This window comes from Vibrio sp. Vb0304, from assembly GCF_033338995.1.
In the GTDB taxonomy this organism is placed as follows: Bacteria; Pseudomonadota; Gammaproteobacteria; order Enterobacterales; family Vibrionaceae; genus Vibrio; species Vibrio alginolyticus.
This window is the reverse complement of the sequence record NZ_JAWOTT010000010.1, coordinates 113,887-159,559: the sequence shown is the minus strand read 5'-3', so window position 1 is coordinate 159,559 and position 45,673 is coordinate 113,887. Positions and strand designations below refer to the sequence as shown.

General features: G+C 44.5%; 37 protein-coding genes, 4 tRNA genes and 1 other annotated feature (1 of these 42 cut by a window edge). Of the genes, 22 read left to right on the top strand and 19 right to left on the bottom strand.

What is annotated here, in order from left to right; all coding sequences use genetic code 11:
• The first annotated feature begins 578 nt into the window (after positions 1-578).
• A complete protein-coding gene (locus tag R7P35_RS14250; protein WP_054577046.1) occupies positions 579-2,120 on the top strand; it encodes a long-chain-fatty-acid--CoA ligase in 1,542 nt (513 codons plus the stop codon).
• 126 nt (positions 2,121-2,246) lie between these two features.
• On the opposite strand, the gene R7P35_RS14245 is transcribed toward R7P35_RS14250, so the two are convergent.
• The 8 genes from R7P35_RS14245 to R7P35_RS14210 all read right to left on the bottom strand — a co-directional run bounded on the left by R7P35_RS14245 (position 2,247) and on the right by R7P35_RS14210 (position 10,193).
• Positions 2,247-2,942 carry a Crp/Fnr family transcriptional regulator gene (locus tag R7P35_RS14245; protein WP_005376777.1) on the bottom strand — a complete coding sequence of 232 codons (696 nt, stop codon included), beginning with the start codon at positions 2,940-2,942 and terminating at the stop codon, positions 2,247-2,249.
• 196 nt (positions 2,943-3,138) lie between these two features.
• Complete coding sequence (gene trpA, locus R7P35_RS14240; RefSeq protein WP_213904851.1) at positions 3,139-3,945, bottom strand: tryptophan synthase subunit alpha; 807 nt, start codon at positions 3,943-3,945, stop codon at positions 3,139-3,141.
• On the bottom strand, positions 3,945-5,135 hold the full coding sequence (gene trpB / locus R7P35_RS14235; protein ID WP_005445041.1) for a tryptophan synthase subunit beta: 1,191 nt from the start codon (positions 5,133-5,135) through the stop codon (positions 3,945-3,947). The genes trpA and trpB overlap by 1 nt, the downstream gene beginning before the upstream one ends.
• Positions 5,136-5,199: 64 nt before the next feature.
• On the bottom strand, positions 5,200-6,639 hold the full coding sequence (trpCF, locus tag R7P35_RS14230; RefSeq protein ID WP_045387818.1) for a bifunctional indole-3-glycerol-phosphate synthase TrpC/phosphoribosylanthranilate isomerase TrpF: 1,440 nt from the start codon (positions 6,637-6,639) through the stop codon (positions 5,200-5,202).
• A 13-nt stretch (positions 6,640-6,652) separates the two neighbouring features.
• Positions 6,653-7,663: an anthranilate phosphoribosyltransferase gene (gene trpD / locus R7P35_RS14225; protein ID WP_213904850.1), complete on the bottom strand. Its 1,011-nt coding sequence runs from the start codon at positions 7,661-7,663 to the stop codon at positions 6,653-6,655.
• A 64-nt stretch (positions 7,664-7,727) separates the two neighbouring features.
• A complete protein-coding gene (locus tag R7P35_RS14220) occupies positions 7,728-8,309 on the bottom strand; it encodes an aminodeoxychorismate/anthranilate synthase component II (protein WP_213904849.1) in 582 nt (193 codons plus the stop codon).
• 16 nt (positions 8,310-8,325) lie between these two features.
• Positions 8,326-9,891 carry an anthranilate synthase component 1 gene (locus tag R7P35_RS14215; protein WP_054866145.1) on the bottom strand — a complete coding sequence of 522 codons (1,566 nt, stop codon included), beginning with the start codon at positions 9,889-9,891 and terminating at the stop codon, positions 8,326-8,328.
• Positions 9,892-10,017: 126 nt separating this feature from the next.
• Positions 10,018-10,121 (bottom strand) — a sequence feature (Trp leader region).
• Positions 10,068-10,193: a trp operon leader peptide gene (locus tag R7P35_RS14210; RefSeq protein WP_005376787.1), complete on the bottom strand. Its 126-nt coding sequence runs from the start codon at positions 10,191-10,193 to the stop codon at positions 10,068-10,070. It overlaps the preceding feature by 54 nt.
• 95 nt (positions 10,194-10,288) lie before the next feature.
• Here R7P35_RS14210 and rnm point away from each other — a divergent pair, with 95 nt between their 5' ends.
• Together rnm and R7P35_RS14200 are read left to right on the top strand one after the other, a co-directional pair.
• Positions 10,289-11,146 (top strand): RNase RNM, encoded by an 858-nt coding sequence (gene rnm, locus R7P35_RS14205; RefSeq protein ID WP_005386777.1) that lies wholly within the window; start codon positions 10,289-10,291, stop codon positions 11,144-11,146.
• A 59-nt stretch (positions 11,147-11,205) separates the two neighbouring features.
• Positions 11,206-11,826, top strand: coding sequence for an L-threonylcarbamoyladenylate synthase (locus R7P35_RS14200; protein ID WP_005376791.1), 621 nt, complete (start codon positions 11,206-11,208; stop codon positions 11,824-11,826).
• Between the two features lie 93 nt (positions 11,827-11,919).
• Here the strand turns inward: R7P35_RS14200 and R7P35_RS14195 are convergent, their stop codons facing one another.
• Complete coding sequence (locus tag R7P35_RS14195) at positions 11,920-12,630, bottom strand: calcium-binding protein (protein ID WP_005376796.1); 711 nt, start codon at positions 12,628-12,630, stop codon at positions 11,920-11,922.
• A 565-nt stretch (positions 12,631-13,195) separates the two neighbouring features.
• On the opposite strand from R7P35_RS14195, the gene rluB reads away from it, so the two are divergent.
• A complete protein-coding gene (rluB, locus tag R7P35_RS14190) occupies positions 13,196-14,134 on the top strand; it encodes a 23S rRNA pseudouridine(2605) synthase RluB (RefSeq protein WP_005376798.1) in 939 nt (312 codons plus the stop codon).
• Positions 14,135-14,321: 187 nt separating this feature from the next.
• On the opposite strand, the gene R7P35_RS14185 is transcribed toward rluB, so the two are convergent.
• Both R7P35_RS14185 and yeiP read right to left on the bottom strand, forming a co-directional pair.
• Positions 14,322-14,642: an HI1450 family dsDNA-mimic protein gene (locus R7P35_RS14185; RefSeq protein WP_005376800.1), complete on the bottom strand. Its 321-nt coding sequence runs from the start codon at positions 14,640-14,642 to the stop codon at positions 14,322-14,324.
• 2 nt (positions 14,643-14,644) lie between these two features.
• The gene (gene yeiP / locus R7P35_RS14180) at positions 14,645-15,211 is read right to left on the bottom strand and encodes an elongation factor P-like protein YeiP (protein ID WP_005376801.1); all 567 of its coding nucleotides are present in this window, start codon (positions 15,209-15,211) and stop codon (positions 14,645-14,647) included.
• Between the two features lie 194 nt (positions 15,212-15,405).
• Between yeiP and R7P35_RS14175 the strand changes: the two genes are divergently transcribed.
• Complete coding sequence (locus R7P35_RS14175) at positions 15,406-16,173, top strand: nucleotidyltransferase domain-containing protein (RefSeq protein WP_158159705.1); 768 nt, start codon at positions 15,406-15,408, stop codon at positions 16,171-16,173.
• On the opposite strand, the gene R7P35_RS14170 is transcribed toward R7P35_RS14175, so the two are convergent.
• Complete coding sequence (locus R7P35_RS14170; protein ID WP_158159704.1) at positions 16,170-18,533, bottom strand: DNA polymerase II; 2,364 nt, start codon at positions 18,531-18,533, stop codon at positions 16,170-16,172. The genes R7P35_RS14175 and R7P35_RS14170 overlap by 4 nt on opposite strands.
• Positions 18,534-18,960: 427 nt before the next feature.
• Between R7P35_RS14170 and uvrY the strand changes: the two genes are divergently transcribed.
• The 10 genes from uvrY (at position 18,961) to nspC (ending at position 29,220) form a co-directional block, all read left to right on the top strand.
• Entirely contained in the window at positions 18,961-19,605 is a 645-nt protein-coding gene (uvrY, locus tag R7P35_RS14165) for a UvrY/SirA/GacA family response regulator transcription factor (RefSeq protein ID WP_005386783.1), read from the top strand.
• A gap of 1 nt (position 19,606) precedes the next feature.
• The gene (gene uvrC, locus R7P35_RS14160) at positions 19,607-21,439 is read left to right on the top strand and encodes an excinuclease ABC subunit UvrC (RefSeq protein WP_080773718.1); all 1,833 of its coding nucleotides are present in this window, start codon (positions 19,607-19,609) and stop codon (positions 21,437-21,439) included.
• 46 nt (positions 21,440-21,485) lie between these two features.
• On the top strand, positions 21,486-22,043 hold the full coding sequence (gene pgsA / locus R7P35_RS14155; protein ID WP_005394805.1) for a CDP-diacylglycerol--glycerol-3-phosphate 3-phosphatidyltransferase: 558 nt from the start codon (positions 21,486-21,488) through the stop codon (positions 22,041-22,043).
• Between the two features lie 463 nt (positions 22,044-22,506).
• Positions 22,507-22,580: transfer RNA gene (locus R7P35_RS14150), tRNA-Cys, on the top strand.
• Positions 22,581-22,617: 37 nt separating this feature from the next.
• Positions 22,618-22,693 (top strand) — tRNA-Gly (locus R7P35_RS14145).
• A 77-nt stretch (positions 22,694-22,770) separates the two neighbouring features.
• Positions 22,771-22,857, top strand: a tRNA-Leu gene (locus tag R7P35_RS14140).
• Between the two features lie 13 nt (positions 22,858-22,870).
• Positions 22,871-22,946, top strand: a tRNA-Gly gene (locus R7P35_RS14135).
• Positions 22,947-23,843: 897 nt separating this feature from the next.
• Positions 23,844-26,720 (top strand): pyridoxal phosphate-dependent class III aminotransferase, encoded by a 2,877-nt coding sequence (locus R7P35_RS14130; protein WP_025767272.1) that lies wholly within the window; start codon positions 23,844-23,846, stop codon positions 26,718-26,720.
• Between the two features lie 18 nt (positions 26,721-26,738).
• Entirely contained in the window at positions 26,739-27,983 is a 1,245-nt protein-coding gene (locus R7P35_RS14125) for a carboxynorspermidine synthase (RefSeq protein ID WP_012841628.1), read from the top strand.
• Positions 27,984-28,086: 103 nt separating this feature from the next.
• On the top strand, positions 28,087-29,220 hold the full coding sequence (gene nspC / locus R7P35_RS14120) for a carboxynorspermidine decarboxylase (protein ID WP_025767273.1): 1,134 nt from the start codon (positions 28,087-28,089) through the stop codon (positions 29,218-29,220).
• A gap of 77 nt (positions 29,221-29,297) precedes the next feature.
• Here the strand turns inward: nspC and R7P35_RS14115 are convergent, their stop codons facing one another.
• Complete coding sequence (locus tag R7P35_RS14115; RefSeq protein WP_017636131.1) at positions 29,298-29,810, bottom strand: glycine cleavage system protein R; 513 nt, start codon at positions 29,808-29,810, stop codon at positions 29,298-29,300.
• Positions 29,811-30,032: 222 nt separating this feature from the next.
• Complete coding sequence (locus tag R7P35_RS14110) at positions 30,033-30,935, bottom strand: DUF3943 domain-containing protein (RefSeq protein WP_025767274.1); 903 nt, start codon at positions 30,933-30,935, stop codon at positions 30,033-30,035.
• A 191-nt stretch (positions 30,936-31,126) separates the two neighbouring features.
• Between R7P35_RS14110 and R7P35_RS14105 the strand changes: the two genes are divergently transcribed.
• Positions 31,127-32,359, top strand: coding sequence for a CinA family nicotinamide mononucleotide deamidase-related protein (locus R7P35_RS14105; protein ID WP_138940449.1), 1,233 nt, complete (start codon positions 31,127-31,129; stop codon positions 32,357-32,359).
• A 96-nt stretch (positions 32,360-32,455) separates the two neighbouring features.
• Here the strand turns inward: R7P35_RS14105 and yfaE are convergent, their stop codons facing one another.
• The 4 genes from yfaE to ubiG all read right to left on the bottom strand — a co-directional run bounded on the left by yfaE (position 32,456) and on the right by ubiG (position 37,445).
• Positions 32,456-32,737, bottom strand: coding sequence for a class I ribonucleotide reductase maintenance protein YfaE (gene yfaE / locus R7P35_RS14100; protein ID WP_005376817.1), 282 nt, complete (start codon positions 32,735-32,737; stop codon positions 32,456-32,458).
• Positions 32,737-33,870 (bottom strand): class Ia ribonucleoside-diphosphate reductase subunit beta, encoded by a 1,134-nt coding sequence (gene nrdB / locus R7P35_RS14095; protein ID WP_005376818.1) that lies wholly within the window; start codon positions 33,868-33,870, stop codon positions 32,737-32,739. The genes yfaE and nrdB overlap by 1 nt, the downstream gene beginning before the upstream one ends.
• A gap of 83 nt (positions 33,871-33,953) precedes the next feature.
• A complete protein-coding gene (gene nrdA / locus R7P35_RS14090) occupies positions 33,954-36,236 on the bottom strand; it encodes a class 1a ribonucleoside-diphosphate reductase subunit alpha (RefSeq protein WP_005376819.1) in 2,283 nt (760 codons plus the stop codon).
• 501 nt (positions 36,237-36,737) lie between these two features.
• Positions 36,738-37,445 carry a bifunctional 2-polyprenyl-6-hydroxyphenol methylase/3-demethylubiquinol 3-O-methyltransferase UbiG gene (gene ubiG, locus R7P35_RS14085; protein WP_005376820.1) on the bottom strand — a complete coding sequence of 236 codons (708 nt, stop codon included), beginning with the start codon at positions 37,443-37,445 and terminating at the stop codon, positions 36,738-36,740.
• Positions 37,446-37,920: 475 nt separating this feature from the next.
• On the opposite strand from ubiG, the gene gyrA reads away from it, so the two are divergent.
• From gyrA to R7P35_RS14070, 3 genes are all read left to right on the top strand, one after another.
• Positions 37,921-40,632, top strand: a complete 2,712-nt coding sequence (gene gyrA, locus R7P35_RS14080; protein ID WP_017636128.1) for a DNA topoisomerase (ATP-hydrolyzing) subunit A — start codon at positions 37,921-37,923, stop codon at positions 40,630-40,632.
• 125 nt (positions 40,633-40,757) lie between these two features.
• The gene (locus R7P35_RS14075) at positions 40,758-41,381 is read left to right on the top strand and encodes a tetratricopeptide repeat protein (RefSeq protein ID WP_025767276.1); all 624 of its coding nucleotides are present in this window, start codon (positions 40,758-40,760) and stop codon (positions 41,379-41,381) included.
• A gap of 42 nt (positions 41,382-41,423) precedes the next feature.
• Positions 41,424-41,978: a hypothetical protein gene (locus R7P35_RS14070; RefSeq protein WP_047103266.1), complete on the top strand. Its 555-nt coding sequence runs from the start codon at positions 41,424-41,426 to the stop codon at positions 41,976-41,978.
• 130 nt (positions 41,979-42,108) lie between these two features.
• On the opposite strand, the gene nrfA is transcribed toward R7P35_RS14070, so the two are convergent.
• Positions 42,109-43,536: an ammonia-forming nitrite reductase cytochrome c552 subunit gene (gene nrfA / locus R7P35_RS14065; protein ID WP_318092230.1), complete on the bottom strand. Its 1,428-nt coding sequence runs from the start codon at positions 43,534-43,536 to the stop codon at positions 42,109-42,111.
• Positions 43,537-43,986: 450 nt separating this feature from the next.
• Here nrfA and nrfB point away from each other — a divergent pair, with 450 nt between their 5' ends.
• The 3 genes in view from nrfB to nrfD are tightly spaced (at most 1 nt apart) and all read left to right on the top strand, a layout consistent with a single transcriptional unit that may run on beyond the window.
• Positions 43,987-44,589 (top strand): cytochrome c nitrite reductase pentaheme subunit, encoded by a 603-nt coding sequence (gene nrfB / locus R7P35_RS14060; RefSeq protein WP_047103261.1) that lies wholly within the window; start codon positions 43,987-43,989, stop codon positions 44,587-44,589.
• A gap of 1 nt (position 44,590) precedes the next feature.
• Positions 44,591-45,277, top strand: a complete 687-nt coding sequence (gene nrfC, locus R7P35_RS14055; protein WP_033905654.1) for a cytochrome c nitrite reductase Fe-S protein — start codon at positions 44,591-44,593, stop codon at positions 45,275-45,277.
• A protein-coding gene (gene nrfD, locus R7P35_RS14050) for a cytochrome c nitrite reductase subunit NrfD (RefSeq protein ID WP_203345913.1) crosses the window boundary here: on the top strand, positions 45,274-45,673 show its start. The gene runs 572 nt beyond the window's last position; only the first 400 of its 972 coding nucleotides appear in the window; its start codon is at positions 45,274-45,276; its stop codon lies beyond the right edge, outside the window. Before nrfC ends, nrfD begins: the two co-directional genes overlap by 4 nt.

The window sequence follows — 45,673 nt, the reverse complement described above, 5'->3', positions numbered from 1 at the left end:
TTGTTTAGCAAACTCTTTTCTTTTAACACTTCCATAACCTCTGTGCTAATAAAATGTAAAATCCTAAAATTACCCACTAACCATAAATGGATTTACGGATAATTATCTCGCCTTGCTTTTTACACTTATCGTTTACAATTGGCAATATGCAGCAAGGTATTATTGATGGATTAATCGATATTTTATTGACGAACGATAAAGTTTTGTTCAATAGCAAACGTTTGCTATTGATTTTTCTTATAAGGGTCGCGCTTAGGATTGTTCAAGTTTATTTTTCTTTATTTGTTTTCTTTTTGTTAATTTTAACCGCTTTTGTATTTGCTATTGCAGTCAGAGTTTTTAGTGACTTGGGTTGATATTTATAACAATTCATCTCTTTCAAGCTCACACTTTTATTAATTTGCCTTCTGAAATGTTAATTGCTTTACATTCTTGGCTCTAATTGCGTTGTAAACGTAATGTTAAATTGTAATGACTGGTGAGACTCAAATGCTGACGATCCAGTGTTAGAGATAACTTGCTTAGTTAATGCTCCTGAGCTGATTAGACGAGAAAGACAAGTAAGAGGTGAAGAGACTATGATGAATCTTGCTGCTGCGTTACAAAGAAATGCTGCGAGTAAACCAGATAAAACGGCGTTGATATGTGGCACTGAAAAGATAAATTATGCGCAGTTTGATGCGATCGCCGGCAAGATCGCAGCGTCTTTAATCAATAAAGGCGTAAAGCCAGGTGACCGCGTTGCGATTTCATGCCCAAACATTCCTTTTTTCGCGTTTGTTTATTATGCAATACAAAAAGCTGGCGCGGTTGCAGTCCCATTAAATGTGCTTTTGAAAGCGCGAGAAATTAAGTATCACTTAGAAGATTCAAAAGCGAAGTTTTATTTCTGCTTTGAAGGGACGAAAGAACTGCCAATGGCAAAAGAGGGTGTCAAAGCCTTTGAACAAGTCGATACATGCGAAGGCATAGTCGTATTGACTCAATCTCAAGATGAAAGCTATTGGAATGGTGTAATAACTCTCAATGCGTTTATAGCCGATGTCCAACCGTTGCCGGATTATATACCGCGTAATGCGGATGATACATGTGTGATTTTGTATACATCAGGGACGACAGGCTTACCAAAAGGCGCTGAACTGACTCAGCAGAACATCATAATGAACGCTCTGGTGGCACAAAACATTATGGGCAGCCAGGCCGATGATATTCACTTAGTAACTTTGCCTTTATTTCATACATTTGGTCAAACCGTCCACTTAAATGCTAGTGTTTTGGGCGGGGCAACATTGGTGTTAGTGCCTAGGTTTGAGCCTAAACATGTTCTTGAGCTGGTGGAAAAACATAGGGTGACGATATTTGCTGGTGTGCCAACGATGTACATCGGTCTGCTTCATGTGCAGCATCAATTTGATACCTCGTCATTGCGTGTTGCAGTAAGCGGTGGTGCGCCATTACCAACCGAAATCTTTCGAACCTTTGAAGAAACATTTAATGTGCCGATCTTAGAAGGATACGGGTTGTCGGAGACAAGTCCTATTGCATGTTTTAATCATTTAGATCAGGAGCGAATACCAGGCTCGGTAGGTCAACCGGTTCAAGGCGTCGAAGTAAGAGTTATCGACATTGAAGGCAATGCACTACCGATAGGCGAAGAAGGTGAGATTGTTGTGCGTGGTCATAATGTTATGAAGGGATATCTTGACCGCCCAGAAGTTACTGAATCTGCGCTACAAAATGGTTGGTTCCATACTGGTGATGTGGGCCGCTTTGACAGTTCAGGTAATTTATTTATTGTCGATAGAATGAAAGATCTGATCATTCGAGGTGGATTTAATGTTTATCCCAGAGAAATTGAAGAAGTTTTCATGACTCATCCTGCCGTTTCAATGGTCGCGGTGATAGGGATTCCAAATGAAGAGTATGGCGAAGAGATAAAAGCCTACGTTGTACTTAAACCAAAAGAATACATTGACGCCGATTCATTACAAAAGTGGGGTAAAGAGCAATTAGCCTCGTTTAAATATCCTCGTTATGTCGAAATTCGTGAACACCTCCCGATGAGTGCGACAGGAAAGATTTTGAAACGTGAGTTGAAATCTGAATTGAATATAGCTTAGTCAATTCAATGGTTTTTGTGTCACAGCGCCACTTGCATAAGTGCAAATGGTGTTGTGCTCTTGACCAATTAGATGCATAAGGTTTTTAGCTATCGTTAGACAATACTTACCGTTTGTTGAATGGATCTATTGCTCGAGTTCTTTAAAGTATTCTTCTAAGCGTTTCGGATTGGTAATGGTTACTGAGCCATAGTTTAGCTCTAGCATCCCGATACTTTCTAATCGTTTTAGTATCTTGTGTACGCTCTGACGAGTTAGCCCCATCATGTTAGCGATATGTTCTCTTGTTACCCTGACAACGCATGGTCGAGTATCGATCGCTTGATTAAGTTGGTATTCTGCAAGCAGCAGTAACCTTTTGGCGACTCGTTCTTCAATTCCTCTAATCGCGTCATCTTCGATAACAGAAATAGCAGACCACAAGCGGCGGCTAAGTAAGTCGAGTATAGTGGGGTAACTTTGAGGGTATTTGGCGAGTAATTGGCGAAATTTATCTCCAGGAAGCTCCATTACAGTCACGTCAGAATGCGCGGTCGCACCAAAAATACGAGGCATACCGGGAGAAAAAACATTGTCTCCAAACCAGCCACCAGCTTCGAAAATCATCAGTGTGACTTCTTTGCCTTTTGAACTAATTGAGTTCACTCTCACTGCACCTTGAGCTATGACCATAAGAGAAGATTGAAGCGCACCTTTATTGCAAATCAGTGCTTTTTCGTCGAAGCAGCGAACCTTAGTCATTTGCGCTGCTTCACTAAGCCCTTTATCTGGCAGCCCTGATAGTACAGGACATTTGGCTAGCAGTGTTTTGACTTCTTCCATGTAGCAACCTTACTGCACATTGCTTTATTGAGTGAGTTAAGTTACCCAAGCTTAACACTCTTTGAGTGCTCTGCTTGAGATAGATTTGGAAAGTGCGGGCGTTGAACAAAAAATGACGTGGTATAAACGCGATAGTAAGAAAACGCCCACTAAACATAATGTTAAGCGGGCGTTGTTGTGTCATATCAAACTGAAATTATTTTTGAGTGGCAGCTTTCATTGCAGAAACGAATTCACCTAGCTTGTCGAGCATAATTTGTGGCTGATCAACGTTCGCTTCAATGATTTTTACCACGGCTGAACCAGAAATTGCACCAGCGGCGCCAGATTCTAGTGCTTGTTTCACCTGTGCAGGCTCAGAGATGCCAAAACCAAGTAGCGCTGGTGGCGCATCAAACTGGTTCAGTCTATCGAGCATATGACCTACAGGCATGTTTGCTTTGGTTTCTGCGCCAGTAACACCTGCACGAGAGAGTAGGTAAGTGTAGCCGCCACCCAACTCTGATACTTGCTTCAGTGTTTCATCACTTGCCGTTGGTGGTGCGATGAAGATTGGGTGAATACCAAACTTCTCTGCAGCAGCAACAAACTCTGCACTTTCATTGGTTGGTACGTCTGCAATCAAAACCGAATCGATGCCCGCTTTTGCGCAGCGCTCATAGAAGTTTTCGATACCACGAGAGTATACAAGGTTCGCGTACATCAGAAGGCCAATAGGTAGCTCTGGGTACTTAGCTCGGATCTTACCAATTTGCTCGAAGCAGATATCAGGCGTAGCACCAGAATCTAGAGCACGAATGTTCGCACCTTGGATAGTCGGGCCATCCGCAAGAGGATCTGAGAATGGAATACCGAGTTCTAGGGCATCTGCGCCCGACTCAACCAATGTTTCCATGATTTTGTAAGACTGTTCTGCGTTTGGATCGCAAACCGTTACGAACGGTACAAACGCGCCTTGTTTTTTCTCGTTTAGGCGCTCAAACATCTTTGCATAACGGCTCATTAGATCGCTCCTTTTTCTTCTAGGATGGCATGTACAGTGAAGATATCTTTATCACCACGACCTGATAGGTTCACAACTAACAATTGTTCTTTTTCTGGATTCTCACGAGCCATACGCAGTGCATGAGCCAGTGCGTGAGAAGATTCTAGAGCAGGGATGATACCTTCGTGACGCGCAATTTCTTGGAACGCTTCTAGTGCTTCATCATCCGTCACGTTGTCATATTCAGCACGGCCAATTGCGTTTAGATGTGCGTGCTGTGGACCAACTGAAGGGAAATCAAGACCAGCAGAAACAGAGTATGACTCTTCAACTTGACCGTTTGGATCTTGCATCAATGGCGCTTTCATACCAAAGAAGATACCCGTTTTACCGTGTTTAAGTGGTGCGCCGTGTTGGTCGGTATCGATACCTTTACCAGCTGGCTCAACACCAATTAGGCGAACGCTTTCTTCTTCGATGAAGTCAGCAAACATACCGATAGCGTTTGAACCACCGCCCACACACGCGATAACCGCATCAGGAAGACGACCTTCACGTGCCAAAATCTGATTCTTCGTTTCTTCACCAATCATGCGTTGGAAATCGCGCACGATGGTTGGGAATGGGTGAGGGCCTGCCGCTGTACCTAATAGGTAGTGCGCGTCTTCATAAGTTGCAGACCAGTCGCGTAGCGCTTCGTTACACGCGTCTTTAAGTGTTGCTGAACCCGAGTGGACAGGAATAACTTCTGCGCCCATAAGCTTCATACGGAATACGTTCGGGCTTTGACGTTCAACGTCTTTTGCACCCATGTACACGCGACACTTAAGGCCAAGTAGTGCACACGCTAGTGCGGTTGCAACACCGTGTTGGCCTGCGCCTGTTTCAGCGATGATTTCGTTTTTACCCATGCGTTTCGCAAGCAGTGCTTGACCTAACACTTGGTTGGTCTTGTGCGCGCCACCGTGAAGTAGGTCTTCACGTTTTAGGTACAGTTTGGTTTTCGTACCTTTGGTTAGGTTACGAGTTAGAGTCAAAGCCGTTGGACGGCCCGCATACTCTTGAAGAAGCGTCATGAATTCGCTGCGGAATTCTGGATCTTCTTGCGCGTCGATAAACGCTTGCTCTAGTTGCTCCAATGCTGGAACTAGAATTTGCGGAACGTACTGACCGCCGTATTCGCCAAAGTAGGCATTCAGTTTTGCCATCGTTATATTCCTTCTCGTATTTTTCGCTACGAATAGCTTTAAATTTTTTAGCTGATATCCAGCTTTAGTAGTTGCGAATGGCGGTGAAGGCCGCGAGCAACTTCTGTGAATCTTTTTTGCCTGGTGCGCTTTCTACACCAGAGTTTAAATCTAATCCCAAGCAACCTAGTGTCGCTGCTTGTTGAGCATTTTCTGGCGACAGTCCGCCCGCTAGCATAATTTGACTTGGGTCGCCGATCAGTGACCAGTCGAACACTTGACCAGTTCCGCCAGTTTGAGTGCCAACTTGCGCATCTAATAGATGGCGATCAATGTTGTCTGCTAGTAGTTCTGGCTTGGCATCAGTAACGCCGTAAGCTTTCCAAATTTCTACCGCTGCTGGCAGTTCGGCTTTGAGTTGGTTTACGTAAGCTTGGTCTTCTTGACCGTGCAGTTGCACCGCTTTTAAACCCAAAGAGGTCACGACAGAAGCAACAAAATCGATATCGTGATTTTGGAAAACGCCTACATAGTTCAGCGGAGCACCGCTCATGGTTAAGCGCGCACTCTCAAGGTCGACCGCACGCTTCGACTTCTCGACAAAAATCAGGCCACCAAATACTGCGCCAGATTGATACGCTTTTGCTGCGTCATCTGGATGAGTGAGACCACAGACTTTATTTTCGCCCAGCGTCACTTTGCGTACTGCTAGCTCTAGGTTATCTTCCGCCATCAGTGAACTACCAATCAAGAAGCCGTCTGCGTATTCCGCTAAATCACGAACTTGTTGATGTGTATAAATGCCAGATTCTGAGATTACTGTTGCGTTAGGAGCCAGTTCACGAATTGTCGGTGCCAGTTCTTTCGTACGATTCAAATCAGTACTTAGGTCGCGAAGGTTACGGTTATTGATGCCGATAACGCGTGCGCCTAGCTTAACAGCACGATGAAGCTCTTCTTCGTTGCTGACTTCGGTCAGGATACCCATGTTCAGGCTGTGTGCTGCTTCTTCTAGCGCTTTGTACTCTTCGTCATTTAGGACAGAAAGCATCAGTAGCACGGCATCAGCACTGTAATGACGTGCTAGGTAAACTTGGTAGGTATCTACCATGAAGTCTTTGCACAGAACGGGTTGTTTGACTTGACCGCGCACTTGAGGAAGAAAGTCAAAGTTGCCTTGGAAGTACTTTTCGTCTGTCAGTACCGAAATCGCGTCAGCATGGTTGTTGTAAACTGATGCAATGTAATCCAAGTCGAAGTGATCACGAATCAAACCTTTAGAAGGAGATGCCTTCTTACACTCGGTGATGAATGCCGTCTTTTCGCCACTCAGAGCATCGTAGAAACTGCGATCCGATGGCAGCAAATCAGACTGAAATGTGCTTAGCGGTTGAGAAACCTTACGGTCTGCTACCCACTGATATTTGTCGCGGACAATTTTCGCCAGTACTTCTGCCATTTCTGCTTCTTTTTTAGAAACGTGTTCAGACAGGTTGTCAGCTTGCTGAGTGTTGAAGTCAGTCATCTTCTTCAATTCCTTAAGCGTGTGCGGCAAGTTGTTGTACCAATTGGTACGCCTTGCCTGAATTCATTGCCTCAATCGCTTGTTGCGTGTTGGCTTTTAAATCTTCGTGGCCGAATAGACGCATTAGCAGAGCAACGTTTACTGCCACTGCACCCAATTGTGCGTCTGTACCTTTACCCGTCAGAATATTGGTAATGATCGCTTTGTTTTCTTCAGGATCGCCACCTTTGATTGCTTCTAGTGGGTGCGCGTCTAGACCGAAGTCTGCAGGCGTTAATTTGTATTCTGTGATCTCACCGTCTTTGATTTCGGCAACGGTTGTTTCACCGTGAATCGCGACTTCGTCCAAGCCACTGCCGTGTACTACAGCGGCGCGCTTCATACCCATTTGTAGCATGGTTTCTGCGATAGGACGAACCAGTTCTTCACTGTAAACGCCCATCAATTCGATGTTAGGACGAGCAGGGTTAATCAGTGGGCCAAGAATGTTGAAGATGGTGCGTGTTTTCATGGTTTGACGCACTGGCATCGCATGGCGCACACCACCGTGGTATTGAGGTGCAAATAGGAAAGCAACACCGATCTCGTCTACTGCTTTGCGCGTATCTTCTGCGCTCATTGCTAGATTGATACCAAATGAATCAAGAAGGTCAGAAGAACCCGATTTGCTTGAAACGCTGCGGTTACCGTGTTTCGCCACTTTTAGACCACATGCTGCAGCAACAAACGCCGCGGTGGTTGAAATGTTGATGGTGTTGTGACCGTCGCCGCCCGTACCTACGATATCTGCGAAATCGTAGTCTGGGCGAGGGAATGGGTTTGCATTTGCCAGTAGTGCTTTTGCCGCGCCTGCAATTTCATCTGGCGTTTCGCCTTTGATTTTTAGTGCAGTCAGTGCTGATGCCATCAAAATTGGGTCTAGCTCACCACGGATGATGATGTCGAACAGCTGTTGGCTCTCTTCCTGAGTAAGCGATTCTTGCTCGTACAGTTTGGTAATAATAGGGTTGATGATTGCTTCCATATTTCCTCTCCTAAATTTCTTATGTGCCAAGTGCTTTTTAAGCAGTGAGTGGGTTTACTGAAGTTTATTCTTCAAGCGCCCATTCAATGGCATTGGCCAACAGTGTTGCTCCGTAGGTCGTCATAATAGATTCCGGGTGGAACTGGAACCCGCAAACTTTATCTTCTTCATGTACAACAGACATTACCAAGTCATCCACTTCTGCTGTGATGGTTAGGCTCTCAGGAACCTTGGTTGCAACTAGCGAGTGATAGCGCGCAATTGCAAGTGGTGATGGTAGGTTTTGGTAAATCGCATGGTTTTGGTGCTCCATCATAGAGACCTTACCGTGAATAATTTCGCCCGCGCCAGCAACGGTGCCGCCGTACGCTTCGACAATCGCTTGGTGACCAAGACAAATGCCGATCATCGGTACTTTGCCTTTCATGCGTTGGATAAGCTCTGGCATTGAGCCTGCCTCTGACGGTGCACCAGGACCTGGTGATAGCAGAAGCACTGGGTTTTCAAGCTCGTTTACTGCTTGTTCGATGGTTTCTGCTGGGATGTTGTTTCGGTAAATCTTGACTGAGTGACCTAGCGAGCGGAACTGATCCACAAGGTTGTAGGTGAACGAGTCAAAGTTATCGATAAAAATGATATTAGCCATCTCTGAACCCTATTCCTTATTGTGACTTATGCGCTGCTTGGATAGCAGAGATTACCGCTTGCGCTTTACCGCGCGTTTCGTCTGCTTCCGCTTGCGGATCAGAGTCGAACACCACGCCAGCACCGGCTTGAACTTGGGCAATACCGTTCTCAACGTACGCTGAGCGGATTACGATACAAGTATCTAATGTACCTTCGCCAGTAAGGTAACCCACAGCACCGCCGTAGCTACCGCGTCGTGCGCCTTCTACATCGCGAATCAACTGCATGGCACGAATCTTAGGTGCGCCGGTGAGCGTACCCATGTTCATACATGCTTGATATGCGTGCAGCGCGTCTAGGTCTTCACGCAGTTGACCAACCACACGAGACACCAAGTGCATTACGTGGCTGTAGCGGTCGACTTTTAGAAGGTCTGCTACGTGGCGAGTACCAGCTTGAGCAATACGAGCGACGTCGTTACGTGCCAAGTCAACCAACATCATGTGTTCTGCGTTTTCTTTCATGTCGGTGCGCAGTTCAAGTTCGATGCGGCTGTCTAGGTCGAAATCAATCTCGCCGTTAGGGCGCTTACCGCGGCGACGAGTGCCTGCGATTGGGTAGATTTCAATTTGGTTGGTATCGGTTTCATACTTAAGCGCGCTTTCTGGTGATGCGCCAAACAGAGTGAACAGCTCATCTTGCATGTAGAACATGTAAGGGCTTGGGTTACTTTGTTTCAGTTCTTTATAAGCAGCCAGTGGAGAAGGACAAGGTAGAGTGAATCTACGAGACGGTACAACTTGGAATACATCGCCTTTCACTACGAACTCTTTTAAGTCGCGAACGGTTTGGCAGAAGTCTGCATCAGACACGCTAGGTTCTACCGTTACATCTGTTATTTGCTCTGCACTCGGCAACAGTTTTGGCGCTGCACATTGGGCGCTAATTTCTGCAATACGAGTCTCTAACGCTGTTTTCTCTGAACCATCAACAAACAACGTCGCTTGAAGCTGGCAAGATTCCGTTTGATGGTCGACAACAAGTAGTGTTTCCGCGACGTAGAAAACGTAATCTGGACACTGATTTGTTGCTTCGGCATTACCAAGCGGCTCAAAGTTTGCGACTAAGTCGTAGGCAAACAGACCACCAAGGAAAATTGCGTGTTTGTCTTGCTGTGAAATATCAAAACTATGCTGAACCAAACGCAGCGCATCGAAAGAAGAGGCTTCACGTAGGCGAGAGTCTTCATCTAACGTGTCGCATGGCTGGTTAAACCGCAAAGTTAGCGTTTCGCCATCGAACTTGCTCTCAACGTCACCACGGATGTTCTGGTTTAGGTGAGACAGTAGGTTTTTACCGTTATTGGTCAAGGCGTGCATGCTAACGGTATGGCCGAAGCAAACAATGCGAACCGCTGAATCTACGATCAGCAGGGATTTTAAATTTTGCTTTGAATCGATCTCAGCAGATTCCAGCAATAGGCTGTCAGTTTTGTTCTCACATAGTGTGTGGAACAAGCGAGTCGGGTCTTGAGTATAAGGGACGGAAGCCGTTAGCACTTCAAGCTGTCCAAGTTTCTTAATTTCAATGGCCTTGTTCACAAGACCTCCTTGTAGCTGTTTAAATCTTCCTGCCGTACATAGTCGCATAAAGCAAACGTTCTCCCAATCTAGAGTTGGCTATATTCGATTAATGTTTAGGCAGTTGAATGTGAAATGAGCAACAAAACAAAAAAGCCCGCTTAAGTAGCGGGCTTTACAACGTTTGGTTCTATAAACTAGAAGTATACGTTTGCCCACCAAGAACTAGTCCAAGTGCGCCACCAAGCAAGATCTGATGAGTTTGCCTTATTAAGACAAACCGCAACTTTCGCTTTTTGGTTTTGGTTAAATTCTTGTAACATGGTGAACCTTAAATTACGTACTTTGTATTTGTGTACTAGTTAACTAGTGCGAGAGTAAAAAGTCAACCCCAAAACGGCATTAAAACGATAAAAATATGAGAATTGATTTACATAGTCACACCACTGCATCGGACGGTCGGTTAGAGCCTAAAGATTTAGTGGAAAGGGCGCTGAGTTTTGATATCGAGGTTTTGGCGATCACTGATCACGATACGGTTGACGGTTTGGCGTTAGCTAAGCAATACGTTCAAGATAATAATTTGCCGATAAAAATCATCAATGGCATTGAGATATCGACCGTCTGGCAAAACAAAGACATTCATATTGTCGGCCTGAATATCGATCCGGAAAATGAACAATTATCTGCCCTCATAGAACAGCAGAAGCAGCATCGCATAACACGATCTGAGTTAATTGCAGAGCGACTACAAAAAGCAACTCGAGTAGGTGTGCTTGAAGAGGTAAGGCAAATCGCCGGTGATGCTCCAGTGACAAGAGCGCATTTCGCGAAATGGTTGGTAGATAATGGTTACGCAAAAACCATGCAAATGGTGTTTAAAAAATACCTAACGCGTAATAACCCAGGTTATGTACCACCGAATTGGTGTTCGATGAAGGATGCGGTTGATGCTATCCATGCGGCTGGTGGAATGGCGGTATTAGCGCATCCTGGTAGATATAAGTTGACAGCGAAGTGGATTAAGCGTCTTCTAGCAGCGTTTGTCGAAGCGGGTGGTGATGCGATGGAAGTTGCACAGCCACAGCAAGCGCAACAAGAAAGGCGCAACTTGGCTGATTATGCTATACAATACAAACTATTAGCCTCTCAAGGCAGTGATTTTCACTACCCATCACCGTGGATGGAGCTAGGAAGGAACCTATGGTTGCCTGCTGGCGTCGAACCAGTTTGGAAAGATTGGGGAATAGATCCTTCGTTGAATAATACTCAGTAATACGAAGTCGAGAACCCATAAAAATATAGAGCCGAGAGGCTCGATAATGAGGAATTACAATGAGCCAGTTTTTTTACGTTCACCCAGAAAACCCACAGGCTCGCTTGATTAATCAAGCAGTAGCAATCATTCGTAACGGCGGCGTTGTGGTTTACCCTACTGATTCAGGGTACGCACTTGGCTGTCAGTTGGAGAACAAACAGGCGCTGGAACGAATCTGTCAGATTCGTCGTCTGGATGATAAGCATAACTTTACTTTACTGTGTCGTGATTTGTCGGAGCTTTCTCTCTATGCGCGAGTGGATAACTCTGCATTCCGACTGCTGAAAAATAACACACCAGGTCCTTACACCTTCATCTTCAAAGGCACAAAAGAGGTGCCGCGTCGTTTGATGAATGCAAAACGTAAGACCATCGGTATCCGTGTTCCAGACAATCAAATTGCCTTGGACTTGTTGGAAGCATTAGGTGAGCCGATGATGTCTACGTCGTTGATTCTACCTGGCAGTGACGTAACAGAATCTGATCCAGAGGATATTCGAGATAAACTAGAACATGCGGTTGATGTGATTCTTAATGGCGGTTACCTAGGTGAACAACCTACGACTGTAATTGACTTTAGCGAAGGTGAACCTGTTGTAGTTCGTTTGGGATCTGGTGACCCTGCACCATTCGAATAGTAGACGCACATCATCGTCAAACAAAATAGGAGGCATCGCGCCTCCTATTTTAGTTGTCATATCGAATATCTCATTGAACTTAACTGATTGAGGTTAAGCGAAATCGAAAATGTCGATACCATTTTGTTCTGCATAGTTGATGTATGCAGAGCTCACACCGTTTAGTGTCACTTCAACATTGTATTCATCACTTGAGAATACTGCCCAGCCACACTCATTGTAAGATAAAGTCAGATCATCCGCTGAATCCAAGAACGTATCTCGAATGCCATCGTTATCAGTGTCTCGGCCCATATCAAAGACAAGTTTGTCATGGAAAATATTAAAATCGACAATGTCGGCTTTGACATCAATATCGTTGGAAGATACTGGCTGATCAGGTACACCAATAGCCAGGCGGTTTGTAAGCACGAAGGTGTCGTCTCCACAGCCACCGCTCAGTACTGATTCACCATCACCAACAACGAGGGTGTCGTTACCCCAGCCACCACTCAAGTAGTTGTTGCCTGAATAATCAAAAATTGTGTCGTCGCCACAGCCACCAAAGAGTTTGTCGTTTCCTAATCCTCCGGATAGGAAATCGTTTCCAAAGCCGCCAGAAACAAAGTCGTTACCTCGGCCACCAAGCAAGGTATCATCTCCCCAGCCACCGAAGACAATATCATTACCTCCGTATCCTACAAACTTATCATCACCACAGAAGCCGAAGAAAATATCGGTTGTTTCAGAGCCTTTTGTGCCTGTCATATCGTCATCTTGAGATGTCCCAAAAATCCAATTTAGGTCGAGATTTAGCATAGACATTGTTCTATTCCTTTTTGTCTGATTTATGCCAATCGCCGAGAGTGCAGAGCGAACCTAGAGAGTCAGAGTACACGATAGCATTAGTGTTATTTTTGATGTGAACTAATGACTTAAAGACAATTTTTGTCTTGTTACCCACGACCGTGCTTTGCTATGAGCGCTCATTGTCTGCGGTGATTGGTATTACTTAGCAGCAAACAGGGACGGCTTATTCTTCGTTGCTTTCTAGCAATACGAACAGTAAACACACCCCAAGTGGTTATTGTTGTAACCCTGACAATTTTATCAGGTACCGCGTGGTTAAAGTGGTTCAGGAAGACCGATATTAGTGGGATTCTCGTTGAGCAATGCCTGCTTTAAGTAGTAAAAAAGTTGCAGAATAGGACAAATATTTCGGTCATTTTTGATGTGAATTTTGGTGTGGAGAATGGCGCCGATTTAGCTTACATTAACTAAGAAAGTTACGTATAATGTCCGACCGAAAAATCCCACTGAAATGGGTAAATAGCAAAATGCAGACCAATCCTGGTCTAGACGTCTGTGAAGACGACACATAGGTAGATAAATGAGCGAAAAGTTACAAAAAGTATTAGCACGTGCTGGTCACGGTTCTCGTCGTGAGATTGAATCGTTAATTAAATCTGGTCGCGTTAGCGTGAACGGTGTAGTCGCTAAGCTTGGTGAAAGACTTGAAGACGAGAGCAGCGTAGTTCGTATCGATGGTCACATTGTCTCTGCAAAGATTCAAGAAGAAGTGATTTGTCGTGTACTTGCGTACTACAAACCTGAGGGTGAACTGTGTACTCGTCACGATCCAGAAGGTCGTCGTACTGTTTTTGATCGTCTGCCAAAAATTCGTGGCTCTCGTTGGATTTCAGTTGGTCGTCTGGATGCGAACACTTCTGGTCTTCTACTTTTCACAACGGATGGTGAACTGGCGAACCGCTTAATGCACCCAAGCCGCCAAGTTGAACGTGAATACCTAGTACGTGTGTTCGGTGAAGTAACTGAACAGAAAGTTCGTAATCTAGTAAAAGGTGTTGAACTGGAAGACGGTTTAGCTCGCTTTGAAGATGTTGTTTACGCGGGTGGTGAAGGCATGAACCACACGTTTTACGTTGTTATCAACGAAGGTCGTAACCGCGAAGTTCGTCGACTATGGGAATCGCAAGAGTGTACCGTTAGCCGTCTGAAACGTGTTCGTTACGGCGACATCTTCTTAGACAAGAAACTGCCTCGTGGCGGTTGGATGGAGCTTGACCTGAAAGAAGTAAACTACTTGCGTGAGCTTGTAGAGCTTCGTCCAGAGAAAGAAACCATGCTTGATCTGAACAAAGACAACACGTCACGCAAACGTGAGCGTGCACGCAGCCAAAAAATTCGTCGCGCAGTTAAGCGCCATGAAGAGCGTGTTAACACGCCAAAAGGTCGCAGCAACAACCCTTCTCGTCGTAAGCCGAAGAAGACTGCTGGTGACCAAGGCGCACGCAACAAGCATCGTTAATCGATAGCAAAACATCAGAAAGGCTTGCCAATTCGGCAAGCCTTTTTCTTATCTGTTACATAACAAAAGGATCTAAAGCCGATATAGAGCAGGGTGCTTTGGATAAACAAATATCTCAGCTAAACAAAAACAACAGATAAAAAAATACCAGCACTAGGCTGGTATTTTTGTTCATGATGAAGAAACGTTAATCGCGTTTCCAAAGCATATGGCAGAACTTATGTTCAGGGTCTCGGCTGATTAGCATACGAGCAAATACGTCATCAAGAACGTCATTTTCCTCATTTACTAGGCCGATACGAACCTCTGCATATACTTCTTTGTCGATCTCGAAGCCAACATGTTCAACCCAGTCATCACCGGTTTCAACAAGTTCTGCGGCACCACGATCTTCAAATTGCGCAGTAAACAGAATCACGTCAGCAGGCTCTAGGTTATCTGGAGCCATCTCAAGGAAAATGTCGTACGCTGCGTCGATGACGTCGTCGTAAGAAATCAAATCAGACATGCTTATGCTCGGCTCATGTATTTACGTTCAGCTGTGTTAATGATAACACGGTCACCAGTTGCAATGTACTCAGGAACCTGGATGACAAGACCTGAAGCGAAGCGTGCTGGCTTAGTGCGAGCAGATGCAGAAGCACCTTTGATTGAAGGGTCAGTTTCTTCAATCACTAGCTCAACAGAAGATGGTAGTTCAATACCCACTGCAGCACCGTTAACAAGGATAATGTGGATACCTTGTGTATCTTCGTTGATGAACAGCATGTCGTCTTCAACTTCATTGTGCTTGAATGTGTATTGTGAGTAGTCTTCGTTATCCATGAAGATGTGCTCATCGCCGTCAGCGTATGAGTACACAACTGCACGTTTGTTCATTTCTACCGTTTCAACAACGTCATCAGACTTGTAACGCTCATCTACACGTGCGCCCGTGTTTAGATCTGTACAACGCATTTTGTAGATTTTAGCGCCGCCACGACCGCCTGGAGTCGTTACTTCGATGTCTTTAACTAGAAGAGTTTTACCATTAGACTCGATTGCGAAGCCTTTTTTGATTTCACTTGCCTTTGGCATTGTATATTCCTATTCATACTTATTAAGCAAAACTCGGTGATTATAGCGCTAAGTTAGCCGCCTAGCATTAAAATTCATTGCAGAAATTTGTTGTTACTCCCATGACTAAACACCTGAATGGACTTGATTCAGTGAGTCGGCTAAGAGAACATATAGCCCAACTTCTTGAACCATCTGAGAACACGTTTTAAGTCATGTCTCTGCCTGTTATCGATCCTAAACAACCATTTCAACCAGAGTTTGCGCCTTTAATTAGGGAAGTCACCGCTTGTCTCAAAGGTGGACTGGGGCAAAACTTACACAGCGTTTATGTATACGGTAGTGTTGCTCGTAAAACAGCGATCGCAGGGAAGTCGAACTTAGACCTGGTTGTCGTTACTCAATCATCCTTTGAGCACAATCGCGCGACTTTGCTCAACACAATTAAGTGGCGTGCGCAGCAGAGTTACCCTCACGTTAATGGTGTATCGGTCCGTACAGCCTTAGTGAGTGAAGTAGCTAATTTAGACAGTATTTTCACTTGGGGCTTTATGCTTAAGCATTGCTGTGTCTGTATTTATGGTGATGATCTAGCAGACTGTTTTGGTGATTACGTCCCAAGTTGGGAAATTGCTAAGCACTGGAATATGGATGTGGCAGATTGGATTACGGTGTATCGCAAAAAAATCGTACAAGCGAAGACGATAGAAGAGCAGGTGGCCGCCCAGCGAGTGATTGCTAAAAAGTTACTAAGAGCGTCATACTCTTTGGTGATGTATCGAGATAAACGTTGGTTTGATGACCCCTTAGAGTGTGGCAAGGTATTCTTAACTTATCATCCTGAAAAGCAGCTTGAGATCGAGCGGCTAGAAATTTTACTTTCTGGCCGGGGGATTCCCAAGCGTTCTGTTATCGGGCTAATTGATGCGTTTGGTGATTGGTTAGTCAAACAGTACCAGAAAACAGAGTTTCGTATCGGCTAAAACAACCCCATTTGTGGCGCTGAAAGCCTGTCAAAGTCCGTCCCAATGAAAGGGAGAATCGCATCCGCAACGGGTTTGAGTTGTTTATCAATGTAATGTTGATAATCAATCGGGCTATTGAGGTACTCATAAGGTTCAGGGCCGTTCACGGTAATAATGTATTCAATTCGCCCTTTGTTTTGATACTGTAATGGGCGGCCAAGCTTGGCATTTATCTCATCGGCTAAACGAGCTGCACGCACTTGTGGCGGGACGTTCTTCTGATACTCATGCAGTTTTCTTCGCAGTCGCTTTTGATACACCAACTGTTCATCAAATTCACCGTTGTTAGTTTTCTCAACCATCTCTCGGACATAGTCGCTTGGATCTTCACCATGGAAAATCATGCTATAGAGTGTATTTTGAAATTTCTGTGCTAACGAGGTCCAGTCAGTACGGGCACTTTCTAACCCTTTAAATACAATCCGTTCTTGCTCTCCTTCACCGATTAAACCCGCATAGCGCTTTTTCGAGCCAGTTTCTGCGCCACGAATCGTTGGCATAAGGAATCTGCGATAATGGGTTTCATACTCGATTTCCAACATAGATGTTAGGTTGTACTCAGAACGCAGGTGTTCTTTCCACCAAGAGTTGATGTAATCAACTAATTGATTTCCAACAGCGTCAGCTTCTACTTGACTGTATGGTCGATTCAACGACACGAATGTGGAATCCGTATCGCCGTAAATCACTTGATATCCTTGCTCCTCAATCAGCACCTTAGTTTGCTTCATGATTTCATGTCCGCGCATGGTAATACTAGAAGCTAACCGAGTATCAAAGAAACGACATCCCGATGAGCCCAGTACGCCATAAAAGGAGTTCATGATGATTTTGATTGCCTGAGAAAAAGCTTTTTCATTGTTCTTCTTTGCCACATCACGTGCTGCCCAAAGCTTTTCAATCATTTCTGGTAAAAAGTGTTTCGTACGATGGAACTGACCACCGCGAAAGCCAGGTACAGCCTGATTTTCTTCTTTTCCAATATCGAGCAATAACCCCTCAACTAAACCCATAGGATCAATCAAGAAAGAGCGAATAATCGATGGATATAGACTCTTAAAATCCAATACTAAAACAGAATCATATAGGTTAGGGATGGAGTCCATCACGTAACCGCCGGGGCTGGCAATCCAATTTTCAGGGTGTAGGTTCGGAGCAACGTAGCCTGCTCGGTGTATCTGAGGCATGTATAGGTTTGTGAATGCTGCAACCGAACCGCCGACACGATCCAGTTCGACACCAGTGAGACGAGAGCGCTCTATTGCAAAGTCGAGCAGGTGAGTGTGATTGAAAATCTTATTCACTAACACGCAGTCTTGTAAATTATATTTAGCCAGCGATGGTTTGTCGGAGCGGTACATACGATTGATCTCATCCATGCGGTCATGAACGTTGTGGATTTCTTTCCCTTCCCCTAAGAGTTCTTGAGATACAGACTCTAATGACCAAGACCGAAAGTGATAAGTCGCCGTTTTTAACGTATCGATACCATCCATCACAACTCGCCCGGGAATGGAGATAAACCCTTGTTGGCTTTGAGATGAACTTCTAAAAAAGCTGGCTTGGTCTGCTCTGCCAAGCATTAGCTTCATGTTGTGCCATTCTGCTCGTTTGTGTAGTAGACGAAAGTCAAAATCAATGACGTTCCAACCGACAATGACATCGGGGTCGAATTGTTTAAACCAAACGATGAGTGCTTCTAGAAGCGCTTTTTCATCCTTAACCCATTGTATCGGTGTCTCCGAAGGTTCTGGTTCTCCGATCATGATAACGCGGGAATCCATGACGCTGTCTAATCCGATTGAGTAAAGAATGCCTTTCTCAGAGCATTCTAGATCTAGCGAGACAACGTTTAACTTCGGCTCATATTGCCCCGAACGGCATTTTGCGCTCTGGACGCGTTGGTAGCCATTGGTGCGAGTCACATTGCCTGTAAACTCGATACTGCCTTTGATAAAACGCTCCATTAGGTAGCGATCGGCGAGGCGAATATCACTTTCATACGTAGTGATATCTTTTTGAGCGAATGTGTCTTTGAGTGCGAGAGCGTCTCTGGTTACATTGGTATAGCAGGCAGCAAGAGGCGTATGTTCAAACGTTTTGAGATCCAAAAGGCGGATGTCGACGAATATGTTTTTTTCTCGTGCGAGTGTCTTTGCTTGCTCTGAGTGTTTCTGAGCGATGAAAAATACTGGCTTCTCACCATTAATAAGTAACTGAGTAGGACCTGCTTCTGTCGAAAGCCACAACTCGATTTGAGTTTGACCTTTGATGTCTCGTGCCTGTCGAGTAAGCAGAAAGCCTTGTTGGATATTCAAATGTGAGAAACCTTAGAAAACTTGAAGAACGTTAGTTTAACACTAAGAACTGTAAAAATAACCAGTAAAGAAAGCGTCTCAAATTTTTGCTGGAATTAGTGATTACAAGTTAGTCTTTGGTGCAAGAGGGACAGTGTCATTTTAAGTTATAGCGTGTTTCTCTGGGCAATATGAAACCTAGTTACTTGATTTATTGTACTTAATGTTGTTAATTGTCTTTTCTTAGATTTCGGTTCTGCTCATCACGCTCTAAAATAATAGAGTGGTTTATGAATAAGTTCTTGCTAAAGTTTGCGTTTCAGCACATATTCATAGAAAGCAATTTTTTGTCGATTACGTTAGTATATAGGCAGTCATACTGATATCCACATTTAACAAATAATGGTTATGTGGGTGCAGAACCAATACAAAGTGTGGAGATACAAGTTTGATAAATGTTTTCCTTGTAGATGATCACGAGCTGGTTCGCACAGGGATACGACGTATTATTGAAGACGTCCGTGGAATGAACGTAGCAGGAGAAGCTGACAGCGGTGAAGATGCAGTAAAATGGTGTCGCAGTAATCATGCTGACGTCGTTTTAATGGACATGAACATGCCAGGAATTGGCGGCTTGGAAGCCACTAAAAAAATTCTTCGCGTGAATCCTGATGTGAAAATCATCGTACTTACCGTTCATACAGAAAACCCGTTTCCAACCAAGGTGATGCAGGCAGGTGCGTCTGGTTATTTAACCAAAGGTGCTGGCCCTGACGAAATGGTGAATGCGATTCGTGTAGTTAATAGTGGGCAGCGTTACATCTCGCCAGAGATTGCGCAGCAGATGGCATTGAGTCAATTTTCTCCAGCCTCTGAGAACCCTTTTAAAGACTTATCCGAGCGTGAATTGCAGATCATGCTTATGATCACCAAAGGCCAAAAGGTAACGGATATTTCTGAGCAACTTAATTTAAGTCCAAAGACAGTCAACAGCTATCGCTACCGACTCTTTAGTAAATTGGACATTAATGGTGACGTTGAGTTAACTCACTTAGCGATTCGCCACGGAATGCTGGACACCGAGACCCTTTAGCGTGAATCCTCCTTTCGATTCGGCTTCCTTTCTCAAGACAGTAACTCATCAGCCCGGCGTTTACAGAATGTACAACGCCGAAGCTGTTGTAATCTACGTAGGTAAAGCCAAAGACCTTAAAAAGCGCCTTTCAAGCTACTTTCGAAAAAAAGTAGACAGTGAGAAAACTCGCGCGCTTGTCAGTAATATCGCCAAAATAGACGTCACGGTGACTCACACTGAGACAGAAGCGCTGATCTTAGAGCATAACTACATCAAGCAGTATTTGCCGAAATACAATGTGTTGCTGCGAGATGATAAGTCTTACCCTTATATCTTTATTAGCGGTCATAAGCACCCACGGCTTTCTATCCACCGTGGCGCCAAGAAGCGCAAAGGTGAATATTTTGGCCCCTACCCAGATTCTGGTGCAGTAAGAGAAACATTGCATTTGCTGCAAAAGATATTTCCTGTGCGCCAGTGTGAAGACACTGTCTATTCTAACCGAACGCGCCCATGTTTGATGTACCAAATTGGTCGCTGTGCAGGACCATGCGTTAATACCATCATTTCTGATGAAGAATATGCAGAGTTGGTTGGCTTTGTGCGAATGTTTTTGCAAGGCAAAGATCAGCAAGTACTCAAACAACTGATCGAGAAAATGGAAGTTGCCAGTCAGCAATTGCGCTTTGAAGATGCCGCTAAATTTCGCGATCAAATCCAAGCGATTAGGCGTGTTCAAGAGCAGCAGTACGTCTCAGAAGACAGCATGGATGATATGGATGTACTCGGGTTTGCTCAGGAGAATGGTATCGCGTGTATCCATATCCTGATGATACGCCAAGGCAAAGTGCTTGGTAGCCGTAGCCATTTTCCGAAAATCCCACAAAATACAAGCCAGCAGGAAGTGTTCGATAGTTTTCTGACTCAATACTATTTGAGCCATAACGAAGCACGTACAATTCCTTCTCGTATTATTTTGAATCAAGAGTTGGCAGAAGATATTGCGCCAATACAGAAAGCGTTAAGTGAAGTGGCAGGGCGTAAGGTTCATTTTCATACGTCGCCAACTGGCTCTCGAGCAAGGTATCTCAAGCTTTCGAACACGAATGCACTAACGGCGATTACCACAAAAATCAATCACAAGATGACGATTAATCAGCGTTTTCATGCGCTTCGCGAAACATTGAAGTTGGAGTCTATAGCTCGAATGGAATGTTTTGATATCTCCCATACGATGGGGGAAAGCACGATTGCGTCATGTGTGGTGTTCAACAACGAAGGCCCCGTAAAGCAAGAGTATCGTCGCTACAACATTACTGGGATTACCGGTGGTGATGATTACGCAGCAATGGGACAAGCGTTGGAGCGCCGTTATTCGAAGCAATTGGACGTAGAGAAAATTCCCGACATCATCTTTATCGATGGCGGTAAAGGTCAGTTAAATCGTGCGCATGACATCATTTCGCAATATTGGGGGGATTGGCCAAAGCGTCCCATCATGATTGGTATTGCAAAAGGCGTTACTCGCAAACCAGGTTTAGAAACGCTGATTACAGTCGATGGGGACGAGTTTCATTTACCAAGCGATGCTCCTGCGCTGCATCTTATTCAACATATTCGTGATGAAAGCCATAACCATGCTATAGCGGGGCACCGTGCTAAGCGAGGTAAAACCAGACGTACGAGTGCACTCGAAGGGATTGAGGGAATCGGCCCTAAACGACGTCAGGCGTTACTCAAGTACATGGGTGGGTTACAAGAACTTAAACGTGCAAGTGTCGAAGAAATCGCCAAAGTACCGGGAATAAGTCACTCTTTAGCAGAAATTATTTTCCAAGCATTGAAACAATAAGGAAAATCGCGCAACATTAAGCCGCAATGTGTAAGAGAATAATAAAATGCGTTTGAATATCCCGAACATTCTGTCTCTTCTTAGACTGTTCCTAATCCCTGTTTTTGTGGTTGTCTTTTATCTACCTTATTCATGGGCACCGTTTGCAGCAGCAATGGTGTTTTGGGTAGCGGGTTTTACTGACTGGCTTGACGGCATGTTGGCCCGTAAACTTGGCCAAACTTCTCGTTTTGGCGCGTTTATTGATCCTGTCGCTGATAAAGTGCTAGTGGCAACGGCATTGATTCTAATCACGGAACATTATCATTCAATTTGGGTGACCATTCCTGCGGTAACGATGATTGCGCGAGAAATCATTATCTCAGCATTGCGAGAATGGATGGCTGAAATCGGTAAGCGAGCGAGTGTTGCGGTATCTTGGGTTGGCAAAGTAAAAACTGTTTCGCAAATGTTCGCCTTATGGGTGTTGATATGGCGTTACGATGAATGGATGGTTTGGCTAGGCTTTGCGGCCTTGTATGTGGCAACTTTCTTGACATATTGGTCAATGATTCAATATTTGGCTGCTGCGAAAGACGATCTGTTGAATGAAGAGCACCATTAAATTCTGATGTTAGAAAGCAGGCTTAATAGCCTGCTTTTTTGTATCTAAGACAATCTACAGCATTTTTTGGCTTCTCTCGCTTTTCAATGCTTGCTAACGGCCATGTTTGCAATTTGTATCTGGGGCTTTTGCTTCGATAGAGTTCTATTTGTGATCTAAGTCTTGTTTTTGTCCTTGGAGAGTCTTAGAGAGGCGAGTCTTCTGATTATTAATACTTCAATGCACGCAACGCACGGCCAGCAGTGTAAGGCGTAGCCAAAGTTTTATGATAAACAAGTGTATTTAAGCGATTTTTAGTATTAAAACTAAGCAATTCATCGTCTTTCGCACAAATTCTAGTCAAACGATTTAAAAAAATAAAAATAGTGTTGACTCGATCGCTCGAATCCGTAGAATGCATCCCGTACCCAAGAGAGCACGGCTCAAAAGGGTTGTGAGAAAGCTTAGCTTTATTCACAAATGAGGCGCCTTGGCAGAGTGGCTATGCAGCGGATTGCAAATCCGTGGACCTCGGTTCGACTCCGGGAGGCGCCTCCATTATTCTTTTGAGAGCGAATGGCTTTCGAGAATAAATGCGACACTAGCTCAGTTGGTAGAGCGCAACCTTGCCAAGGTTGAGGTCACGAGTTCGAACCTCGTGTGTCGCTCCAAGTTTTATTGATATGGCATTAGCGGTATCAGATGGTGTTTTACTTTTCTGTAAAGGCATCACAAAGAATATTTGTGTGCCCTGGTGGTGGAATTGGTAGACACAAGGGATTTAAAATCCCTCGACGTTCGCGTTGTGCCGGTTCAAGTCCGGCCCGGGGCACCATCTCATATTAAATGCGACACTAGCTCAGTTGGTAGAGCGCAACCTTGCCAAGGTTGAGGTCACGAGTTCGAACCTCGTGTGTCGCTCCAGATTTAAGGCCTAACATGAAAATGTTAGGCCTTTTTCGTATTTTTTGAAAATCTCAAACTTCTTTTCTGTCACAGACTTCGTTAAGTAACGAACCCTTTGTCTCATTGACTCAAGTGATTGTTCATTCTGCCATTGCAAAGCATCTTAGCCATTCCTACTAGTCTATGTTTAAACCATCACTTGTGGAGAATAACCACTCTTGCTCCAGGCAAAGCTGTGACGAGAATGCTATCTTTTTAAATGTTCCGGATATAGAAAGGAATGTTTTACGATTAAGTAGCACAACCTTAAACCTCTGTTGGATGAGGTGATGATATCTCAAGAATATTTGTTTAAATAACAGCTGTTTGAGAGAAGGAGAAAAGCATAGCTCATGAATATGAACATGCGAGTTACGATGGGGTATGTTTTGTTGTGATTTACATCACTGTTACTAATATGAAAAATCGTTGCCAGAAGATTTTATTTTGTGATAAATTCGCGCGCAATCTCGGAGCGTAATTAACAACGTTTGATCTCTGGGGGATACGCGTAGTGACCATTCAAGCTGATTGTGACACTGCGTAGGGTAGGTATCGGCAAAGCCTTTTGTCGATAGACGGGATACTAATGCTGTAAACGCGGCATATTAATGGGAAACCCAACATTGAAACCTTTGAATAAACACACACTAATCAGCTTCATACTGCCGAAATGTCCTGTTTTACAAAACGGGTGCATTACAGAACCTTGATTAATCCCTTTTACATATGAAGTCGCGAGTATCGTGGCGGATGATCTGTATTTGTCATTTATGCACTGACAAATGCGGAGGGGTATTCACACCTCCTGTAATTTCATTCTAATGATTATTAATACAGGATACAGAATTATTATAATTCAAGGGATTATGTAGTATGAGCACTGCCTTTGAAGTCGATAGCAATATCGCAAACATTTTTTCGTCTCAGGTTCCTATCGTTGAGGGAACGTATGACTTAACGCCAGATCAAGTATTGATTGATCAGGCTGAGCATGAATCTGAAGTACGTTCTTATCCACGTCGTTTGCCGATCGCAATTAAACAAGCCTTTGGGTGCTTGGTTGAAGATACGCGTGGACAGATCTTTCTAGACTGCCTTGCTGGGGCAGGCACTCTAGCTTTGGGGTATAACCATCCTGAAATAAACCAAGCTCTGAAAGAGCAATTAGATTCAGGACTGCCATATCAGACGCTAGATATTGCAACATCAGTAAAAACGACGTTTATTCAATCTGTTAAGTCTTTTCTTCCTCAAGAGTTAAGCGAGAACAGCGTTATCCAATTTTGTGGCCCGTCTGGAGCTGATGCGGTTGAAGCTGCTATCAAGCTCGCGAAACAGACTACCGGTCGCAACACTATGTTTGCCTTCCGTGGCGCATACCATGGTATGACTAATGGTACGATGGGGATGATGGGTAACTTAGGCACGAAAGCTCGTCGAACTGGTTTGATGTCGGATGTGCACTTTATGCCTTTCCCATACAACCTGCGTTGTCCTTTTGGGCTTGGCGGTGATGAAGGTGCGAAAGCAAGTATTCGTTATATCGATCGTCTTTTAAACGATGATGAGTCAGGCATTATGAAGCCTGCCGCGATTATCGTGGAGCCAGTGCAAGGTGAGGGTGGTGTTGTTCCTGCGCCAGCATTCTGGCTACGAGAGTTACGTCGTATTTGTGATGAACACGGTATCTTACTGATCTTCGATGAGATCCAGTGTGGTGTTGGTAAAACTGGCTACAATTTCGCGTTCGAAGAGTCGGGCATTGTTCCAGATATTCTGTGTTTATCAAAAGCAATTGGTGGTGGTTTACCAATGTCGCTATTGGTTATCAACAAGCAACATGATACATGGAAGCCGGGTGAGCACACAGGTACATTTCGTGGTAACCAGCTAGCCATGGTCTCTGGTGCGAAAGCATTAGAAATTATCCAGCGTGATAATCTTGTTGAGCATGCCAATATTGCGGGTCAGTACTTGCGCTACGGCCTTGAAAGTATTCAAAAGCGTGTGAACTGTATCGCAGAGGTTCGTGGCAAAGGTTTGATGCTAGGCGTGGAGATTAAAACTCCAAACGGTGAGCTCAATAAATTTGGTGAACCTCAAGCGGATAGTGAACTCACACTTTCTATTCAACGCGCAGCACTCGAGCGTGGCTTGATCGTTGAGAAAGGTGGACGCGAAGGCGCAGTAATTCGTTTCCTTCCTCCTCTTATCATCTCGTTTGAGCAAATCGACTTTGCTTTACGTGTATTTGAAGACGCGATTTTAGCCGCTGGCGGTAGTCACATCGAAACTCAGCCACAAGATGAATGGAAGAAGCATTTCATCCACACTGGAGAGATGGGCAGCAATGAATTTGCTTCGGTGATGAATCACACTACTACGGCAATGAAGTCAGTGTTTGAACAAGTGACTGCACCGTATTCAGGTATGGATTCAAAAGCATTGGAAGCAGCGATTCACGACGTTGATCTTGATAATGGAAATGCGCCTCTTAAAACCGTTATCGACGATGCTGCTGAGCTGGTCGCGAAAAACGCAATTTTTACTCAACATCCAGATTGTATTGCTCACCTGCATACTCCACCTTTGATGCCAGCGATTGCGGCAGAGGCAATGATTGCGGCTTTGAACCAGTCTATGGACTCATGGGATCAAGCTTCATCAGCGACTTATGTTGAACAGAAAGTTGTGAACTGGCTATGTGATAAATATGAGTTAGGTGAAAAAGCGGACGGTATCTTCACGAGCGGCGGCACGCAAAGTAACCAAATGGGCTTGATGTTAGCGCGTGACTGGATTGCTGACAAACTCAGTGCACACTCAATTCAAAAGCTTGGCCTTCCTGAATACGCAGACAAGCTACGTATTGTATGTTCGAAAAAATCCCACTTCACGGTTCAAAAATCAGCGTCTTGGATGGGGTTGGGTGAAAAAGCGGTCATGACTGTCGATGCTAATGCCGATGGAACGATGGATGTCACTAAATTAGACGAAGTTCTCAATCAGGCCAAAGCAGAAGGTTTGATCCCATTTGCCATTGTTGGCACAGCGGGCACAACGGACCACGGTGCTATTGATGACTTAGACTTTATCGCCGATATGGCAGCGAAACATGACATGTGGATGCATGTCGACGGTGCATACGGTGGAGCTCTGATTCTAAGTAGCCAAAAAGCGCGTCTGAAAGGTTGTGAGCGTGCACATTCCATCAGCGTAGACTTCCATAAGCTGTTTTACCAAACCATCAGTTGTGGTGCGCTATTGGTAAATGACAAGTCTAACTTTAAATTCCTGCTTCACCATGCAGACTATTTGAACCGCGAACACGACGAACTACCGAACTTGGTGGATAAGTCTATTGCGACAACTAAGCGCTTTGATGCGCTCAAAGTGTTTATGACGATGCAAAGCGTAGGGCCAAAAGCCCTAGGCGATATGTATGATCATTTGCTTGAACAGACGCTTGAAGTGGCGGACATGATTCGAGATAACAAACACTTTGAGTTGTTGGCTGAACCATCACTATCTACGGTTCTGTTCCGCGCGACACATGAATCAGCGGATCTGGATGAACTGAACAAAACGTTGCGCTTAGAAGCGTTAACACGCGGTATCGCGGTATTGGGTGAAACCATTGTCGACGATAAAACTGCATTGAAATTTACGATTTTGAACCCGTGTCTGACGACGGCGGACTTTGAATCTTTGCTCTCAAAAATCAATACGCTAGCGGCAGAGCTAGTTTAACAAAGGTAACGGAAAACTATGGCAATTCTACAGATTGGTGCAGGCGGCGTTGGCTGGGTAGTTGCACATAAAGCAGCACAAAACAACGACGTTCTGGGTGATATCACAATCGCATCACGTACCGTAGGTAAGTGTGAGAAAATCATCGAATCGATTCAGAAGAAAAACAATCTGAAAGATTCAACTAAGAAATTAGAAGCGCGAGCGGTAAACGCGGACGACGTAGATTCTTTAGTTGCTTTAATTAAAGAAGTACAACCTGACTTAGTGATCAACGCAGGTCCTCCTTGGGTGAACATGTCTATTATGGAAGCATGTTACCAAGCTAAAGTGTCATACCTTGATACATCTGTTGCGGTTGATTTGTGCTCTGAAGGCCAACAAGTACCTCAAGCTTACGATTGGCAGTGGGGTTACCGTGAGAAGTTTGAAGAAGCCGGCATTACAGGTATTCTTGGTGCTGGTTTCGATCCGGGCGTAGTATCGGTGTTTGCCGCATACGCAGTGAAGCATCTGTTCGATGAAATCGATACTATCGACGTAATGGATGTAAACGCAGGCGACCACGGTAAGAAGTTCGCAACTAACTTTGATCCAGAAACGAACATGCTTGAGATTCAAGGCGATTCGTTCTACTGGGAAAACGGCGAGTGGAAACAAGTACCTTGTCACTCACGTATGCTTGAGTTTGAATTCCCGAATTGTGGTTCACACAAAGTGTACTCAATGGCGCACGACGAAGTTCGATCTATGCAAGAGTTCATCCCGGCGAAACGCATCGAATTCTGGATGGGCTTTGGTGACCGTTACCTAAACTACTTCAATGTGATGCGCGACATCGGTCTACTCAGCCCAGATCCACTAACGCTTCACGACGGTACGGTTGTTCAACCTTTGCACGTGCTAAAAGCACTACTACCAGATCCAACATCACTCGCACCAGGCTACACTGGCCTAACGTGTATCGGTACTTGGGTTCAAGGTAAGAAAGATGGTAAAGAGCGCAGTGTATTTATTTACAACAACGCTGATCACGAAGTCGCATACGAAGATGTTGAACACCAAGCTATCTCATACACCACTGGCGTACCAGCGATCACTGCGGCTTTGCAGTTCTTCCGTGGCAAGTGGGCAGACAAAGGCGTGTTCAACATGGAACAACTAGATCCAGACCCATTCCTAGAAACCATGCCATCTATTGGTCTAGATTGGCATGTTCAAGAACTGGAGCCAGGACAACCTGTTATCCATAAATTGAAGTAAGAATTTAGCGACTCTTATTTGTACGTTTAAGCCGATGCACTTGCGTCGGCTTTGTTCGATTTTATAGTGCCTTTGCTAAGGCGAAGGGACGTAAGGTATCAAAATGCAACAAAACGAACTAAAAACGCCATACTTCATGATCAATGAAGACAAGCTGATTGAGAACCTAGAGAAAGCAAAACAGCTAAAAGACATCTCTGGTGTGAAGCTTGTATTAGCACTGAAGTGCTTCTCAACATGGGGTGTATTCGACATCATCAAGCCTTACCTAGACGGAACAACAAGTTCTGGACCGTTTGAAGTGAAGCTTGGCTACGAAACGTTCGGTGGTGAGACACACGCATACAGTGTGGGTTACAGCGAAGATGACGTTCGCGATGTGGCGGACATCTGTGACAAGATGATCTTTAACTCTCAGTCACAGCTAGCGGCTTATCGTCATATTGTCGAAGGCAAAGCATCGATTGGCTTGCGCCTAAACCCAGGTGTGAGCTATGCAGGGCAAGACTTAGCAAACCCAGCGCGTCAATTCTCTCGTCTTGGTGTTCAGGCTGATCACATCAAACCGGAAATTTTTGATGGTATTGATGGCGTAATGTTCCACATGAACTGTGAGAACAAAGACGTGGATGCGTTTATCGGCTTACTCGATGCTATTTCAGATCAGTTTGGCGAGTACCTAGATAAGCTGGACTGGGTAAGCATGGGCGGCGGCGTGTTCTTCACATGGCCGGGGTACGATATCGAGAAGTTAGGGTTAGCACTTAAAGCGTTCTCAGAGAAACACGGCGTACAAATGTATTTAGAGCCGGGTGAAGCGATAATTACTAAGACAACTGATCTCGTTGTAACAGTGGTTGATATTGTAGAGAACGTAAAGAAGACGGCGATTGTCGATTCAGCCACAGAAGCTCACCGCTTAGATACGTTGATCTACAATGAGCCAGCGTCAATTCTTGAAGCATCTGAAAATGGTGAACATGAGTATGTGATCGGCTCGTGCTCTTGTTTGGCTGGTGACCAGTTCTGCGTGGCGAACTTCGAACAGCCTCTAGAGATAGGACAGCGTCTGCATATTCTAGATAGTGCCGGTTACACCATGGTGAAACTGAACTGGTTTAACGGTCTACGTATGCCGTCGGTCTACTGTGAACGCTCGAATGGTGACATTCAAAAACTGAATGAATTTGACTACTCTGATTTCAAACGTTCACTGTCTCAGTGGTCAGTGAAATAAAACGTATTGAGTATTAGAACGACAAAGAGCAGCTGAATTGCTGCTCTTTTTATTGGGGAAGCGTTAAAGGTATGCAGTTAGCTTTCTACAATTACACGAGTGTCTTCACTCAGAGATTCTAACTCATTGGCTATGTCTTCAATTTCTAGCTCGCTAGGTAGTTTTATCGCCATTTTAGCGCTGAATAAGCTAGAGCTTACCCCTCCGCCTCCAGCAATGAATACACGCTGACAATCCATATCTAAAATTGAGATACCTTGATTATCGAGAACGTGAGTAATTTCATTCACAATACCCGCTCTATCGTTGGCATCTAAACGAAGTTGGAAGATAGTGTCTTCACGATATGAGTGAGGCTCAGAGTCGACGAACCTAACAACAAGAGTCTGACAAGAAGAGAACGCTTGTTTAACGATGTCGACATTTTCTCTTGGAAGCTCTACTTTGATGACACCTGCAACTTGGTCTTCGATAAAGTTTACTTTGCTGATCAGCCATTTCCCGCCGTTTTCGTGTGTGATTGCAGCGAGCTCTTTAATCGTGGCGGGTGACGCTTGTCCGACAAAATTAACAATAAATACGGTGTTCATAATGTCCCCTCCTGGAATCAAGGTTTGGACGCAGTACGAATAAACGTGCTACTTAAGTTATTGGAATAAATCCTTTTATTTAGTGTAGGTGCTAAGGGCGGGTAAGGTTTGATGAAAGTCAATTTTTAACACTAATTCGTGATGCAAATAATTAAAACAATGTTTAGAGCACAAAAAAAGCAGCCATCGTAAGGCTGCTTTTTACCGAGTATCAACTTAGGATTAGAAGGTTACTTTTAACTCGACACCATAAAATTGACTGTCATAGTTTGCGCCTGCGTCCATGGCGAATTTTGCAACATCTTGGTTTCCAAACCAAGGTGATGAATTGAATTGTAGTTCTGCACTACCGCCCCATGCATCAGTTACCCAATAATGAACATGTCCAACAGGGTTTAAGAAGAAGAGCGAAACATCACCTGCGGTTTCAGAGCCCATAACTTCGCCGCCGTTTGCAATAATGTCTTGCTCAGCCGTTAACATCATTTCACCAACAACAGCACCAAAGAATGGTGTGATAAAAATATCCTGCCAAGATGGTACTTCTGCGAACGCCTCCACGCCATACTCCCAAAAGAACGTCGACATAGTTGCGGAGTACAAAAACGACTGAAATTCATTATAGCCAGCGTGACGTGCTGCCGTGTAGTAAACGCCGCCAAAATATGGGTGCATGATGTAGTTGAGGACATGTTCATCGCGATCCCAAACGGGGCCGTCAGAGACATTATCTTTCCACTTTTGCCCCAACTTACTCATGTCTCGGTCTTCTTCGTCCCATTTGGTGATACTTTCTGGAAGAAAAGTCATCATGCCTACGGTCGCGATACTGAGACCTAGAATGGTGTAGGTTTGACCCATCAGGTAATCCCAGTCTTTATCTTGAGGGATGATGAGATGTTTAGGCTGAAGCCCTGCGTCAAGGTTTAGTGAATCATCATTATTCTGTTCATACATAACACCGCGATTTTGAGCCTCGAAGGTGTACAGAGTCGTCGTTTCGCAGTAACCTGACAAGCAATCAGGTGTGTAAGAAAACTCTGTATGACGGCTTAGGTCATAGTGACTTGCGTGCGCAAGCGCTGACGAAGCCAAGCAAAGGCCTGTTAGAGTCGTCTTGAACATGGATGATTTTGACACAAAGGTCTCCGAGTTAATGGTGTATGTTCGGGCTCGTAATTATCCCTCAAAACATCAATCATTTAAACACTTGACCCTTATTTAGTCCCAACAAACCTCGGCGAGATTTGTCCAAATAAAAAGAAAAATAAGCGCTATAACGAAAATAGGATTGTGCTTACGTTCAGGAGTCAGTTGTGAAAATAGCAATGCTTAGTACTGGTGAGGAAGTCCTCCACGGTGATATTGTTGATACTAATGCGGCATGGTTGTCTAGCCTGTTTTATCAACATGGATTTGGCTTAACAAAGCGCTCAACGGTTGGCGATAGCCTATCGAGTTTGGTTGAAGAGTTTTTAATGCTCAGTTTTAACAACGATGTGGTTATTGTTAATGGTGGTTTAGGCCCTACAACGGATGACATGAGTGCTGCCGCCGCCGCGAGAGCCGCCGATTGTAAACTGGTGCTATTCAAAGAGTGGTTGCAGCATCTAGAAAGTTTGTATGCTCGACGTGGCATCCCTATGCCGGACAGTAATTTAAAGCAAGCGATGCTGCCAGAAACAGCAGAGATATTGGACAACCCGATAGGCACTGCTTGCGGTTTCAAAGTGCTGATTAATGATGCCATTTTTTATTTCACACCGGGGGTACCAAGTGAATTTAAGCTCATGGCAGAGACGCAAATTCTTCCCGATCTGAGAAGAGTGTTTCCAGATGTTCAAGGCTCATGTTGTAGTCGAATCTACACGTTTGGTCTATCTGAATCCGGTATTTCAGATAAGCTAGATCAGCTAAAACTTCCTCAAGGCTATGAGCTAGGGTATCGCTCTTACTTGCCTTTTATTGAAGTGAAACTTTTTGGTCCTTCAGATCAGATTGAACAGCGTTTGAAACTAGTACAGATAATTAATAAACACCTTGAGAGTAATACCGTTAGTATTGACTTACCTATGGTTGAAAATGTCGGCCAGTTGTTGGTCGATAAAGGACTAACGGTGTCGACCTCCGAAAAAAGTAGCGGAGGATACTTAACGTACTGGCTAAACGGCGATGAAAACGCTGAAAAGCAACTAGGGCATGGTTGGATACTACCGAGCCTGACTCAAGCGATGGCCAACAGCGGAGATCCATTAGCAGAGACGTTTGCTCTGGCTGGCGCTACGCGAGAGAAGTGTGGGACGGATTTATCACTCGTTACTGGCCATATTGAAGAGGGCGTTTTTTCCGTCGCTTTATCGACACCGTCAGGCGAGTGGGGAGCGTTATATAAACTCTCGAAAAAGTATCAGCGCAATGATCAAGTTAAAGTGATCAGCACGGCAGCACTAGACTTGTTGCGTCGCCACCTAGAACGTAAACCGATGTTTGCGCATTATGCATTTTTAGAGAAAGTTAAAGAGATGCACCTCCCGAGCAGTGCTTTATAACCAAAGCTCTATACAGTAGTCTGAGAGACAAAACACAGAGACAAAAAAGCCAAGGTGATTACCTTGGCTTTTGCATTTTATACCGTCGAGTCAACGTTATGCGCGCTGCTTTTCTTTCATCGCGTAGTTAACGCCGCTAAGTGACAAATCTGATTTTGCTTTACAGATACAAGGTAATATTTCATCACTTTGTGTGTAAGCCATGGCAAAACCAACATACTCCACTTCACCAGACTCCAATTTGCAGCGACAGGCGCCGCAGTGCCCATCACGGCAGTTGTATTCTGGTAATAGGCCAGCTTGCTCCATTGTTTCCAAAATCGTATTGGAAGGGTTGGATTCAATGCTGATCAGTTTGTTGATTTTGAGTGTTGCCATTACAGCTCGAATCCTTCGAAGTCATCTGCGCGAACTTCATTGTCAATTTGACCCACAAGGTAAGAAGAGATTTCTGCTTCTTGAGGCGCAACTTGAACGTTATCTGAAGACAACCAAGCGTTAATCCATGGAATTGGGTTAGTTGTTGCTTCTGGATACGCTGCTGGTAGACCTACCGCTTGCATACGAATATTTGTGATGTATTCAACGTATTGGCTTAGGATGTCTTTGTTTAGACCGATCATAGAGCCATCTTTGAATAGATACTCTGCCCACTCTTTTTCTTGCTCAGCCGCTTCTTTGAATAGGTCAAAACAGTCCTGTTTTGCCTCTTCTGCGATTTGCATGAAAGTGAAGTCATCTTGACCGTTACGTAGCAGGTTGATCATGTGCTGCGTGCCGTTTAAGTGAAGTGCTTCGTCACGAGCGATCAGCTTGATGATTTTCGCGTTACCTTCCATTAGTTCGCGTTCTGCGAAAGCGAAAGAGCATGCGAAACTTACGTAAAAACGAATAGCTTCTAATGCGTTAACAGACATCAGACAGATGTACAGCTTCTTCTTAAGATCGTACAGACTAACCTTAACCGTTTCACCGTTAAGGACATGCTCACCTTCACCGTAGCGATGGTAATCATTCGTCGCTTGAATCAAATCGTCGTAGTAGTGCGCGATGTCTTTTGCACGCTTCAGAATGTGCTCGTTCTCAACGATATCATCAAACACTACAGCAGGGTCGTTCACGATGTTACGAATAATGTGTGTGTAAGAACGAGAGTGAATCGTTTCAGAGAAAGACCAAGTCTCAATCCAAGTCTCTAGTTCTGGCAGAGACACAAGCGGCAGCAGTGCCACGTTAGGGCTGCGGCCTTGGATAGAGTCAAGAAGCGTTTGGTACTTCAAGTTAGAGATGAAGATGTGCTTCTCGTGATCTGGCAGTTTGTTGTAATCGATACGGTCGCTAGATACGTCTACTTCTTCTGGACGCCAGAAGAAAGAAAGTTGTTTCTCGATAAGTTTTTCGAAAATCTCAAACTTTTGTTGGTCGTAACGTGCAACGTTTACTGATTGACCTAGGAACATTGGTTCCTTCAATTGGTCATTCTTTTTTTGGTTAAAAGTACTGTAAGCCATAATGCCTCAATTCCTTTTAAACCTCCCCGTAAGGGGGAGGTTATCGATAGTCTGTCTTTACGGGTTCGCTAGGTACGGGAAGATTAAATCTTACAACCGCCGCCAGCACAATCGTCATCTTGTGGTTGAACAGCGTCTTTCTGTTCATCTTTCGCGCCATCACGAGTGTTGTGGTAGTAAAGCGTTTTCACACCAAACTTATACGCTGTTAGCAGGTCTTGAAGTAGTTTCTTCATTGGAACCTTGCCAGTCTCGTAACGTGACGGGTCGTAGTTAGTATTAGCAGAGATAGCTTGGTCAACAAACTTCTGCATAATACCCACAAGGTGTAGATAACCGTCGTTCGAACCGATATTCCAAAGCAGTTCATAGCTGTCTTTAAGTTCTGTGAACTCTGGTACAACTTGCTTCAGGATACCGTCTTTCGAAGCTTTTACTGAAACGTAACCACGTGGTGGCTCAATACCGTTAGTTGCGTTTGAAATCTGAGAAGAAGTCTCAGAAGGCATTAGTGCAGTCAGTGTTGAGTTACGTAGGCCGTGCTCCATAATTTCTTTACGTAGGCTGTCCCAGTCGTAGTGCAGCGCTTCGTCACAAATTAGATCGATATCTTTCTTATACGTATCAATCGGCAGTAAGCCTTTCGCGTAGTTCGTCTCGTCGAATGAAGGACACTTACCTTGCTCTTTCGCCAGTGCTACAGATGCTTTCAATAGGTAGTACTGCATTGCTTCGAACGTACGGTGAGTTAGGCCGTTCGCGCTACCGTCAGAGTATTTCACGCCATTCTTCGCTAAGTAGTAAGCAAAGTTAATCACACCAACACCTAGCGTACGACGGTTCATAGTCGATTTGTATGCCGCTGGTAGAGGGTAATCTTGGTAATCAAGCAGTGCATCTAACGCACGAACAACAAGATCGGATAGCTCTTCGAAATCATCTAGAGACTTGATAGCACCTAAGTTGAATGCAGAAAGCGTACACAGTGCGATCTCGCCTGAGTCATCTTCAACGTTAGTTAATGGTTTCGTTGGTAGTGCGATTTCTAAACATAGGTTCGACTGACGAACTGGAGCAACTTCAGAATCAAATGGGCTGTGAGTATTACAGTGGTCCACGTTCTGGATGTAGATACGACCCGTTGATGCACGCTCTTGCATTAGCAGAGTGAACATTTCAATCGCTTTAACCGTTTCTTTCTTGATTGAAGGATCGTTCTCGTACTTCACGTATAGACGCTCAAACTCTTCTTGGTTTTCGAAGAATGCGTCGTACAGACCAGGTACATCAGATGGTGAGAATAGCGTAATATTGCCGCCTTCAACTAAACGTTGGTACATCAGTTTGTTTAACTGAACACCGTAGTCCATGTGACGAACACGGTTTTCTTCAACACCACGGTTGTTCTTAAGTACCATTAGTGAGCGTGCTTCACCGTGCCACATTGGGTAGAAAACAGTAGCTGCGCCACCACGTACACCACCTTGTGAACAACATTTTACTGCTGTTTGGAAGTACTTGTAGAACGGAATACAACCAGTGTGGAATGCTTCACCACCGCGAATCTCTGAGCCTAATGCACGGATACGACCTGCGTTGATACCAATACCAGCGCGCTGAGATACATAACGAACAATTGAGCTTGCTGTTGCGTTAATAGAATCAAGACTGTCTCCACACTCGATCAGAACACATGAGCTGAACTGGCGAGTAGGGGTACGCACGCCAGACATAATTGGCGTAGGTAGAGAAATCTTAAATGTCGATGTCGCATCGTAGAAACGTTTGATGTAATCAAGACGTGTCGCTTTTGGATATTTCGCAAATAAGCACGCTGCTACAAGGATGTATAAGAACTGAGCACTTTCGTAAATTTGGCCCGTAACACGGTTCTGTACGAAGTACTTACCCTCTAGCTGCTTAACTGCCGCGTATGAGAAGTTTAGGTCGCGTTTATGGTCGAGGTACGCATCAAGTTCGTCGAGTTCTGCTTTTGTGTAGTCTTCTAGAATATGTTGATCGTACTTACCCATATCGACGAGGCGAGACACGTGATCATAAAGCGTTGGTGGCTCGTATTGGCCATACGCTTTTTTACGCAGATGGAATACCGCTAGGCGAGCAGCTAGGTATTGGTAATCCGGAGTCTCTTCAGAGATCAGGTCTGCCGCAGACTTGATGATTGTCTCGTGAATATCTGTCGTTGTGATGCCGTCGTAAAACTGGATGTGAGCGCGAAGTTCTACTTGAGAAACCGAAACATTATCTAGACCTTCTGCAGCCCAAGTGATAACGCGGTGGATTTTATCCAGATCGATACTTTCTTTACGGCCATCACGCTTGGTGACGGTAAGTTGTTGGTTCATTCTGCTTTATTTCCCTAAGAAAACTGATAAAAGCCGTATTTTTGTTTGTTTATGTGCAATATGAGTAAAGCTTGCGGCGGCTTTGTGATCAAAGTCTATCTATATATTGTCGCTTAAACACAACATATAGGGGTTCATTTGTTTGCGGGTTACAAGATAGTGCTATTACACTGATTTATCAAGGTACAGATCTTGGATGACTTGTGGATAACTGACAAAATGAAAAAAATCAGTAAGTGAACACTAACCGATGAGAAAAGGGCTGACTTGAATGGTTAAAAGTACGGTTTCGAGATCGGTTTAGAAATAACCGCATGCAAAAATATTTTCCTTGATCTTTGGCCGTTTTTATCTGCGAAAAATGGCTTGGTCAAAATGGAATCTAGAGCACGAATTTTAGCCATAAAAAGACAAAAAAAGCGGCAACTTTGTGCTACCGCTTCCGATTCATTTTCTTTAAAAAATGTCAATCACAAAACTCATTTTTTAACTTAATAGCGTTCAGTATTTTTTAGTATGAACGATGTAGTTTACATCTACATTACGACCGAGTTTGTAGCTGTCATTTAGAGGGTTGTAATGAAGCCCAGTAATGCCCATTTCCGTCAGGTCAGTTTGGTCTATCATCTTCATCATTTCGGCTGGCTTGATAAACTTATCGTGCTCATGAGTGCCTTCAGGAACAATCTTAAGAAGCTTCTCAGCACCGACAATAGCAAATAAGTACGACTTAATGTTTCGGTTCAAAGTTGAGAAAAACACGTGACCACCGGGTTTGACTAGCGCAGCACAAGAGCGGATAACGGAGAGAGGATCTGGAACGTGTTCAAGCATCTCCATACAAGTCACGACATCGTAAGTTCCTGCGTTTTCTATAGCGTGGTCTTCTATTGTGCTCTGAATGTAGGTCAGTTGAGTGCCTGTTTCTAATGCATGTAGTCGCGCGACTTCTAATGGTTCTTTACCCATATCAAGCCCCGTCACAATAGCGCCTTCTTTTGCCATGCTTTCAGCAAGAATGCCACCACCACAGCCGACATCAAGTGCTCGCTTGCCAAACAAGCCATTTGCTTTTTCAAGTACATAGTTCAAACGAAGTGGGTTAATTTGATGAAGCGGCTTAAACTCGCCTTCTAAATCCCACCATCGAGAAGCCATGTCCTCGAATTTCTTAATTTCACTTGGGTCGACGTTTTGTGCTTTAGTCATAATTGGTTTTATTGCATTCAATCTGAGTCCTTTAGAGGGCGCCAGTATACTCCAACGTTTTACACCCAAACAACCTCGATGTGCTTAGTTAAGGGACAATGACAGAGTTCACTGGCGCGGCAATCGAGACAGGTGCCTGTAATTTGTAAAGCGCTAACTATTGTTTTTGCTTCATCCTTGAACTGGTGCCAGTGACAATAACTCTAAAACCTGTATTTTCGCGTTGTGTGGTTAAAGGAATTTACCTCGCTTTTCCGCGTAAAGAGTCCGATTTTGCTCAATATTGACCGAAATATAACCACTAATCAGAAAGATATGGGATGAGTGTGCAAATTCTCGACATTTGATTCATAACCAAGCTCACAACCTGATAAAAGGAGAGGGAAAGTGATGCCGAAGTGATGAATTGTGTGTTATATTTTTGCACCTTACACGTATCGTAATTACGATCAGATAATAGAGGGATAATGGCTCTATGAGCGATTTAGCTAAAGAGATCACGCCCGTAAACATTGAAGATGAGCTTAGAGGTTCATACCTAGACTATGCGATGTCAGTCATCGTGGGTCGTGCTCTTCCAGATGTGCGTGATGGCCTAAAACCAGTACACCGCCGCGTTTTATTCGCGATGAACGTACTAGGCAACGATTGGAACAAACCATATAAAAAATCAGCCCGTGTTGTCGGCGACGTAATCGGTAAATACCACCCACATGGTGATAGTGCTGTGTACGACACAATCGTACGTATGGCTCAGCCGTTCTCGCTTCGTTACATGCTGGTCGATGGTCAAGGTAACTTTGGCTCGATCGATGGCGACTCTGCTGCGGCAATGCGTTACACCGAAGTTCGAATGGCAAAAATTGCCCATGAATTATTGGCTGACCTAGACAAAGAAACCGTAGACTACGTACCAAACTACGACGGTACTGAGCAGATCCCAGCGGTTCTTCCAACTAAAATTCCAAACCTATTGGTTAACGGTGCTTCTGGTATCGCAGTAGGTATGGCAACCAACATCCCGCCTCATAACCTTGGCGAAGTGATTGATGGCTGTCTTGCATACATCAATAATGAAGAAATCACTATTGATGAACTAATGGATTACATTCCTGGTCCTGATTTCCCAACGGCGGCGCTTATCAGCGGTCGTAAAGGCATTGTAGACGCGTACAAAACAGGTCGTGGCAAAATCTACATGCGTTCGAAAGCGGACATCGAAGTGGAGAAGAATGGTAAAGAGACCATTATCGTCACTGAAATTCCTTACCAGGTGAACAAAGCTCGCTTGATCGAAAAGATCGCTGAGCTAGTTAAAGATAAGAAAGTAGAAGGCATCAGTGCACTGCGCGACGAGTCAGATAAAGACGGTATGCGCATTGTTATTGAGTGTAAGCGCGATGCTGTGGGCGAAGTAGTTCTAAACAACCTTTACGCTCAGACTCAGCTGCAAACCACTTTCGGTATCAACATGGTGGCCCTAAACAATGGCCAGCCACAGCTATTCAACCTAAAAGATATGCTGAAGTGCTTCGTTGATCACCGTCGTGAAGTTGTGACACGTCGTACTATCTTCGAACTGCGTAAAGCGCGTGAACGTGCTCATATCCTTGAAGGTTTAGCTCTAGCGCTTGCTAACATTGATGAAATCATTGAGCTTATCCGTAAGGCACCTACACCGGCTGAAGCAAAAGCGGGTCTTATCGCTCGTGGTTGGGATTTAGGCAACGTTTCAGCAATGCTAGAGCGTGCTGGTACAGATGCTGCGCGCCCTGAATGGCTAGAGCCTGAATATGGTATTCGTGATGGTCAGTACTTCCTGACTGAGCAACAAGCACAAGCTATCCTAGATCTACGTTTACATAAACTAACAGGTCTAGAACACGAGAAGATTCTTGGCGAATACAAAACACTTCTAGAAGAAATCGCTGAACTCATGCATATCCTTGCGAGCACTGAGCGTTTGATGGAAGTGATCCGTGAAGAACTTGAAGCGGTTCGTGACGGCTTTGGTGACGCTCGTCGTACAGAAATCACAGCTGCGAGCCATGATATTGACATGGAAGAGCTGATCGCACGTGAAGACGTTGTGGTTACTCTATCTCACGGTGGTTACGTTAAGTACCAAGTACTGAGCGACTACGAGTCACAGCGCCGTGGTGGTAAAGGTAAGAGTGCGACTAAGATGAAAGATGAAGACCATATCGAGCGTCTTCTAGTGGCGAATACCCACGATAACATCTTGTGTTTCTCTACTCGTGGTAAGACATACCGCCTGAAAGTTTACCAATTGCCTCTAGCGAGCCGTACTGCGCGTGGTAAGCCAATTGTGAACATCCTTCCATTAGAAGAAGGTGAGCGCATTACCGCGATTCTACGTGTTGATGAATTCTCTGAAGACAAATTCATCTTCATGGCAACAGGTGACGGTACGGTTAAGAAAACGCCGTTGAACCAGTTTGCAAACGTACGTTCAAACGGCCTAATCGCTGTGAACCTACGTGAAGACGATTCGTTAATCGGTGTGGATATCACTAACGGCGAAAACGAAATCATGCTGTTCTCTAAAGCGGGTAAAGTGGTTCGCTTTAAAGAAGCAGAAGAGATTCCAGTACTTGATGAAAATGGTAAACCAGTTCTTGATGAGAATGGTCAGCCAGAGATCAAGTTTAAAGGTGTTCGTCCTATGGGTCGTACCGCCTCTGGTGTTCGTGGTATGAAACTGGCTGAAAATGACCAAGTTGTATCACTTATTGTTCCTTCGCACGAAGGCGATATCCTAACGGTTACAGAAAACGGTTATGGTAAACGTACAGCACTTAGCGAGTACCCGACAAAAGGTCGTGGCACTCAAGGTGTAGTTTCTATCAAAGTTTCTGAGCGAAATGGCCCGGTAGTTGGTGCTATCCAGGTTGTTGAAGGTGATGAAATGATGATGATCACCGACGCTGGCACGTTAGTACGCACTCGTGTGGGTGAAGTTAGCCAAGTTGGTCGTAACACACAAGGTGTAACGCTTATCCGTACTGCGGAAGATGAATCAGTTGTTGGTTTGCAACGTATTGAAGAAGTTGATGATGAAGAGCTGCCTGCTGATGAAGATGCAGAAGCGTTAGAGTCAACAGATGAAAATACGCAGCAAGACGCTCCAGCTGCTGATGATGCAGAGGAAGGTAACGAAGAGTAATCTTACATCGTTATCCTGATATGAAAAGCCGAGCCCTTAGTTGCTCGGCTTTTTTTGTATCTGTATCAACGCATTTAAAGTAAGAAATGCGTACACTGACGTTATCTTTGTTTACAGGACGTGTTATGTCTGTTTGGTTTTTCGCTGCCATCACTCTGATGGGGTTGTTTATCGTACTCTTATCACTGAGTGCATCAAAAGCTAAACCTGCTCAATGGTTTGGCTTTTGCCTGTTAGTACTTGTCGTGACGAGTGCCAGTTTCTTATTGCTTCATCAAACACCGCCTAAACCAATACACGCGGAAATGTCACGAATGATGACTGCTCGTGACATCATGAAAGAGATTCAAGACCAGTTGCGTGAAGATCCGAACAACGCTGAATTGTGGTTCCAACTCGGGCAGGGCTACCTGCTAGAGGGTGAATTTGACGGTGCGTTGATTTGTTTTGATTACGCGATCCAACTGACTGAGCCAGTCAGTGCCACGCAACTTGCTGCAAAGGCGACTACCTTGTACTACATTCACCAGCAATCAATGACGCAAGAAGTTAGCTTGCTTTTGGAGCAAGCTTTGCAGATAGAACCGCACAATGAAGCCGCTTTGTCTTTGATCGCAAATGATCATTTTCTGTCATTCCGATTTCAGGAAGCGATTGATGCCTGGGTAATATTATTAGATTCTAATGATCCAAATTTAGATAGGGTGCAAATCATTAACTCTATTAACAAAGCAAAAGAGCTATTGTAAGCGTACAATTTAACAAGCAATAGAGAGAAAGGTGGGCAACGAATGAAAAATAAAGCACTAAGCATATTGGTTTTGCTGTGCGGCTCTGTGCTGGCGGGTTGTAGCTCTTCCGATCATTCTGGCTCTTCCTCTATGGTTTATTATTCATCGGGTTATTACGATCCGTGGTGGTACGATCATGACGACTACTGGATTTATTACTATCCGGGCTGTTGCGATAACGACGATGAATACAAAGAGAAACTGGAAGAGTGGTGGAATGGTTTAGATGAAGACCAACAGCAATCCATCAAAGACAAAGTCGAAGATTGGAAAGACGATGATATGTCCGCCAATATCGATAACATGAAACGCCAACTCGACGATCATTGGCAATCATTGCCTGACGAGCAAAAGCAAGAGATTAAAACCAAATGGGAGAATCGTCCGGAACGTATTGAGCCAGCGACTTTACAAGACAAAGCGGTAAAAGAAAAGGTTCAACAAAGAAAAGCATTACCGGAAACGAAGATCCAGCGTCCAGTTGCTCGTCCAAATGTGCAGATACCTAAAGCACGTCCAAATATTCAGCCTAGACCGAGGCTTCCTCGTCGCTAGTACGTTCGATTTTGTCTCTCGATAGAATCGGGGATGAAGAAATAAAGATAACAAAGAAACAAATAAACAAAAAAAAGGGGCGTTCAGTACGCCCCTTGTTGTATCTATAAACTAACCTCTGCAAGTTAGACTAATATGTGGCTTCGCGTTCAGCTGCTGCTTTATCCCATTCTGGTGCCACCGTTTCTAGGAAGTGTTTCTTGTCTGCGTTCATCTTATCCATATCCATGCCCAGTGCTTGCTGTGCTTTCGCTTTGGTCGAGATATCTGGAATTTGAACAGGGTCAGTAATGCCTTTGGTTGCCAGTAAGCGAACCAACTTGGTACGGGCGTCAGCAGCGCGGTCAACTGCAGTACCAAGTACTTCTAGTGCTACCTCAGGAGCATGCATGTGGACACCGTGAGAAGCAATCGCGTAGTCCCAACGCCATTGTGTGTGGCGAATATCTTGTAGGATAGGTTCCATCTCTGCTTCTGTTGCACCTGCTTTCCACGCTGCGCCTGCTTCAAAGTGTGCCGCTACGATTTGCTTCTCAGCGGTTAGCTTCATGTTCAATACTTGCGCTTTGCGAGTCGAAACGATGCCTTGTAGCTGCTCTTTAGTTTGGGTATGGCATTGCGCACAGGTGTCTTCAAAACGATCAAATGGGTTACCCACTTTGTGGTCTGTGTACACCGTACCGTCTTCTTTGGTCACTTTAGGCATGTGGCAGTCCACACACACCACTTTGTTTTTACCATGAATACCCGCTCTCCAAGTTTCGAAACCTGGATGTTGCGCTTTTAGCATCGGCGCTTTAGATACGGCATGCGTCCAATCTTTGAAATTCAACGCGTCGTAGTATTTCTCCATGTCATTAACGGTGGTGCCCATATCCCATGGGAATTTAACCGCTTTAGTTGGGCCGGTGAAGTAGTATTCAACGTGACATTGAGCGCAGACCGATGCTTGCTTATCTAGGCGAGACTGTTCATCAAAGTTTTTACCAATAGTATCAAAAGCACGCTCGACGTATGGGCGAGTCAGTGCTAGCGCAGGTTCGCCTTTCTTGAAGGCTTCAGAGCCTGTGTTGTGGCAATCGGAACAACCGATAGGGTTGACGATTTCTGAGCCTAAGCGTGCCCATTTACCTTCGAAATAACCGTCTTCACCACGTTCATCAATCACGCGAGCAACGTCTGGGCTTTTACAGCTCCAACAGGCCATTGGCATAGGCCCGGACTTCTCGTCGGTTGGTGAACCGGTACGTAAGGTTTGGCGAACATCATCAAGTGCGTAAAAGTGACCGCGCGCTTTGTTGTAGTCTTTCGCGAAGCCGTAGCCAGCCCATAAGATCACCATGTTTGGGTCTTCACTTAGAGCATCTTCTATGTGCTCACTTTCGGATGTTGCTTTCCAAGAATGGTATTGATCAGGGTGGTTCTGTTCAAAGACATCGTTACGAGGATCGATAAAATCCTTCTCTTCTGCCGCTAACGGAGCGCCAACCAAAAATAATTGGCTGGCGAATAAGGTCGCAACCGCAATAGGTGCGCTCATCCAGTGTTTTATGCTCACAGTGTTATCTCCATATTCGTTTTTATTAGCAGCGTTGTGAGGAGCTATTCCAAATAAGAACTGGAGATCTACGATTAATAATATTGCTTAATTGGATAGATGAAATAGAGAGTGAATCTTGTCTTGTTTTAGATCAATTTACACCAGTGATCTCAGTCATATTTGAATTTATATACCTCTAAAGTGGTATCTGTTAAGTCATTGTTGTGCAATGCTTTGAGTTTTTAACCTTTTTAAATATAGGGTGATTTAGTTCGCTTTTTGAGCAGGCGTTTCTACCCCTTATGAATAATAGAGGTATTATAAATATAGGTTTAGCGTTGTGGCTTTCCGAAATAAGAATTGATGTCATTTGAAGATCTAAAAAATATCTTCAGAGGAAATTAATTGTCGCTCAAATAAATAATTGAGAATAGTTATCAATTATTATCGAGCTAAGGAAAGAACAATATGGGCAATATAAAATTGACCATAGAGACAATGCTGAAACTTCTCTTCGTCTTTGCCATCTATGGTTTCTCCATCGCCGCCCATGCGACTTCTTCAGAGCCGATTGAAGGTGCTCAAGCTGAGCGTCATCAAGTCGAGTTGATCCGTGACCGTGACTACAAGTGCCTGCAATGTCATAAGGATGCAAAAGAGACTCTGAACTTATCGCATGATTCGCAAGCTCTACTCAGCCAAGGGAAGCAACTTAATTGCACTAACTGCCATAGCAACATTGGTCCCGACCATCGTGAAGGTGCACCTGATGTGATTAAGTTTTCTGCCGCGCAATCGAAAGAGGTACACGACAAAGTGTTCCTTGATCCAAGTATGATTCTTAAAGCCAACAGCCAATGTGTGGATTGCCATGCACCGACACAACTGAGAGAGAGCCACTGGACGCACGATGTGCACGCCAAAAACCTCACTTGTTCAAATTGCCACGATGTACACGCAGCGAAAACCAAAGCGTTGTCGTACGACAGAAAACAACTGATCAAGCAGTGTGTGGATTGTCACTCTGAATTTGCCGTCGAACCTGAACTTGCCAAAGAAGAGGATAGATAGCATGAAATGTTCGAGAAGAAACTTTTTAGCCGGCAGCGGCGCGTTGATTTTAACTACAGGCGTTGCAGGCACTTCCGTTGTTAGCTCCTCTCTTTATGCCAGCAACAGTGAACAAGCGAAACGCATGGGTATGGTTCACGATGAAAATGCCTGTATTGGCTGTACCGCTTGTACCGATGCTTGTCGCGAAGTAAATAAAGTCCCTGAAGGCGTAACGCGACTTAAAATTCATCGCAGTGAACCGATTGGCGAATTTCCAGATGTGGAATACCAGTTTACTCGCGAATCCTGTCAGCACTGTGATAACCCACCATGTGTGTACGTTTGTCCAACAGGCGCTGCATACAAAGATGAAGCGACAGGCATCGTGGATGTACACAAAGAGAAATGTGTCGGATGTGGTTATTGCCTTGCTGCTTGCCCTTACCAAGTGCGCTTCTTTAATCCAGCCGATCACTCTGCGGATAAATGTAACTTCTGCCGTGATACCAACCTAGCGCAAGGTAAGCAGCCAGCTTGCGTGGAATCTTGCCCAACAAAAGCACTCATCTTTGGTGATTTGAATGACCCAACTAGCGAGGTGAGCAAAGCTATCGAAAGCCATGTTGTCTATCGCGATAAATCGCATTTAGGTACGCAACCTAAACTGTACAAAATTCCGCATAGCAAAGGGGAGGTGTCATCATGAACGGCTTCGAAAGTGCATTCCACTTTGACTCGTTAGTCTGGGATTGGATCATCGCGATTTACTTATTCCTTGCTGGGATGTCAGCGGGTACGGTGATGATTTCAATCTATTTAAAACGCAAAGTGATTGAAGGTGATCCCGCAAAAAACGGCATCATGAAAGCGATGGCTTGGCTCGCACCATTTGGCATCATTGCTGGGTTGGTAATTTTGATTTTCCATTTAACCAAGCCTTTAGAGTTTTGGAAGATCATGATCTACTACAACCCAACGTCTGTGATGTCGATGGGCGTGATCTTGTTCCAAGTGTACATGATCGTGTTGTTTGTTTGGATTGGCGTTATCTTCCGCCATCAAATCATCAGCTTCTGTGAAGGGAAGTTACCAAGCAAACTGC

Coding starts and splice junctions, on each gene's coding strand:
- R7P35_RS14250 (WP_054577046.1), top strand. CDS start 579: ATGATGAATCTTGCTGCTGCGTTACAAAGAAATGCTGCGAGTAAACCA.
- R7P35_RS14245 (WP_005376777.1), bottom strand. CDS start 2,942: ATGGAAGAAGTCAAAACACTGCTAGCCAAATGTCCTGTACTATCAGGG.
- trpA (WP_213904851.1), bottom strand. CDS start 3,945: ATGAGCCGTTATGCAAAGATGTTTGAGCGCCTAAACGAGAAAAAACAA.
- trpB (WP_005445041.1), bottom strand. CDS start 5,135: ATGGCAAAACTGAATGCCTACTTTGGCGAATACGGCGGTCAGTACGTT.
- trpCF (WP_045387818.1), bottom strand. CDS start 6,639: ATGACTGACTTCAACACTCAGCAAGCTGACAACCTGTCTGAACACGTT.
- trpD (WP_213904850.1), bottom strand. CDS start 7,663: ATGGAAGCAATCATCAACCCTATTATTACCAAACTGTACGAGCAAGAA.
- R7P35_RS14220 (WP_213904849.1), bottom strand. CDS start 8,309: ATGGCTAATATCATTTTTATCGATAACTTTGACTCGTTCACCTACAAC.
- R7P35_RS14210 (WP_005376787.1), bottom strand. CDS start 10,193: ATGTTACAAGAATTTAACCAAAACCAAAAAGCGAAAGTTGCGGTTTGT.
- rnm (WP_005386777.1), top strand. CDS start 10,289: ATGAGAATTGATTTACATAGTCACACCACTGCATCGGACGGTCGGTTA.
- R7P35_RS14200 (WP_005376791.1), top strand. CDS start 11,206: ATGAGCCAGTTTTTTTACGTTCACCCAGAAAACCCACAGGCTCGCTTG.
- R7P35_RS14195 (WP_005376796.1), bottom strand. CDS start 12,630: ATGTCTATGCTAAATCTCGACCTAAATTGGATTTTTGGGACATCTCAA.
- rluB (WP_005376798.1), top strand. CDS start 13,196: ATGAGCGAAAAGTTACAAAAAGTATTAGCACGTGCTGGTCACGGTTCT.
- R7P35_RS14185 (WP_005376800.1), bottom strand. CDS start 14,642: ATGTCTGATTTGATTTCTTACGACGACGTCATCGACGCAGCGTACGAC.
- yeiP (WP_005376801.1), bottom strand. CDS start 15,211: ATGCCAAAGGCAAGTGAAATCAAAAAAGGCTTCGCAATCGAGTCTAAT.
- R7P35_RS14175 (WP_158159705.1), top strand. CDS start 15,406: ATGTCTCTGCCTGTTATCGATCCTAAACAACCATTTCAACCAGAGTTT.
- pgsA (WP_005394805.1), top strand. CDS start 21,486: ATGCGTTTGAATATCCCGAACATTCTGTCTCTTCTTAGACTGTTCCTA.
- R7P35_RS14130 (WP_025767272.1), top strand. CDS start 23,844: ATGAGCACTGCCTTTGAAGTCGATAGCAATATCGCAAACATTTTTTCG.
- R7P35_RS14125 (WP_012841628.1), top strand. CDS start 26,739: ATGGCAATTCTACAGATTGGTGCAGGCGGCGTTGGCTGGGTAGTTGCA.
- nspC (WP_025767273.1), top strand. CDS start 28,087: ATGCAACAAAACGAACTAAAAACGCCATACTTCATGATCAATGAAGAC.
- R7P35_RS14115 (WP_017636131.1), bottom strand. CDS start 29,810: ATGAACACCGTATTTATTGTTAATTTTGTCGGACAAGCGTCACCCGCC.
- R7P35_RS14110 (WP_025767274.1), bottom strand. CDS start 30,935: ATGTTCAAGACGACTCTAACAGGCCTTTGCTTGGCTTCGTCAGCGCTT.
- yfaE (WP_005376817.1), bottom strand. CDS start 32,737: ATGGCAACACTCAAAATCAACAAACTGATCAGCATTGAATCCAACCCT.
- nrdB (WP_005376818.1), bottom strand. CDS start 33,870: ATGGCTTACAGTACTTTTAACCAAAAAAAGAATGACCAATTGAAGGAA.
- nrdA (WP_005376819.1), bottom strand. CDS start 36,236: ATGAACCAACAACTTACCGTCACCAAGCGTGATGGCCGTAAAGAAAGT.
- ubiG (WP_005376820.1), bottom strand. CDS start 37,445: ATGACTAAAGCACAAAACGTCGACCCAAGTGAAATTAAGAAATTCGAG.
- gyrA (WP_017636128.1), top strand. CDS start 37,921: ATGAGCGATTTAGCTAAAGAGATCACGCCCGTAAACATTGAAGATGAG.
- R7P35_RS14075 (WP_025767276.1), top strand. CDS start 40,758: ATGTCTGTTTGGTTTTTCGCTGCCATCACTCTGATGGGGTTGTTTATC.
- R7P35_RS14070 (WP_047103266.1), top strand. CDS start 41,424: ATGAAAAATAAAGCACTAAGCATATTGGTTTTGCTGTGCGGCTCTGTG.
- nrfB (WP_047103261.1), top strand. CDS start 43,987: ATGGGCAATATAAAATTGACCATAGAGACAATGCTGAAACTTCTCTTC.
- nrfC (WP_033905654.1), top strand. CDS start 44,591: ATGAAATGTTCGAGAAGAAACTTTTTAGCCGGCAGCGGCGCGTTGATT.